The 53752-nt window shown below is 67.8% G+C and carries 56 protein-coding genes, 1 tRNA gene, 1 other RNA gene, 2 pseudogenes and 1 riboswitch (1 of these 61 only partly in view); of the genes and pseudogenes, 25 read left to right on the top strand and 35 right to left on the bottom strand.

Features of this window, described 5'->3' with window-relative positions:
* Positions 1-25: 25 nt before the first annotated feature.
* Positions 26-202 carry a hypothetical protein gene (locus ACYCO6_RS24800; RefSeq protein WP_459764266.1) on the top strand — a complete coding sequence of 59 codons (177 nt, stop codon included), beginning with the start codon at positions 26-28 and terminating at the stop codon, positions 200-202.
* 118 nt (positions 203-320) lie between these two features.
* On the opposite strand, the gene ACYCO6_RS24795 is transcribed toward ACYCO6_RS24800, so the two are convergent.
* Positions 321-578, bottom strand: a complete 258-nt coding sequence (locus ACYCO6_RS24795) for a hypothetical protein (protein ID WP_459764264.1) — start codon at positions 576-578, stop codon at positions 321-323.
* Positions 579-1003: 425 nt separating this feature from the next.
* Positions 1004-1381 carry an alpha/beta hydrolase gene (locus tag ACYCO6_RS24790; protein ID WP_459773716.1) on the bottom strand — a complete coding sequence of 126 codons (378 nt, stop codon included), beginning with the start codon at positions 1379-1381 and terminating at the stop codon, positions 1004-1006.
* Between the two features lie 65 nt (positions 1382-1446).
* Between ACYCO6_RS24790 and ACYCO6_RS24785 the strand changes: the two are divergent.
* A pseudogene (locus tag ACYCO6_RS24785) lies at positions 1447-1686 on the top strand (LysR substrate-binding domain-containing protein); the annotation flags it as partial.
* Positions 1687-1900: 214 nt separating this feature from the next.
* On the opposite strand, the gene ACYCO6_RS24780 reads toward ACYCO6_RS24785, so the two are convergent.
* The 6 genes and pseudogenes from ACYCO6_RS24780 to ACYCO6_RS24755 all read right to left on the bottom strand — a co-directional run bounded on the left by ACYCO6_RS24780 (position 1901) and on the right by ACYCO6_RS24755 (position 6251).
* Positions 1901-2806 carry an alpha/beta fold hydrolase gene (locus ACYCO6_RS24780; protein ID WP_459764262.1) on the bottom strand — a complete coding sequence of 302 codons (906 nt, stop codon included), beginning with the start codon at positions 2804-2806 and terminating at the stop codon, positions 1901-1903.
* 282 nt (positions 2807-3088) lie between these two features.
* Positions 3089-3353: pseudogene (locus ACYCO6_RS24775) on the bottom strand (aldehyde dehydrogenase family protein); the annotation flags it as partial.
* A gap of 290 nt (positions 3354-3643) precedes the next feature.
* A complete protein-coding gene (locus ACYCO6_RS24770) occupies positions 3644-4165 on the bottom strand; it encodes a DUF1993 domain-containing protein (RefSeq protein ID WP_459764260.1) in 522 nt (173 codons plus the stop codon).
* Positions 4166-4451: 286 nt separating this feature from the next.
* Complete coding sequence (locus tag ACYCO6_RS24765; RefSeq protein ID WP_459764258.1) at positions 4452-4616, bottom strand: hypothetical protein; 165 nt, start codon at positions 4614-4616, stop codon at positions 4452-4454.
* A 118-nt stretch (positions 4617-4734) separates the two neighbouring features.
* The gene (locus tag ACYCO6_RS24760; protein ID WP_459764256.1) at positions 4735-4992 is read right to left on the bottom strand and encodes a DUF6489 family protein; all 258 of its coding nucleotides are present in this window, start codon (positions 4990-4992) and stop codon (positions 4735-4737) included.
* Positions 4993-5588: 596 nt separating this feature from the next.
* Positions 5589-6251: an AAA family ATPase gene (locus ACYCO6_RS24755; protein WP_459764254.1), complete on the bottom strand. Its 663-nt coding sequence runs from the start codon at positions 6249-6251 to the stop codon at positions 5589-5591.
* A gap of 359 nt (positions 6252-6610) precedes the next feature.
* On the opposite strand from ACYCO6_RS24755, the gene ACYCO6_RS24750 reads away from it, so the two are divergent.
* Positions 6611-7618 carry an asparaginase gene (locus tag ACYCO6_RS24750; RefSeq protein WP_459773715.1) on the top strand — a complete coding sequence of 336 codons (1008 nt, stop codon included), beginning with the start codon at positions 6611-6613 and terminating at the stop codon, positions 7616-7618.
* Positions 7619-8294: 676 nt separating this feature from the next.
* Here ACYCO6_RS24750 and ACYCO6_RS24745 read toward each other — a convergent pair.
* Positions 8295-8369: transfer RNA gene (locus ACYCO6_RS24745), tRNA-Gly, on the bottom strand.
* 239 nt (positions 8370-8608) lie between these two features.
* Here ACYCO6_RS24745 and ACYCO6_RS24740 point away from each other — a divergent pair.
* Both ACYCO6_RS24740 and ACYCO6_RS24735 read left to right on the top strand, forming a co-directional pair.
* The gene (locus ACYCO6_RS24740) at positions 8609-10378 is read left to right on the top strand and encodes an N-acetylglutaminylglutamine amidotransferase (protein ID WP_459764252.1); all 1770 of its coding nucleotides are present in this window, start codon (positions 8609-8611) and stop codon (positions 10376-10378) included.
* 121 nt (positions 10379-10499) lie between these two features.
* Positions 10500-11324 (top strand): class II glutamine amidotransferase, encoded by an 825-nt coding sequence (locus tag ACYCO6_RS24735; protein WP_459764250.1) that lies wholly within the window; start codon positions 10500-10502, stop codon positions 11322-11324.
* A gap of 10 nt (positions 11325-11334) precedes the next feature.
* Here the strand turns inward: ACYCO6_RS24735 and ACYCO6_RS24730 are convergent, their stop codons facing one another.
* Positions 11335-11673, bottom strand: a complete 339-nt coding sequence (locus ACYCO6_RS24730) for a hypothetical protein (RefSeq protein ID WP_459764248.1) — start codon at positions 11671-11673, stop codon at positions 11335-11337.
* A 369-nt stretch (positions 11674-12042) separates the two neighbouring features.
* Between ACYCO6_RS24730 and ACYCO6_RS24725 the strand changes: the two genes are divergently transcribed.
* Complete coding sequence (locus ACYCO6_RS24725; protein ID WP_459764246.1) at positions 12043-12420, top strand: TY-Chap domain-containing protein; 378 nt, start codon at positions 12043-12045, stop codon at positions 12418-12420.
* Positions 12421-12442: 22 nt separating this feature from the next.
* On the opposite strand, the gene thiC is transcribed toward ACYCO6_RS24725, so the two are convergent.
* Positions 12443-14329 carry a phosphomethylpyrimidine synthase ThiC gene (thiC, locus tag ACYCO6_RS24720; protein WP_459764244.1) on the bottom strand — a complete coding sequence of 629 codons (1887 nt, stop codon included), beginning with the start codon at positions 14327-14329 and terminating at the stop codon, positions 12443-12445.
* A 71-nt stretch (positions 14330-14400) separates the two neighbouring features.
* Positions 14401-14506, bottom strand: a riboswitch (TPP riboswitch).
* Positions 14507-14756: 250 nt separating this feature from the next.
* On the opposite strand from thiC, the gene ACYCO6_RS24715 reads away from it, so the two are divergent.
* The 3 genes from ACYCO6_RS24715 to ACYCO6_RS24705 all read left to right on the top strand — a co-directional run bounded on the left by ACYCO6_RS24715 (position 14757) and on the right by ACYCO6_RS24705 (position 17018).
* A complete protein-coding gene (locus ACYCO6_RS24715; protein ID WP_459764242.1) occupies positions 14757-15452 on the top strand; it encodes an alpha/beta hydrolase in 696 nt (231 codons plus the stop codon).
* Positions 15453-15464: 12 nt separating this feature from the next.
* On the top strand, positions 15465-15839 hold the full coding sequence (locus ACYCO6_RS24710) for an HNH endonuclease family protein (protein WP_459764240.1): 375 nt from the start codon (positions 15465-15467) through the stop codon (positions 15837-15839).
* Between the two features lie 108 nt (positions 15840-15947).
* Positions 15948-17018, top strand: a complete 1071-nt coding sequence (locus tag ACYCO6_RS24705) for an acyltransferase family protein (protein WP_459773714.1) — start codon at positions 15948-15950, stop codon at positions 17016-17018.
* Between the two features lie 11 nt (positions 17019-17029).
* Here ACYCO6_RS24705 and ACYCO6_RS24700 read toward each other — a convergent pair whose 3' ends face one another.
* Complete coding sequence (locus tag ACYCO6_RS24700; protein ID WP_459764238.1) at positions 17030-17275, bottom strand: pilus assembly protein PilZ; 246 nt, start codon at positions 17273-17275, stop codon at positions 17030-17032.
* 114 nt (positions 17276-17389) lie between these two features.
* Positions 17390-17842, bottom strand: coding sequence for a hypothetical protein (locus ACYCO6_RS24695; protein ID WP_459773713.1), 453 nt, complete (start codon positions 17840-17842; stop codon positions 17390-17392).
* Between the two features lie 192 nt (positions 17843-18034).
* On the opposite strand from ACYCO6_RS24695, the gene ACYCO6_RS24690 reads away from it, so the two are divergent.
* The 3 genes from ACYCO6_RS24690 (at position 18035) to ACYCO6_RS24680 (ending at position 22775) form a co-directional block, all read left to right on the top strand.
* Positions 18035-18421: an ATP-dependent helicase gene (locus ACYCO6_RS24690; protein WP_459764236.1), complete on the top strand. Its 387-nt coding sequence runs from the start codon at positions 18035-18037 to the stop codon at positions 18419-18421.
* Positions 18422-18562: 141 nt separating this feature from the next.
* Positions 18563-20737, top strand: coding sequence for a transglycosylase domain-containing protein (locus ACYCO6_RS24685; RefSeq protein ID WP_459764234.1), 2175 nt, complete (start codon positions 18563-18565; stop codon positions 20735-20737).
* A gap of 331 nt (positions 20738-21068) precedes the next feature.
* The gene (locus ACYCO6_RS24680; RefSeq protein ID WP_459764232.1) at positions 21069-22775 is read left to right on the top strand and encodes a diguanylate cyclase; all 1707 of its coding nucleotides are present in this window, start codon (positions 21069-21071) and stop codon (positions 22773-22775) included.
* A 12-nt stretch (positions 22776-22787) separates the two neighbouring features.
* Here the strand turns inward: ACYCO6_RS24680 and ACYCO6_RS24675 are convergent, their stop codons facing one another.
* Complete coding sequence (locus ACYCO6_RS24675) at positions 22788-23627, bottom strand: aldo/keto reductase (protein ID WP_459764230.1); 840 nt, start codon at positions 23625-23627, stop codon at positions 22788-22790.
* Between the two features lie 301 nt (positions 23628-23928).
* Between ACYCO6_RS24675 and ACYCO6_RS24670 the strand changes: the two genes are divergently transcribed.
* From ACYCO6_RS24670 to ACYCO6_RS24660, 3 genes are read left to right on the top strand one after another with little or no spacing between them, the layout of a single operon-like run.
* Entirely contained in the window at positions 23929-25002 is a 1074-nt protein-coding gene (locus tag ACYCO6_RS24670; RefSeq protein WP_459764228.1) for an adenylate/guanylate cyclase domain-containing protein, read from the top strand.
* Entirely contained in the window at positions 25002-25205 is a 204-nt protein-coding gene (locus ACYCO6_RS24665; RefSeq protein WP_459764226.1) for a hypothetical protein, read from the top strand. Before ACYCO6_RS24670 ends, ACYCO6_RS24665 begins: the two co-directional genes overlap by 1 nt.
* Positions 25202-25684: a YaiI/YqxD family protein gene (locus ACYCO6_RS24660; RefSeq protein WP_459764224.1), complete on the top strand. Its 483-nt coding sequence runs from the start codon at positions 25202-25204 to the stop codon at positions 25682-25684. The genes ACYCO6_RS24665 and ACYCO6_RS24660 overlap by 4 nt, the downstream gene beginning before the upstream one ends.
* Positions 25685-25719: 35 nt before the next feature.
* Here the strand turns inward: ACYCO6_RS24660 and ACYCO6_RS24655 are convergent, their stop codons facing one another.
* The 7 genes from ACYCO6_RS24655 to ACYCO6_RS24625 form a co-directional block, all read right to left on the bottom strand.
* On the bottom strand, positions 25720-25980 hold the full coding sequence (locus ACYCO6_RS24655; protein WP_459764222.1) for a BrnA antitoxin family protein: 261 nt from the start codon (positions 25978-25980) through the stop codon (positions 25720-25722).
* 6 nt (positions 25981-25986) lie between these two features.
* Positions 25987-26316, bottom strand: coding sequence for a hypothetical protein (locus ACYCO6_RS24650; RefSeq protein WP_459764220.1), 330 nt, complete (start codon positions 26314-26316; stop codon positions 25987-25989).
* 295 nt (positions 26317-26611) lie between these two features.
* The gene (locus tag ACYCO6_RS24645; protein WP_459764218.1) at positions 26612-27607 is read right to left on the bottom strand and encodes an energy transducer TonB family protein; all 996 of its coding nucleotides are present in this window, start codon (positions 27605-27607) and stop codon (positions 26612-26614) included.
* A 4-nt stretch (positions 27608-27611) separates the two neighbouring features.
* Positions 27612-28082, bottom strand: coding sequence for an ExbD/TolR family protein (locus ACYCO6_RS24640; RefSeq protein ID WP_459764216.1), 471 nt, complete (start codon positions 28080-28082; stop codon positions 27612-27614).
* A gap of 54 nt (positions 28083-28136) precedes the next feature.
* Entirely contained in the window at positions 28137-28826 is a 690-nt protein-coding gene (locus ACYCO6_RS24635; RefSeq protein WP_459764214.1) for a MotA/TolQ/ExbB proton channel family protein, read from the bottom strand.
* A 132-nt stretch (positions 28827-28958) separates the two neighbouring features.
* On the bottom strand, positions 28959-29435 hold the full coding sequence (locus ACYCO6_RS24630; RefSeq protein WP_459764212.1) for a Tat pathway signal protein: 477 nt from the start codon (positions 29433-29435) through the stop codon (positions 28959-28961).
* Between the two features lie 76 nt (positions 29436-29511).
* Positions 29512-30003, bottom strand: coding sequence for a hypothetical protein (locus ACYCO6_RS24625; RefSeq protein WP_459764210.1), 492 nt, complete (start codon positions 30001-30003; stop codon positions 29512-29514).
* A gap of 413 nt (positions 30004-30416) precedes the next feature.
* On the opposite strand from ACYCO6_RS24625, the gene ACYCO6_RS24620 reads away from it, so the two are divergent.
* Together ACYCO6_RS24620 and ACYCO6_RS24615 are read left to right on the top strand one after the other, a co-directional pair.
* A complete protein-coding gene (locus ACYCO6_RS24620) occupies positions 30417-30845 on the top strand; it encodes an Hsp20 family protein (RefSeq protein WP_459764208.1) in 429 nt (142 codons plus the stop codon).
* A gap of 97 nt (positions 30846-30942) precedes the next feature.
* Positions 30943-31227 carry a BQ00720 family protein gene (locus ACYCO6_RS24615; RefSeq protein ID WP_459764206.1) on the top strand — a complete coding sequence of 95 codons (285 nt, stop codon included), beginning with the start codon at positions 30943-30945 and terminating at the stop codon, positions 31225-31227.
* Between the two features lie 19 nt (positions 31228-31246).
* On the opposite strand, the gene ACYCO6_RS24610 is transcribed toward ACYCO6_RS24615, so the two are convergent.
* Complete coding sequence (locus ACYCO6_RS24610) at positions 31247-32014, bottom strand: alpha/beta hydrolase (RefSeq protein WP_459764204.1); 768 nt, start codon at positions 32012-32014, stop codon at positions 31247-31249.
* 107 nt (positions 32015-32121) lie between these two features.
* Between ACYCO6_RS24610 and ACYCO6_RS24605 the strand changes: the two genes are divergently transcribed.
* The 3 genes from ACYCO6_RS24605 (at position 32122) to ACYCO6_RS24595 (ending at position 35144) form a co-directional block, all read left to right on the top strand.
* A complete protein-coding gene (locus ACYCO6_RS24605; protein ID WP_459764202.1) occupies positions 32122-33408 on the top strand; it encodes a glycosyltransferase in 1287 nt (428 codons plus the stop codon).
* A gap of 329 nt (positions 33409-33737) precedes the next feature.
* Entirely contained in the window at positions 33738-34259 is a 522-nt protein-coding gene (gene infC, locus ACYCO6_RS24600; protein ID WP_459764200.1) for a translation initiation factor IF-3, read from the top strand.
* Positions 34260-34358: 99 nt separating this feature from the next.
* Entirely contained in the window at positions 34359-35144 is a 786-nt protein-coding gene (locus ACYCO6_RS24595; RefSeq protein ID WP_459764198.1) for a HesA/MoeB/ThiF family protein, read from the top strand.
* On the opposite strand, the gene ACYCO6_RS24590 is transcribed toward ACYCO6_RS24595, so the two are convergent.
* The 5 genes from ACYCO6_RS24590 to rpmI form a co-directional block, all read right to left on the bottom strand.
* Entirely contained in the window at positions 35133-36014 is an 882-nt protein-coding gene (locus tag ACYCO6_RS24590) for a DUF1186 domain-containing protein (RefSeq protein ID WP_459764196.1), read from the bottom strand. The genes ACYCO6_RS24595 and ACYCO6_RS24590 overlap by 12 nt on opposite strands.
* 10 nt (positions 36015-36024) lie before the next feature.
* Positions 36025-38445: a phenylalanine--tRNA ligase subunit beta gene (gene pheT / locus ACYCO6_RS24585; protein WP_459764194.1), complete on the bottom strand. Its 2421-nt coding sequence runs from the start codon at positions 38443-38445 to the stop codon at positions 36025-36027.
* A gap of 99 nt (positions 38446-38544) precedes the next feature.
* A complete protein-coding gene (gene pheS, locus ACYCO6_RS24580; protein WP_459764192.1) occupies positions 38545-39627 on the bottom strand; it encodes a phenylalanine--tRNA ligase subunit alpha in 1083 nt (360 codons plus the stop codon).
* A 156-nt stretch (positions 39628-39783) separates the two neighbouring features.
* Positions 39784-40161: a 50S ribosomal protein L20 gene (gene rplT / locus ACYCO6_RS24575; protein ID WP_010682315.1), complete on the bottom strand. Its 378-nt coding sequence runs from the start codon at positions 40159-40161 to the stop codon at positions 39784-39786.
* Between the two features lie 51 nt (positions 40162-40212).
* Positions 40213-40416, bottom strand: a complete 204-nt coding sequence (rpmI, locus tag ACYCO6_RS24570) for a 50S ribosomal protein L35 (RefSeq protein ID WP_007561407.1) — start codon at positions 40414-40416, stop codon at positions 40213-40215.
* 382 nt (positions 40417-40798) lie between these two features.
* On the opposite strand from rpmI, the gene ACYCO6_RS24565 reads away from it, so the two are divergent.
* The 3 genes from ACYCO6_RS24565 (at position 40799) to dapE (ending at position 45689) form a co-directional block, all read left to right on the top strand.
* Positions 40799-41929 carry a glycosyltransferase family 4 protein gene (locus ACYCO6_RS24565; protein WP_459764189.1) on the top strand — a complete coding sequence of 377 codons (1131 nt, stop codon included), beginning with the start codon at positions 40799-40801 and terminating at the stop codon, positions 41927-41929.
* Between the two features lie 164 nt (positions 41930-42093).
* A complete protein-coding gene (locus tag ACYCO6_RS24560; protein WP_459764187.1) occupies positions 42094-44439 on the top strand; it encodes an amylo-alpha-1,6-glucosidase in 2346 nt (781 codons plus the stop codon).
* A 71-nt stretch (positions 44440-44510) separates the two neighbouring features.
* Complete coding sequence (gene dapE / locus ACYCO6_RS24555; RefSeq protein WP_459773711.1) at positions 44511-45689, top strand: succinyl-diaminopimelate desuccinylase; 1179 nt, start codon at positions 44511-44513, stop codon at positions 45687-45689.
* Here dapE and truA read toward each other — a convergent pair.
* The 4 genes from truA to recR all read right to left on the bottom strand — a co-directional run bounded on the left by truA (position 45671) and on the right by recR (position 48583).
* A complete protein-coding gene (truA, locus tag ACYCO6_RS24550; RefSeq protein ID WP_459764185.1) occupies positions 45671-46432 on the bottom strand; it encodes a tRNA pseudouridine(38-40) synthase TruA in 762 nt (253 codons plus the stop codon). The genes dapE and truA overlap by 19 nt on opposite strands.
* Positions 46432-47361 (bottom strand): methionyl-tRNA formyltransferase, encoded by a 930-nt coding sequence (gene fmt / locus ACYCO6_RS24545; protein ID WP_459764182.1) that lies wholly within the window; start codon positions 47359-47361, stop codon positions 46432-46434. The genes truA and fmt overlap by 1 nt, the downstream gene beginning before the upstream one ends.
* A gap of 7 nt (positions 47362-47368) precedes the next feature.
* Positions 47369-47884 carry a peptide deformylase gene (locus tag ACYCO6_RS24540; protein ID WP_459764180.1) on the bottom strand — a complete coding sequence of 172 codons (516 nt, stop codon included), beginning with the start codon at positions 47882-47884 and terminating at the stop codon, positions 47369-47371.
* A gap of 93 nt (positions 47885-47977) precedes the next feature.
* Positions 47978-48583, bottom strand: a complete 606-nt coding sequence (recR, locus tag ACYCO6_RS24535; RefSeq protein ID WP_459764178.1) for a recombination mediator RecR — start codon at positions 48581-48583, stop codon at positions 47978-47980.
* Between the two features lie 403 nt (positions 48584-48986).
* Between recR and ACYCO6_RS24530 the strand changes: the two genes are divergently transcribed.
* On the top strand, positions 48987-50606 hold the full coding sequence (locus ACYCO6_RS24530; protein ID WP_459764176.1) for a phosphoenolpyruvate carboxykinase: 1620 nt from the start codon (positions 48987-48989) through the stop codon (positions 50604-50606).
* Positions 50607-50675: 69 nt separating this feature from the next.
* On the opposite strand, the gene ACYCO6_RS24525 is transcribed toward ACYCO6_RS24530, so the two are convergent.
* The 4 genes from ACYCO6_RS24525 to ACYCO6_RS24510 form a co-directional block, all read right to left on the bottom strand.
* The gene (locus ACYCO6_RS24525; protein ID WP_459764174.1) at positions 50676-50999 is read right to left on the bottom strand and encodes a YbaB/EbfC family nucleoid-associated protein; all 324 of its coding nucleotides are present in this window, start codon (positions 50997-50999) and stop codon (positions 50676-50678) included.
* Positions 51000-51081: 82 nt separating this feature from the next.
* Positions 51082-52944: a DNA polymerase III subunit gamma/tau gene (locus ACYCO6_RS24520; protein ID WP_459764172.1), complete on the bottom strand. Its 1863-nt coding sequence runs from the start codon at positions 52942-52944 to the stop codon at positions 51082-51084.
* A 37-nt stretch (positions 52945-52981) separates the two neighbouring features.
* Positions 52982-53079: signal recognition particle sRNA small type (gene ffs, locus ACYCO6_RS24515), an RNA gene on the bottom strand.
* A gap of 42 nt (positions 53080-53121) precedes the next feature.
* Positions 53122-53382: a PepSY domain-containing protein gene (locus ACYCO6_RS24510; RefSeq protein WP_459764170.1), complete on the bottom strand. Its 261-nt coding sequence runs from the start codon at positions 53380-53382 to the stop codon at positions 53122-53124.
* Positions 53383-53527: 145 nt separating this feature from the next.
* Here ACYCO6_RS24510 and ACYCO6_RS24505 point away from each other — a divergent pair, with 145 nt between their 5' ends.
* Positions 53528-53752: the 5' portion of a YifB family Mg chelatase-like AAA ATPase gene (locus ACYCO6_RS24505; RefSeq protein ID WP_459764168.1), read on the top strand. The gene runs 1314 nt beyond the window's last position; 225 of the gene's 1539 nt are visible here — the first part of the coding sequence; it begins with the start codon at positions 53528-53530; its stop codon lies off the right edge, out of view.

Raw genomic sequence — 53752 nt, 5'->3', positions numbered from 1 at the left:
CCCTGCTGGCGCATCCGGTGAAGTGATGACGGTGGCGGATCCCGCAAACAGCAACGTCGAGCCCTGGACGGCCGAAGCTCGGTACATGATGGACCGCCTCGAAGGGTTCGCGCGCGGCCTCGGTCTTGATGAGGCAGCGACGCGTCAGATTATCAAGAAAGCCCTTGCCGACATGCCGATCCGCACGGTCCAAGAGCGCTAGACGGAAGCGCGCGCTCGGATGGTCATGGCGACGGCGTAGTGCATGCCCCTCACCTGGCGCCGTTGACCCATAAAAAGCCCGCTGCGGCGAACCGGGCGGGCTAAGTTCGACTATGCCGTTAGCCCTTCCTACCTTGCTTGTAGCTCTTGATCGCGGCTTGGCAACCCGGCGACAGTTTCGACATATTTTTCTCAAAGCACGCCTGCACCTCAGGACTGTCTTCAGGCGGCAGATCGGCACAAACGGCCGTAAAGTCACCCGCACATTGCTGCTGAAGGACCGCTTTCTGCTCGGGTGTCATACTGACCGCAGAAGCCGCGGTTGCTGCCGCTCCGGTAAGTGCAAAAGCCGCCACAAGGCGAACCAGCTTGTTCATGATCACCCTCAGTGCAGATTATCCGATCAGTCTGTGAACGGGCCACATAAGGCGGAGGTTGCAGCGGCCGACGAGCGCGGGGTCTGGCGGGACTTCCCGGCGGTTCGGCACGAGCTGGGGCACTTGCCGACAAGAAAGCCCGCCGCGGCGAACCGGGCAGGCTGAAGTGGATACATGCCTGTTGAATCAACCGGGCCAGCGGACGGGCGGTTCCTGGATGGGCGCCGTTGATCGCTAAATCGGAGCCGTCGCTGTAAGAACAACCGTGGCCGTAACCACTGACGCGACGGTCATGAGCAGAGAAACTGCTATGCTTTCCATGACGAGTCCTCCTGGCGATGTTGGATTGGTCGCTTGGAGGAATCTTCCGTAAATTCGCGGGCGCAACAGTGATCTAGATCAAGTGTATTAATACGGCTTAGCTATCAGCTAAACCGTATTGAGATACAGAGCTCAGCGGGAGTATTCTTTGGTTTGGTACGACTGCAGACGGGAACAGGACGAATGCCGACGAGGACGCGCGGATCGCCGATCCTGCGCGCGGCCTGTCCCACATCACGGGTGTAGTCGGCCAATCGCCAGGTAGCGATCCGCTCGTGTCCCTGGCTTGCGCCGTGTCCGCGGAGGCTGACCGCGTAGGCCTCGAACCCCGCTTCCGCGAAGTAGGGCAGGATGTTTTCATCCCAGATCCATGCCCCGACCGAGATGCCGTGCACGAACAGCAGCCGCTGCGGATACCGTGCGGTGCGCGGCTTCCGGTCGATGATCTCAAGGTCAGGGCTTCCAACCCGAGACGTAATCATGCTCAACAAACTGTCTGGTTCACGAGGGCAGAATGTAAGGCACCAACGTAGGCGCCTGCAGATTGCGCCTGCGCCTGCGGGTCCAGCTCCGCAGTTTCGACGGGATCTGCCGCATGGTTGAGAGCCGGGCGGGGATCGCGGCCGTGCCGGCTTCCGCGGCGAAGCGCCTGCGACGGATTATGGCGATCCGGATCATCCCTCTTGAGGATGCCTGGGCGCTGCGGCGCCTCACTATCTGCGTGCGTTACCTCGCGGAGCTTCCGACTCATGCGGCGCGACTGGCCGAGCACCTTCGCCAAACGTGAGTGCGACCCAGATGAAGCCGGCGTTCCTGCAATTGCTGGGGCTTCTGTCCGCGCGCACTCTACTGTTCGCGGGTCGATAAACTAACCAGTCTTAGGGCACGCACCCGTCCCACGCCGGCATCGTCACGGCTCCCCTTATGTGTGGCCGCCATATGAACGACAGCGAACGCCCCACGAGCGGCGAACACGTGCCGCCCTTTCGGTAAGATCGTCCTTATTCTACGCTGCAAGGGGCGGACCGTGCCCCATCAGCCCGGCTTTGCGGTCCGGCGCCTGTGAGTAGCCAATCAGTGATGATGTCAATCTGATCGCGTTCAAGGAGCGCGGGTGCATGCCCGCAGCTGGGGATCTCCACCCGCTGCGCACATGGCCCGCGGCGGGTCATCAAGTCGGCCGTGCCGGGTTGCAGTAGGTCGGAGTGTTCCCCGCGCAGTAGCAGGGTGCGACAGCTGATCGCGTCCCAGTAGTTCCAGAGATTGACGTTGTAGATCCGCCCCGGCCGAAACGCCTCACCGATCCCGGCGTCGAAATGCGGACGCCAACCTCCTGTAGGATCCGCGATGAAACTGTGCCGAGCGAGATGCTCCCAGTGCTCATCCGTCAGAGATCCGAATGACTTATACGCCTCCCGCAGGTACCGCTCCGCTCCTGCGAAGCTTGAGTGGCTACGTGGAGCTGACCGGACGTGATCTCCGATCCTGCGTAACGCCGCCCAGGGCAGAAAGGGGCCGATGTCGTTGATGACGAGGCTGCGGATGGGTGAGCTCGGCTTTCCGGCCAGTAAGATGCCGATCAGTCCACCGAGGGAGGTGCCAACCCAATCGACCATGTCGACGCCGAGATGGGCGATCAGCACCGTCATGTCGATGAGGTACTGGGGAAGGGCGTAGTCGTCAGGATCCTTTAGGCGGCCACTCCGGCCACGTCCGACGAGATCTGGGCAGACCACACGCCATCCTGCCCGGGCCAGCACCTGCGCCAAAGCGTCGAAGTCACGGCCCTGTCGCGTCAGACCATGGACGCAGATCGCGACCTGCTTCGAGTCGCGGGGGCCCCAATCCGTGTAAGCGACAGGGTGGAAATCTCCGCGGGAGACGCTGTGGAAGTGGCCAATCCGCATGTCTGGATGGGCACCATCCTGAACAGCCCCAGGTCCAATGCGAGCTGTCCTTAGCTTGACTTCCCGTTGTGCTTCGATGGGCGGAGTAGGCTTGCAACGCCCGGTGAATGGGAAACCACCACCGATGAAGTCGATCTCAGGCTGCAAAATCTCAAGGTCCACAGTAGGGGCAAGCAATCATGCGGCGTGCACGGCGCATTGTATAACGGCAGTGAGCTAGGTCGGTTGCGACCGATGCCCAGATGAGGAGCGGCTTCGGTTCAGAAGCCGCTCTCGTTGCCCTCAGCCGCCCAGCCCGCCGACGCAGATGTACTTGGCGCTCAGGTAGTCCCTCGATGCCCTGGTAGGAGCCCTCGCGGCCCACGCCCGACTCCTTAACGCCGCCCAAGGGTGCCACTTCCGTCGTGATGATGCCCTCGTTGACGCCGACCATGCCGTCTTCCAGCGCCTCGGCGACCCGGAAGGTCCGGCCGAGATCCCGCGTGCAGAAATAGCAGGCTAGGCGGAACGCGGTATCGTTGGCCATGCGGATAGCCTCGGCCTCGTCCGGACCCGCGGCTCAGCGGCGTCTCCAGCGCCTTGCGAGCAACTGACGCTAGCGCGTCACGCATCTTGGGCACGGACTTCCGACACGGTCGGCATCCAGCCGAGCGTATCTGGCTTCGCCTGGGAGACTAAAAGCTCCGGGGGGCGCTCGGAAGACTTCCGTCCGCGCAAATCGACAGTGGCGATGCGAGAACGCCGCCGGGAAACGAACGGCGACGTTCATCCGCACATTGGCCTGCCTCGGACATCGCCGCGGCTAAGGTTGGATCTCCAGGGCGCAGGCCTTGTCGCCTACTTCGCGGCTTGGATGTTCGGCGGCCCGAGATGCTGGAGGAAATCCGGTTTGCCGAGGCTCACCCCAGCCCCACGCAGGATCGCGTAGGCGGTGATGACGTGGAAGAAGAAGTTCGGAAGCGCGAAACCGGTGAGATAGACCTGCCCCGTGAAGCGATAGCCCATGCCGTTCGGGAATTTCAGCTCGACCTCGCGCTCCGCGCCCAAGGCCAACGAAGCCGGGCCGACGCTTTCGGCGAAGGCAATCGTCCTTGCACACCGCTCCTTCAGCTCGGCGAAACTACCCTCGACATCCGCCATCGTGGGCGCCTCGATCCCAGCGAGCCGCGCCACCGCGTTCTTCGCGCTGTCGGATGCCATCTGATACTGGGCAGGCAAGGCACGCATGTCGGGAGCAAGACGGCTGAGGAGCAACTCGGCCTCGGGCTTTTCTGATGCCGCCTTGTCGAGCCAACCGCTCATGTTGCGAAGCGCGTTGACAAAGATCGGAACGCTGACGTCGTAGATGCTGATGCTCATCCCCCATGCCTATGGCACCTCTCCTCCTGAAGGCAATGAGGAGGCGCATTCAGGGATAGTGCCTCTACAGGCCTGTCCCGGTCGCAAACCCAGATCGAGCGGGTGTCGCCGAGACCATCAAACTGACCCCGGCTTTCCCGGCTCGGCCAAGAATCCATTTCCCGACCGCTGACGCAATGTCCGGTTACGAGCATCCAACTTGTTAGGTGATCCGCCCGGATTGGGTGCAAAGCTGCCAGCCGAAAGGAGCGGAAGACCCCTGATCCTGGAGCCTTGGGCGGCTAGTTCACGACACGCAGAGTAGACGGGGCAGGCGCGCGCCTGCGCGCTCGGCCACCTCTATCAGGGGTGCTGAGAAGCGGCCGAGCACAATCTCCTTGATCTCCAGTGGGCCGACCTCATAGCCGAGAGCCGTGCGGGCTATGGCACGCGCTGCCATCTCGATCAGCACGACATGCGGGTCCCGGGGGCACCGCTTCCACTACGTGGGCGTCGAGCATGTGGTTCTCGACGATGCTGATTGAAATCCAGGAAAAGACGGGCACTGCGGGGTCTCAGCGACGAGGAGCTCACTTCGGGGCTCTTGCAGTGCTGCCAAAGCCCTGCTGAAATATGCGTGTGAAAGCTTCTTGTAACTGCTCAGGGGTCTGCGGGACGAGAGACATCCAGCTCTTCATCACTGCCTCCGGCGAGAAGCGGTCCATTTCGGCTAACATCCGTCGTTCCAACTCCGCCATAACTGCAGCCTGCATAGGCTGAACGTCCGGCAAACCGAGGAATGTCCGTACTTCCTCAGGCGTGCAGTCAATGTCCACCGTGACCTTCATGTGGCACGTCACCTTCAGACCGAGCGGCAATAAAACACTATAGCAGTAGGTATGCTGGCAAATCAGCGAGCGCCAGACTGCGCCTGTGATCGGCGGCGCAAGGCACAATCACCTACTTTCGTTTTATGTCCGCGCTGTTGCTCCATGCTCTTAGAATTGGCGCAGCGACAACGTCATACCACCACCAGACGCCTGCGAAACCTGGCCAAATGAGTGGAGAAGGAGGCTGGCTACTCGCCTTGCTGATATCTGCCAACGGCACAGGGGTTATTTTTTGCTCCTCAACCACGGGGGGCCGACCATGCTTGAGGAGTGCGTCGTTGAAGGAGGCAATCATCAAGTCCTCTACCGACGTGCCAAGGTCTTTAGCAAGCCGAGTCATCTCAACCCAGCCAGGCCCATTCACGCCTACTTGCATCAGCTTGGGAGCGTGAATGGCCGCTCTGTCCTCATTGGTGCTCCTTGTTGAAGTGTTAGTCAGCTGTTCGGGTGCCGCCTTCGGCTCTGGAGCGCTGATGGCTTCCCTCGACACAGAGCCCACCTTCGCCGAGAGGCTGGTGAGGGACGGACGAGATCGCTTTGCCATGGTACAAACCTCAAGCGTGATGCCGGGATGGCCGCACGAGTTGGACAACGGCTGACCACATCGCTGCAATCTCAGCTGCGGCGCGGCTGTCCGGATCGTACTCGTTGACCGAGCGGCCGCTGATCAGAGCGTGGGAGAGACTTGCGCGCTGCGATACCTGCCCTGGCAGAACGATCGCGCCCATGCTCGTGAGGACATCACGTGTCTCAGCGACGACGCTTGTTGGCCTATTACTGCGGGTGATTGGCGGCGCCGCGTTGATGATACAAGCCGCCCGCGCCTCTAGGCTGCGCGCGATCGCCAATGTTGCCCCGACGGCGTCCAGGTCAAACGGACCTGGTCGCACTGGGATCAACGTGAGCGTCGCTCTGCTCATGAGCGAGGATATGAGAGGCCCGTTGTGTGGCGGACTGTCGATCACAACCCAAGCTGCTCCGTCTCGCTCTGCTGCACTGAGAACATCAGCAGCCCCGCTTGCGGTCGCCCGCATCAGTTGCGGAGTTTCTGCTGCACGCAGCCGATGCCAGAACGACAGGGAGCCCTGCGGGTCGGCATCGATGAGAAGCGTCTTACCGTCCTGGTCTGCCAGCGCGCCGAAATGCACCGCCAGCGTGCTCTTTCCGGCTCCACCCTTCTGAGCCGCGATCAGGATCACATGCACGAGGACCCCCATGCGGCTCGCCCACGCTCAGGACCACCGCCAAGCTTCGACCCGGATATACGCTGCAGCCTGCCGTGCGCCCTTTATCACTATCCCATCCTGTGGGCTGGAGCAGGACAATGACAACCCCTCCCAGCCTGTTCGGTCATACGTCTGGCTGGCAGTCTGCACGGATGGTCTCAACGAGAAGTATGAAGCCGTTTGTATCCAGCTTGCTAGGGATCCGATCTCTGCCGCGGACGAGGCGCTCTAAATCAGCATGGAGCCGCTGCTGCGTGCACCGGTATCGGAAGGCCAATGCTCCGCGATAGGGAAAGATCGTGATGACAGGAACAATCCTGAGGCAGGTGTGCCAGGGGCTCGTTGGCCTGATGCTTCTCGCAGGTCAGGCAGAGGCAGCAGAGCTTCCCAAGATCGCCGTCGTCGCGACCGGCGGCACCATCGCGATGAAGCTCGATCCCACGACCCATGCGCCGGTGCCGGCCCTCTCGGGCGAGGACCTCGTATCGGCTGTGCCGAAGTTGAAGGACATCGCCACCATCGCGGTAACAGAGTTCAGCAACGTGCCGAGCGACTACATGGGACCGGACCGCTGGCCGGCACTGTCGCGCAAGGTCGAAGAGATCCTGGCCGATCCGGAGGTACGCGGTGTTATCGTCCTGCACGGCACCGACACGCTGGACCAGACCGCCTACTTCCTAGATCTGACTCTGAAGAGCGAGAAGCCCGTGGTACTGGTCGGCGCCCAGCGCAACGCCTCGGACTGGGACGCGGATGGCCCGCGCAACCTCCTCAATGCGGCCCGCCAGATCCTGGCAGACGGCTCGGCTGGCATGGGGGTCACGGTCACCCTCAACCACCACATCAACGCGGCCCGCGAGGTGCGCAAGACCCATACGAGCAACGTCGAGACCTTCAACTCCGGGGAAGCCGGCATCCTCGGCTATGTGGACGAGGACCGGGTCGTGTTCAGTCGGAAATCGTTGCGGCGCCAGACCCTGCCGCTGCCCGAGCGGATGCCGCGGATCGACCTCGTGTCGATGTATGCCGGCGCCGACGGCAGCCAGGTCCGACACGCCGCCGAGAGCGGAGCGGAGGCGATTGTGGTCGAGGCCTACGGCTGGGGCAACATGAATGCCGAGATGCATGACGCCATTGCCGAGGTGATCGCCAAAGGTGTGCCGGTAATCGTTGCCACCAAGGTCTACGACGGTCGCGCGTTGCCGGTGTACGGCTTCAAGGGCGGTGGCAACACCCTGCTGAAAGCGGGTGCAGTGTTTGCGGGTGATCTCACTCCGGACAAGGCCCGGGTCCTCACCCTCATTGTACTGCCCACGACCAAGGACCGCGCGGCTCTGCAAGCATTCTTCGACAAGTGAGAGGCCGAACAGTGGGCGCGCAGGAGTACCGCGGGGTTGAGCTAGGTGCGGCTCGTCCTCTCCGCCTGCCTGATCACCCGAGATGTAACCCCCTTTGATGGTCTCCAGCGCGCAACAGCTCGGCCGTCAGGCTCAGAAGGGCGGCGTCGGCTCCAAGTCGGCCGCCTCGGCGCTCGCGAGTTGGAGTCCGGCCTCATTGGGCTCCAGGCGCTCCGGAGCACACGTCGAAGAAGACCGGCACCGGGGAGCCATTCCGGCCCTGCGCGACGAACCTGGCGAAGGTCGGCTCCTTGCGCGATCCTGACCTAATGCCCCCGTGGCCATACCGTCCGCTTCCGGGATGCAGCCGCGGACCGCTGTCCGGCGGCAATGGGCGCAAAGCCGAAGGTCCGCTTCTCGGATAACGGACACCGTCAGCGGACGTAGCCGCGCCCTGCACGGGTTAGCCTCCTCGAAGCGGCGTCTTCGTCGATCCGACCCGCGTCCGAAGCCGACCTTATCATTCGCTCCAGGAGCGGAGCTAAGGACGAGGAAGAAGTGCCACGGTCCGAGGCACCAGCCGACTCGGATAGGACCCCGAGCAGCTTCGGGGAACGGCGGGGAACACCGTGGGGAACATGGGGAACACCTCGGCCGTTCAGGGCACGAGAAACCGCAGCAGATTCAGAGAGTTAGTTGGAGCGGGCGATCGGGATCGAACCGACGACATTCAGCTTGGGAAGCTGACGTTCTACCACTGAACTACGCCCGCGAACACGGTCACTCGGGTATCGTGCGTGTCCGAAGCGTCCGCTCCGCACGCACCCCGTGCGTTCATGTACGGCCGCGTTTTAGCAGTGGGAGCGCGACGGCGTCAAACCGGTCGGCGACGAAACCGGGCCGGTGCAAGGCCGCCCCATCGCAGCGTGCGTTGCCGGAGGAACGTTGCGGGATCCCGGCCGTTCCGCTCCGTTGGGGAGTACACGGGCGAAACGAGGACCGACAGCCACCATGTGCGGGATCTGCGGCGAGATCAGCTTCGACGGCCCGGCCGATCCTGCCGCCGTCCACGCGATGATGGGATGCCTGCGGCCGCGCGGCCCGGACGGCGAAGGCCTGTTCGGGTCCGGCCGGGTCATCTTCGGCCACCGAAGGCTGAAGATCATTGACCTGTCCGAAGCCGGTCAGCAGCCGATGGTGGATCCGGGCCTCGGCCTCGCTGTCGTCTTCAACGGCTGCATCTACAATTTCCGCGCCCTGCGCGCCGAATTGGAAGCGAAGGGCTACGTCTTCTTCTCCACCAGCGACACCGAAGTGGTCCTCAAGGCCTATCACGCTTGGGGGAGCGCCTGCGTGACGCGCTTCTACGGCATGTTCGCCTTCGCGGTGCTGGAGCGCGACTCCGGGCGCGTCGTGCTGGCCCGCGACCGGCTCGGGGTGAAGCCGCTCTACTACAGCGCAGCAAAGGGCCTTTTCCGCTTCGCCTCATCCCTGCCAGCCCTGCTCGCGGCGGGCGATGTCGACACGGCGATCGATCCGGCGGCGCTCCACAACTACATGAGCTGGCACGCCGGCGTGCCGGCGCCGCTGACCATCCTCAAGGGCGTGCGCAAGCTCGCCCCGGCGACAATCCTGACCCTGGAGAAGGACGGCGCCCGCAGCGAGGAGATCTACTGGACGGTCACGATCGGCCCGCGCGAGGCCGACCGCGCCATGACGGTGGCCGACTGGCGCGAGGCCGTGCTCGAAACACTCGGCACCGCGGTGGAGCGCCGGCAGGTCGCCGACGTACCCACGGGCGTCCTCCTGTCCGGCGGGCTCGACAGCTCGCTCCTCGTCGCGCTCCTGGCACGCAAGGGCCAGACAGGCCTGAAGACCTTCTCCGTCGGGTTCGACGCCGTGAACGGTGTCGAGGGCGATGAGTTCAAGTACTCGGACATCATCGCCCAGACCTTCGAAACCGACCACACCAAACTCGCCGTGGACGGGTCGCGCACCCTGGAGGCACTCCCCGCGGCTATAGCCGCGATGTCAGAGCCGCAGATGAGCCACGATGCGGTCGCGTTCCTGCTCCTGTCGCAGGAGGTCGCCAAGCACGTGACGGTGATTCAGAGCGGCCAGGGCGCCGACGAGGTGTTCGGCGGCTATCACTGGTATCCGAAGCTGATGAGTTCGACCGATGCCGTCTCGGACTACGCCAAAGCCTATTTCGACCGCGACCACGCCGAGATGCGCGAGGCGTTGGCGCCGGACCTGCTGAACGGCGACTACAGCACGGAGTACCTGGAGAGGTTTTTCGCAAGCTCGAAAAGCGCCAGCGCCATCGACAAGACCCTGCAACTCGACCAGCAGATCATGATGGTCGACGATCCGGTGAAGCGGGTCGACAACATGACCATGGCCTGTGGCCTCGAAGCCCGCATGCCGTTCCTGGACCACGACCTCGTCGAATTGGCGGCCCGCATCCCGGCCGAGCTGAAGGTCTGCAACGGTGGCAAGCACATCCTCAAGGAAGCCGCTCGCGCGGTTGTCCCGGCCGAGGTGATTGACCGGAAGAAGGGTTATTTCCCAGTCCCCGCACTGAAACACATACGGGGTCCGTTCCTGGACTTCGTCCGCGAGGTGCTCGACAGGCCGGAGGCGCGCCAGCGCGGCATCTTCAATCGGGCCTATGTCGACCATCTGCTCGCCGACCCGGACGGTACCCTGACGCCCAAAGGCAATTCCAAGCTCTGGCAGGTCGCCCTTCTCGAGAGCTGGCTCCAGACCCACGGCGTCTGAGGCCGTACGTCGAGGCACGGTTCTCGCGATAGATTGTGATCGACGCGGCGCTCAAGGTGCCGCGCTTTGTCCACGATCGTCCCGGATCAGCCTTCCGACACGCACCCGGAGAAGCCCGTCGATGTGCCGCTGGATCGCCTATGCGGGACGCACCATCCCGCTGGAGCACTACGTTACCGAGCCGTCCCACAGTCTGGTGTCGCAGAGCATCCAGGCGCTAGAATCGACCGCGGCCACCAACGGCGACGGTTTCGGTCTCGGCTGGTATGGCGACCATCCCGAACCGGGTCGCTACCGCGAGGTGCAGCCTGCTTGGTCGGACGACAACCTGCGGTACCTATGCCGCCATCTGCACTCGCACCTGTTCTTCGCGCATGTGCGGGCCGCGACGGGAACGCCGATCACCCGGCCGAACTGCCACCCCTTCGCGTGTGGGCCGTGGCTGTTCATGCACAATGGCTACATCGGCGACTGGAATCGTCTGCGGCGGCCCGTCGAGGCGATGATCCCCGACGAACTCTATCCGTCGCGCGCCGGCACCACCGATTCGGAGGCGATCTTCCTCGGGCTGCTCGGATGCGGGCTCATGGGACCTGGACCGCGCCGCGATCCGGTGGACGCGACGACGCGCGCCCTCGTTCGGCTCACCGAGTTGGCAGGCGAGCATCCGTTCCGTTTCACGGCTGCCCTCGCGGACGGGCGGGATCTCTACGCCTTCCGGTATGCCGCCAACGACAAGGCCAATTCTCTCTATTACCGCGCCTCGGAAGGGGGCGTGGTCATCGCCTCGGAACCGCTCGATCGGGACCACGGCACCTGGATGCCCGTCGCGGAGAACAGCGTCGTCATCGCCCGGCGCGACGCACCGGTGGAAATCCTGTCCCTGGAGCAGTTCGGCCTGGGCCCCGCCGCTCCCGACGCGCGTGTCCGCCGCCTGCGTGCCTGATAGCGCGGCCTCAGGCCACCCGTGACAGGCTGCTGTGCTGCGAACCGTGCGTCCCCCGCGCGGACTCGTACGCGCGATTGCGCAGGGCCGTCTCGCTCGGCAATTGCTCGACGACGTTGCCAGAGGCGGGATCCAGGACCTGGAAGACGATCGCGCTGGTGTCGGGGTCTTGGATGTAGCGCGCCTTGCTTCCGGTCGAGCCGATGTCGAGCTTGACCGCCGGCTCGAGGGCGGGAGCAGGGGCCTGCGACTGGGATGTGTCCTGCGTCGGGGCCGCGGCGGCTGTAGCCGCGAGCGCGTCAAGCCCCTGGGGCCCCGGTGTCGAACTGGCCAGCGGGCGGATCTCCATGGCTGATCTCCTGCGATCCTGTGATCGAAGGATTGAATCGAGAAGCTGCCTAAGCGTCCCTTAACGGAAGCCGCTCATCCACCGAATGCGGGGCCGCGGCCGGGCATGCGATGAACATCCCGTTACCGCGCCGACACAAATTCATGCTGTTTTGCCGTGCTGCGGGGGACTCGCGGAGCGTTGCGATCGCCGCAGGATGGGGAGGCCCGAATGCGCGGCGTCGACGCGTTGATGCTGCTGGCAGCGGCATTGCTGCTCAGTCGGACAGATGCCGGCACAGCATCCGCGGCACGCGATCCATTCATTTAGAGGCATCGGTGCGCGATCATAGAACGCCTCGACGCCATCCATCGGCGCGGTCCCGCTGACGTGTCGCGCGACCGCTTCATCGTCGTTATGCTTCGCGAACAGCCGCAGCGCTACGTGCAGCGCATCTTTCAGGATTGCGATACCCGGATGCTCTGCGAAGCCGCCTCCGACGCCTACCGGCCAGCCGGTGCGGACAGGCTGCGGCTCGACGCCTCCGCGCGGGTGACCCTGCGGAGGCTCGGTTACAGTCAGGCCAGCGCCCGAGACAACTTCTCCCGGACACTCGCCCTCGGCAGCCTACCGGGTGTCGGCATCGCCGCGGATCTGATGCTGTCAGCGCTGCACGATGCCTACGGCACCCATACCGGATCGGTGCTCCGGATCGAGGCGCCACACGGCGGCGATCCGGGCACGACCTGCGGCACGCCCGTGTCCTGAAACGACCGGGCGTGCCGGACCGTCACTCGGCCGCGTCGACGTAGAGCTTCCCGCCCTCGGCCAGGAACTCCTGCGACTTGGCCCGCATGCCGGCCTCGGCCTCGGCCTTCGACATCGCGGGCGATGCGCCCACGACCTCGCCGGCCTCCTCCATCGCCAGCACCTCGGCGCGCAGATCCTGCGTGATCTTCATCGAGCAGAACTTCGGTCCGCACATAGAGCAGAAATGCGCGACCTTGTGGGCGTCCTTCGGCAGCGTCTCGTCGTGGAAGCGGCGGGCCGTGTCGGGGTCGAGACCGAGGTTGAACTGATCCTCCCAACGGAAGTCGAACCGGGCGCGGCTCAGCGCGTCGTCGCGCAGTTGCGCGGCGGGGTGACCCTTGGCGAGGTCGGCGGCATGCGCGGCGATCTTGTAGGTGATCACGCCGGTCTTCACGTCGTCCCGGTCGGGCAGGCCGAGATGCTCCTTCGGGGTGACGTAGCAGAGCATCGCGGTGCCGAACCATCCGATCATCGCGGCGCCGATGCCCGAGGTGATGTGGTCGTAGCCCGGCGCGATGTCGGTGGTCAGAGGGCCGAGGGTGTAGAACGGCGCCTCGCCGCACTCCTTCAGCTGCTTGTCCATGTTGACCTTGATCTTGTGCATCGGCACGTGGCCGGGGCCCTCGATCATCACCTGACAGCCCTTGTCCCAGGCGACCTTGGTCAGCTCGCCCAGCGTCTCCAGCTCGCCGAACTGGGCGGCGTCGTTGGCGTCGGCGATCGAGCCCGGGCGCAGGCCGTCGCCCAGCGAGAACGACACGTCGTAGGCCCGCATGATGTCGCAGATCTCGTCGAACCGCTCGTAGAGGAACGATTCCCGGTGCCCGGCCAGGCACCAGCGGGCCATGATCGAGCCGCCGCGCGAGACGATGCCGGTGACGCGCCGGGCGGTCAGCGGCACGTGGGCGAGCCGCACGCCGGCATGGATCGTGAAGTAGTCGATGCCCTGCTCGGCCTGCTCGATCAGCGTGTCCTTGAAGACCTCCCAGTCGAGCTTGAGCGGGTCGCCGCCGACCTTCTCGAGCGCCTGGTAGATCGGCACCGTGCCGATCGGGACCGGGCTGTTGCGGATGATCCACGAGCGGATGTTGTGGATGTTGCGGCCGGTGGACAGGTCCATGACCGTGTCGGCACCCCAACGGATCGACCAGACCAGCTTCTCGACCTCCTCGGCGGCCGAGGAGGTGACGGCCGAGTTGCCGATATTGGCGTTGATCTTGACTAGGAAGTTCCGGCCGATCGCCATCGGCTCCAGTTCGATGTGGTTGATGTTGGCCGGGATGATCGCCCGGCCGCGGGCCACCTCGTCGCGCACGAATTCGGGGGTGATGAAGGGCGGGATGGCGGCCCCAAAGCTCTGGCCGTCGGCGAGCGCAGCCTCCGCACTCTCCAGCATCTTCTCGCGGCAGACGTTCTCGCGATGGGCGACGTAGATCATCTCCTCGGTGATGATCCCGGCGCGGGCGAACTCGTACTGCGTCACCATCTGGCCGGGCGCCGCCTTGCGGATGGTCCGCTCGGCGGGGCAGGGGGCCACGAGCTTGTCGCCCGCGAAGCCGTTATCCTCCGGCTTGACCGCACGGGGCTCGACGGCCGCGTAGCCGCGCGCCGCGATCCAGGGCTCGCGTACGCCGGGCAGACCGGCGCTGAGGTCGATGCGCGCATCCGTCTCGGTGTAGGGCCCCGACGGGTCGTAGACCCGCACCGGCGCCTCCTTGGGATCGGAGAGGGCGATCTCGCGGTAGGGCACGCGGATGTCCGGCCGGCCGGCCGGACTCGCATAGACCTTGCGCGAACCGGTAACCGGACCCGTGGTCACGGCCTCGGGGCTGCCTTTCACGTCCTTCGGGAGAACGGGTGCGTTCATCGTGGGCCTCTCCTCGTGCTGGAGCGGTCCGGTCCACGCGATGGCTGAGATGAGATACGGCCGCTCGAGGCGCGACCGCAGGTTCCCGTCCCTCCGCCGGTATGAGCCGGATCAGGTTCAAGGGTCAGGGCAGCGTGCCCAATCTCAGCCCCCTGCGGGGCCCCCCTCGGAACGGTTCCAGACTCGGGCCCGCGGCTGGCTTTGTCAATGCGGGCTCCCCGTCCTAGTTGATACATTTCGATTTCCGTCCGTTCGAAGGCGCTCGCCGCCGCTCTCTTCCGTCGTTCCGTATGCGCCTTCTCGCCGGCTTCATGCTCGCCGCGCTCCTGCTCTATGGCCTGGCGCTCGCTCTTTTCGCGCTCGGCCAGAGGCGGTTGATCTATCGGGGGCCTACCGGCCGCCACCGCCCTGGGCGGTGCCGCCCGGTGTGACGGTCATCACGGTGGTGACCGAGGACGGTGAGCGCCTGCACGCCCTGTGGCGGCCGCCGCGCCCGGGTTGCGGCGTGGTCGTCAGCTTCCACGGCAATGGCTCCCGCCCGGAACCACACGCGGCGCGCTTCGCGGCCGGACCCTGGCGCGCAGCCGGCTGGGGCATGCTGGCGCCCGCCTATCGCGGCTACCCGGGCTCGACCGGGCGGCCCAGCGAGGACGGCCTCATCCGCGACGGTGTGGCGGCGACCGCGGCCGCCGCGGAGCGCGCACCGGGCGCCCCGATCCTGCTGCATGGCCACTCCCTCGGCGCGGCCGTCGCGGTGGCGGTCGCCGGGCATGTGACGGCCCTGGGGCTCTATCTCGAAGCGCCCTTTAACTCGATGATCCACACCATGCGGCTGCATGCCCCGCTGATCCCGTCCTGGCTGCTGCGCGACACCTATCGCTCGGATCTCCGCATCCGCGCGGGGACCGAGCCGGTGATGATCGTGCAGGGCCGCGACGACCCGGTGGTGCCGGCCAAGCTCGCACAAGCGCTTGCCACGGCGGCCGGCGCCCGGGCGCGGATCGATCTGATGCAAGGCGATCACGTCTCCATCCTGGGCAGCCGAGATCGCGAGGCCGAGACGTTGTTCGGCGAGCAGGTGCGGAGCGCCTGTACTGTCACGGCCGCCGGACAGTCGCGGTGAGAGGAGAAACGCGTGGTCGGACGGCGCGCCCGGCGCTGGAGCGCCGATGATCCGGATTTGCAGGGGCCCGCGACCCGGACCGATCCGGTGTGTCCGCTTTGCGAGAGGCCGATCCCGCCGCGCGCCCGCTCCAGCCTCCACCACCTGACCCCGAAGCTGAAGGGCGGCACGCATCGTGGGACCGTGCGGCTGCACCAAATCTGCCACTCGGCGATCCACGCCCGCTACAGCGAGGCCGAGATCGCCCGGCGCCTCGCCGACGTGGAGGCGTTGCGGACCGATCCGGAAATCGCCCGCTTCCTGACCTGGGTCCGCGGCAAGCCCGACGATTTCCACGCCGCCACCCGCATGACCCGCGACAGGCGGGCGGCCAGGCGCAAGATCTGAGCGCCGAGCGTTTACCCCGCATTCGTCACGTCCGCAGGTCGTGCGCGCCGCAAATAGTACTTTCAACCTCAGTCGGTTCAGGATCGTCCCGGTTTCGAGGGTGGGATGATGACCGGGGCCGGGAACGCGAGCGATCGACTCGCCTGGGTTGATGTCGCGAAGGGCATCTGCATCCTGCTGGTGGTGATGATGCATGCCGTCACCGGCACCGGCGAGGCTCTGGGGGGCGTCGGCTTCCTCCACCCGGTCGTCGCGTTCGCGAAGCCGTTCCGGATCCCAGACTTCTTCCTCCTGTCCGGCCTGTTCATGGGCCGGGTGATCGACCGCAACTGGCGGCTGTTCTCCGACCGCCGGGTGGTCCACTTCGCCTATTTCTACCTGCTCTGGCTCGTGATCCAGTCGGCCGCCAAGTACGGGAAGATCGCCGGCGATGCCGGATCTCCGGCCTTCGCGGCGCATCTCCTGCACGCGCTCATCGAGCCGTATTCCAGCCTGTGGTTCATCTACTTGCTGGCAGTCTTCTCGGTCGTGACAAAGGCTTTCCGGCGCATGCCCGGCGGCGTGCTGCTGGTCGGCGCCGCCTTGCTGCAGATTGCCGATATCCGCAGCGAATCGACCCTGATCGAGGAGTTCTGCGCTCGATACGTCTATTTCGTCGCCGGCTACTTGTTTGCCGGTCGAATCTTCACCCTGGCGGAAGCCGCAGGGCGGCGAACTGTTCCAGCCCTCTGCGGTCTCGCCGCCTGGGCCGGCGCTGAGGCATGGCTGGCGCTGACCCCGACGGGCCATCCCCCCTATCCGACCCTGGCCAGCCTGCCGCTCATCAGTCTCGCCCTCGGGGCGGCCGGCGCGCTGGCGATCGTGGTCGCGGCCGCGCTGATCTGCCAGGCGGGAGGCTCGGTGGCCGAAGCCATCAGAACCTGCGGGCAGCGCTCGATCGTGATCTATCTCGCCTTCTCACTGCCGATGGCCGCGACGCGCGAATTCCTCGTGAGAACCGGGGTGATCGCGGATGTCGGTCTCGCCAGCGTCGGGGTCATGGCGGCGGCGGTGCTGGTGCCGCTGGTGCTGGAGCGGCTGGTGCGCGATACGCCGCTCAATCTGCTTTTCGTGCGGCCCCGGTTCTTCCGACTCGCGGCGAGTGAAACCCGTGCGCGGCCGGCCTTTCAGGCGGGTTGATGCGGCACGGTTCAGCCCTCGAAGGCGATGCCGATCCGGCGGTTTTGTCGCCACGCCACGGCCGCTGGCCGCGGATCTCCGCCCGCCGTGAGACGAAGCGGGAAACGCTCCGGCACCGCCTGATTATCCTCGACCTCGATCTGCGCTCCCGTCTCGGTGGCGTCCCAGACGAGGCAGTTGACCTCACCGCAGGCCAGGAGAAGCGTGCCGAACGTGAAGGCATTCTTCCGGAACGCGCTGCGGCGATCCTCAGTCATCGTCCCCTCCATCCGGTCTCGTGACGCGCAGGCCACGATTCCGCGCCATCGACGATGCCGGATGTCAGTTAACGGGGCCGATACGAGCTGTGGATCGTCCCGCTAGCTTGTGGATCAATAGTCGTCCGGGTCATCCCGGTAGCGTCGCCGGGCTGGGCCGTAATCCTCGTCGTAGGGGCGGCGCACCGGCGGGCGATCGTAATCGCGGCCGTAGCGGTACACGTCGCGGCCCCGGTCATCATCCCCGTCGTCCCGATAGCGATCGGCACTGCCGCGCGCGGAGACGCGCGGCGCATACCAGCAGCTTTTCGGCTGACCGGGGGCGGGATCGCCGAAGGTCTGGCTGTTGCACGGGACCATGCCGCCCTGCGGAAACGGCCGGCCGTTGGTCCGGCCGGGCACGCCGAAATACACGTTCGTCGGGTAGGGCATCCGGCAGGCGCCGCCCTCCTGCGCGCAGCCGATCAGGTTCACCGTATCGAGTTGGTAGGCGTGGGCCGGAGCGAGCGCGAGCAGGCCCGACCCCAGCAAGACGGCCCCGAAAGCCAGAACAATCCGATTGCGCACGTCCCCGATTCCCCCGCGGTTGGCGTCGGCCATGCCGATTAATCCGAATGCCGGCTTCCGGCCAGCGGCTCCGCTCGTTATGGCGTCGACCAGATGAGATCGGCCTTGCCGCTCAGGCAGGTGCCGGGTTGTGACATCGATCGGGCGCGTCTCTTCGTTGTCCGAGGGGAGACGGCGCTTCGGGAGGCCTTGATGAGGGATGCGTCCGCGCAGGAGCTTCTGCTGCTCAGCGCGCTGCAGGAATGCCGGATCCAGCTGGAGGCGGCGCGCAAGGACGAGGCGAGCCGCAGCACCGTCCGACTTCAGCTGGACGCCGCGCTCCAGCGCGAGGAGGCCCTGAAGGCGGAGATCGTGCAGGAACGGGAGCGGACCGAGGCGGTGCGCCTCGTCCTTCAGGCGCTCACGATGAGCATCGGTCGGTTCGGCCTGCGCCGCCGCCTGTTCCTGTCGCGGATCGCGCGGCTCGGCCGCGAGACGCCGGATTCCGGCCCGCAATCGGTGCGTCACCCGGTCCTGCTGGCCGAGGCACGGCGTGTTCTTGGAGCCACGCCATCCGGGGATCCTGCCGCCGAGGGTTGAGGGTTGCGCGTCCATCCCTGACCGGAACGGGTGTCGAACGGTTCGATAACGGCCCCTTAAACCGCCGCATTTAGCGTGCGGAAACCGTACCGCGCCGCAAGGGATACGCGCGCCGGTTCGGATCATTCGAAGACGGGATGCATGGCCAAGGGTCGGGGCAGGATTGAGCCGAACTTCGACGTGCCCGAGGGGCGCGTGCGGGATCGCGGCGAACTCGATCTGCGTCTGTCCCGGGAGGACCGTCCCGGGACAGGAGACGGCGTGGCGAAGCGATCGGGCGGGGCGGCGCGGCAGCCGGCCAGGACAGCAGGTCGGTCGAAAGCTCCGGCTCGTGGCCGCCGTCGGCGCTCGTGGCTCGGCCGGATCGTCTACGGCACCGTCGTGCTCGGCCTCTGGGCGGTGATCGGGTTGGCCGGGCTCATCGCCTACCATGCCTCTCAGCTCCCGCCGATCGATCAGCTCGCGGTGCCCAAGCGCCCGCCCAACATCGCCATCCTGGCGAGCGACGGCTCGCTCCTGGCCAACCGTGGTGAGACGGGCGGCCGGGTGGTGTCGATCAAGGAGCTGCCGCCGTACCTTCCGCGCGCCTTCGTGGCGATCGAGGACCGGCGCTTCTACCAGCATTTCGGCGTCGACCCGGTCGGGATCATCCGGGCCGTCGGCCAGAACCTGACCCGGCGCGGCGTCGCGCAGGGCGGCTCGACGCTCACCCAGCAGCTCGCCAAGAACCTGTTCCTGACTCAGGAGCGGACGGCGTCGCGCAAGATCCAGGAGGCGATCCTCGCCCTCTGGCTCGAGCACAAATACACCAAGGACGAGATCCTCGAGCTCTACCTGAACCGGGTCTATTTCGGCGCCGGCGCCTACGGCGTGGAGGCGGCGGCGCAGCGCTATTTCGGCAAGCCCGCCAAGGAGGTTTCGCTGGCCCAGGCCGCGATGCTCGGCGGCCTCGTCCAGGCGCCGTCGCGGCTCGCGCCGAACCGCAATCTGCCGGCGGCCCAGGCGCGCGCCGCGCAGGTGCTCGCCGCGATGCAGGAACTCGGCTTCGCCTCCGCGCAGGACGTGAAGGTGGCGCTCGCCCAGCCGGCCAAGCCCGCCAACGCCCGCGGCGGCGGCTCGGCCAACTATGTCGCCGACCTCGTGATGGATGTCCTCGACGATTACGTCGGCAAGTTCGACACCGACATCACGGTCCAGACCACCGTCGATACGGGCCTGCAGGCCGCCGCCGAGAAGGCGCTGACAGAGGAGCTCAACGCCAAGGGCGCGCGCTACAATGTCGGCCAGGGCGCCATGGTCTCGATGCGGCCCGACGGAGCGATCCGCGCGCTGATCGGCGGGCGCGACTACGCGCAGAGTCAGTTCAACCGCGCGACCACGGCCAAGCGCCAGCCCGGCTCCTCGTTCAAGCCCTTCGTGTACCTCACCGCGGTGGAGCATGGCGCCACGCCCGACACCGTGCGGGAGGATGCGCCGATCCGCATCGGCAACTGGGCGCCGGAGAACTACTCGCATCGATATGAGGGCCCGGTTACCCTCCGGACGGCGCTTGCCCAGTCGCTCAATACCGTCGCGGTTCGGCTTGGCCAGGAGGTCGGCCCGAAGGCCGTGGTGCAGACCGCGCAGCGGCTCGGCATCACTTCGCCGCTCCAGGCCAACGGGTCGATCGCCCTCGGCACCTCGGAAGTCACGCTGCTGGAGATGGTCGGCGCCTATGGGGCCTTCGCCAACGGCGGCACCGGCGTGATCCCGTACGTGGTCACCGCCGTTAAGAGTGCCGACGGCAAAGTGCTGTACAAGCGCTCAGAGAGCGGTCTGGGCCGGGTCATCGACGCGAATGCCGACGGCATGATGAACGCGATGATGCACGAGACCTTCGTGTCCGGCACGGCCAGGAAGGCCGACATCCCGGGCTGGGACCTCGCGGGCAAGACGGGCACCAGCCAGGACTTCCGCGACGCCTGGTTCATCGGCTTCTCCGGCAGCCTCGTGACCGGGGTCTGGCTCGGCAACGACGACGGCGAGCCGACCAAGAAGGCCTCCGGCGGAAACCTGCCGGTGGAGATCTGGAAGACGTACATGCTTCAGGCGCTGAAGGGCCAGAATCCGGTCCCGCTCCCCGGCCTCAACCGCTGGCGCAAGGCGCCGGACACCACCGCCTCGGTGGCGAGCGCGGGCCCTGGCGCTCCGGAGGGGATCCTGGGGCAGATCTTCGGCCAGCCGGAGGCGCCGGCGCCGCGCCCGTCGGCTCCGTCCCGCCGAGCGCCGAAGGACGACCGCAACTTCATCGAGAAGTTGTTCGGAATCGGGGATTGACCGCCGAGCACGTTCGGCCGCCTGCGCGCGGCCGACGGCGTCGTGGCGGACCGTTGGCCGATGACCTAAGCTCGGTCGAGGGCACCTGAGGGCCGGCCATGCCTCCGGCGGCCGCCATGTGGAGTGCGCGGGCGATCCGACCCAACCTGCCGCCGTTCGGCGCGCTGGCGATCCTCGCGACGGAACCGGCCCCCTCATTCCGAATCTCAATCCGGCCGGCAGCGCATCGGGGTGGCGAGATGCGGTCGCGCAGTGACGACGATCGCTCGCCCCCCATGCTGCGCTGCAATGCCGAACGGATGCACGGAGGTCTGTCGGCCGCCGTCGCCCGATGAAGTGGCGCCAGAACTGTATAGGGCCAGATTTTTATACACGTCTAGATTTGACGATAACGGCTTTTTCAGTTCTGGGCGGTCATGCTCGGCGCGATAGGAAATCCGGTGATCGCGGCGGCGCGGTCGCCGGCAGCCGTAGCGACGCGACGCCCATGGTCCTGCCATCGACCGCTACAGCGATCCGCGCGCTCTTCGCCGATCGGGCCTCGCGCCTGATCGCCGCCACCGGCGCGAGCCTGCTGATCTGCATGACCCTGGTCGGCACCTATCTCTGCTTCGACCTGCGCGACACCGCTTGGCACAATGCGCAGCGCAACGGCGCAAACCTGCTGGCGGTGATCGAGGAAGGGGTCGGCCACAGCATCCGGGTCTACGATATGGCCCTGCGCGATGCCGCTCGCTTGGCCGCCCGGGCGGACATTGCTGCCCTGGAGCCTCAGCTCAGGCGCTTGGTCCTGTTCAATACCGTCGTCACGGGATCCGGCCTGGGCGCCATCGCCGTCACGGACGCGGCCGGGCACGTGGAGATGACGAGCGATGAGGACCAGAAGGAGCACCATGATCTGAGCGACCTGCCCGAGTTCCAGACGCTGCGCACCGATCCGGCGGCGAAGCTGATCCTGTTCGGACCGACCCGCTCCCGCATCTCCGGGCAGGAGATCGTCCGCTTGAGCCGGCGAATCGAGGCGCCGGACGGCACGTTCGCCGGGATCGTGACCGGCTCGATCGTCCTGGACCACTTGCAGGCGCTGTTCGATAAGCTGCGCTTCGAGGATGGGCTCACCCTCAATGTGTTCCATCAGGACGGCACGCTCCTCATCCGCGCGCCTGCGAAGCCGGCGGCGTCGGGACAAAGCATCGCTCCGAGCCTCGGGTATCGATATTACCGCGCCCATGAGCGCGGCGCGTTTCTCGGCCGCTCCTTCCTCGACGGCGAGGCGCGGCTCTACACCTTTGCCCAACTCGGTGATTTGCCCCTGATCGTGACCGTGGCCACAGACGTTCAAAGCATCCGGGGCGTTTGGATCTATAAGGCAGCGATCATCGTCATCCTGATCCTCTGCCTCAACGTGCTGATCTTCGGGATGACGATCCTGCTTCACCGTGAGGTGGGGCGGCACGCTGCGGCCGAGGCGTCCTCGCGCGAGGCCAACGCCGCGCTCTCCGTACTGGCCCGGACCGACGGCCTGACCGGCCTGCCGAACCGGCGCAGCTACGACGAGGTCTTCGCGGCGGAGTGGAAGCGGGCAGCCCAACTCGGCACGCCGCTCGCGCTCTTGATCGTCGACGCGGATCATTTCAAGCAGTTCAATGACCGGTTCGGGCACCATCGGGGCGACGGCGTTCTGAAGGCGGTGGCAGAGTGTCTGCGCCGGACGCTCGAGGCGGGCGGCATCAGCTTCCGGATTGGCGGCGAGGAATTCGTGGCTCTCCTGCCCGGATTTGACGCGACGGCGGCCAGCACCGCGGCCGAGCGCGTCCGCCGGGCGGTGGTGAACCTGCAGATCGCGCACGCTCCGGAGGTCGGCGGCGTGGCTACCGTCAGCATCGGTGTCGCCAGCGCCGAGCCGGCTTCCGGCGCCGCGTCCGATGCGCTGTTCCTCGCGGCGGACGCGGCGCTCTATGCCGCCAAGACGGCGGGTCGTAACCGCGTCCGGACCGCGCCGCAGGCCGAGCTGATCCTTCTCGCGCGGCGGGCCTGAGACCGCCGGGGCTCAGAGCATCGGCAGCATGCGGGGGCGCGGACCACGCGGGAAATGTGCGTCGATCATGGCGATCTCGGCCGAGCCGAGATGCAGGTCCGCCGCCCTGGCATTCTCGACGGCGCGTGCCGGGCGGCCGGTCTTAGGGATCGTGAAGGTCCCGGGCAGCCGGGTCAGGAAGGCGAGGGCGACGGCGTAGGGCGTGGTGCCGTGCGCCTGGGCGATACCTTCCAGCACGCGGCCGCCGGCGCTCGCGGGATCGGGGAACTCGCCGCTGCCGAAGGGCGAGTAGCCGACCATCGCGACCCCATGCTTCTCGCACCAGGGCAGCACCGCGTGCTCGATGGCGCGTTCGTTGAGGTGATAGAGCACCTGATTGCAGGCGATCCTGTCCGGTCCGGCGATGGCGAGCGCCCGGTCGAGGTCCTCGACGTCGAAGTTGCTCACGCCCCAGGACAGGATCTTCCCGGCCCGGCGCAGATCCTCGAAACCGGCAATCGTTTCCTCAAGGGGGTGCTGCCCCGGCCAGTGCAGCAGATAGCTGTCCAGCCGGTCTGTGCTCAGGCGCCGTAGGGAGGCCTCGCAGGCGCGCGCGACGCCGCGGCGGGTGGCGTTGCCCGGCACCACCTTCGAGACGAGAAACACCTCCTCGCGGCAATCCGCGATGGCCTCAGCTACGATCGCCTCGGCATCGCCGTACATCTCGGCCGTATCGATATGGGTCATGCCGGCGTCGATGCCAGCCCGCAACGCGCGAACCGCATCGGCGCGGTCCGCACTGTCGATATGCCACGTGCCCTGGCCGATGACCGGCACGGAGACACGCGCCGCGCCGAAGCTCCTCGCGTACATGGCAGCGCTCCCTTCCCTGACGCGACTCTTCTTGGGGACCATCGACCCGATCATCCGCGCGGCCCCGCCGGCCTGCCCCGGCTGAGCTGCAGAACGAGCCGACACGCCTTACTCGCGCCATCTTGGGGCGTTGAGCAATGGGCGACGGGTAAAGGCGGCGCTAAACTTTAGGCCATTGTCTGAAGTCGGGCCGCAAGGACTCGCCAAGCCTGCGCCTCCACGTGCCGCGCCCTGCGCGCCGGCCCGCGTGGAACCCGGTCCGGGGCGCGGTCAGTCGGTTGGCCAAGCTGGAGACGCGCCGATGCTGCCGGCCCACCGGATGTTCTGGGGCCTGATCCTGTTGGCTGCTGCCGGCGCGGGATTGCTCTACAACATCATCTTCGCGGACGGCGCCGCGCCGCTCGCCGGGTTCACCTACGGCCTCTGCATGGGGGCGACGGTGCTCGCTTTCGACCGCGGCCTGATCCTGGCCGGCCTGCAGGCGCGGATCCGGCGCTTTCCCGCTTGGCTTTACGTGCCGGCCGCCGAACTCGCCTACGTGCTGATGATCATGGCCGGCAACGCGCTGGGCGGACTCGTCGTGTGGACCTTCGCTCTCACGCCCGACGATCTCGCCTCCGCCACCCGGATGACGGCCCGGGTTCTGGCCTATGCGCTGGCGGTCTCCGGCCTGCTGGTCTTCGTGATCCGGATGCGCGACCTCATCGGCGGCGAGGTGTTCGTCAACTTCATGATCGGCCGCTATCACAAGCCGGTGGCTGAGGAGCGGATCTTCCTGTTCCTCGACGTGGTCGGATCGACGGCCTTCGCGGAGGCGCACGGCGACCTGCGGGCCCAGGAATATCTCGGGGCGGTCTTCGCCACGCTGGCCGAGCCGGTCCGACGCAATGGCGGCTCCGTCGACGACTATGTCGGGGACCTCGCCATGGTGACGTGGCCGATGTCCCGGGGCCTGAAGGATGCGCGCTGCGTGACCTGCCTGTTCGACGTGCTCGACCGGATCGAGGCCGATGCGGCCGCTTGGACGGCTCGATTCGGTACCGTGCCACGGCTCCGGGCGGCCCTGCATGGCGGCTCCGTGGTCACCGCCGAAGTCGGCGTCGACCGGCACAAGATCGCCTATTTCGGCGATGCCGTGAACGTGACCTCGCGGATCGAAGCCCTGTGTCGACCATTGGGGGTCGGCATCCTGATCTCGCAGGATCTCCTCGGATTGTTGCCGCGCCTGCCCGCCGGCGTGCGGGCCCGATCCCTCGGCGCCCACGCTCTTCGCGGTCGCGGAGCACCGCTGGCGGTGGCGACGCTGGAGCGGGGTACCGCCGACATCGCGCCGCTCGGAGACCTGGCGCCGCGCCGGGTCGCGGCTGCCCGCTGATGGTCCAGGCTGGAGCCGCGCGCTCGACCACAATGTTCGCCTTGAAGATGGCGCTGCGGTTCGGGCTTCCCCTGATCGGCTTGGCCGTCTTCGGTCACGCCGTCCTGCGCTCGGTGGGCGGTGACATCGAGCACTGGCAATTTGCTCTCGGGATCCTGCTGATCCTCGGCGGCTTCACTTCGAAGCTGGTGCCGCGGACATGAGTGACGAGCCGTCCGGACCGCCGATCTACCTCGATGCCGATGCCTGCCCGGTCAAGGACGAGACCTACCGGGTGGCCGCGCGCTACGGCCTGACGGTCTATGTCGTCGCCAACAGCGTGCTGAACCTGCCGCGAGAGCCCTGGATCGTGCGCGTCGTGGTCGGCTCCGCCCTCGACGCCGCCGATGACTGGATCGCCGAACGCGCCGCAGCGGGGAGCATCGTGCTCACCGCCGACGTGCCCCTCGCCGCGCGCTGTGTGAAGGCAGGAGCCACGGTGCTGGCCTTCACCGGCAAGCCGTTCAGCGAGGCCTCGATCGGGATGGCACTCGCGACCCGTGACCTGATGCAATCCCTGCGTGAGGCCGGAACAATCACAGGCGGCCCGAAGCCGTACTCGCGCGCTGACCGGTCGGCGTTCCTGTCGGCCCTCGACCGTGCGGTGAACAGGATCCTGCGGGACCGGCCGGCCAGGATCTGAGCGAGACAGCGCGCCGCCGTCCCGGACGGTCGGCCTCAGCCCTGATGACCGGAGACGAGCGCCTTCAGCGCCTCATTGATGCGCTCCTGCCAACCCGGCCCATCCTTCTGGAAATGAGCCAGCACGGCGCTGTCGAGGCGAAGGCTGACCACTTCCCGCGCGCCCGGAACCGCAGCGGGGCGGGGAGCGGGCTGCGGCGAGGGAGCCGCCGGCTTCGGGGTGGTGGCGGCCCTGAAAGCCGCCTCGGCTGCCGCGCGCGGATCGCTGAAGCGGCGGCGATTGCGGTCATCGGCCATCGGCCTCTAATCCTTCGCGGCGGTCTTCTTCGGGGCCGCCTTCTTGGCAGCGCCCTTCGCCGTCCCCTTGGAGGCCGCCTTGGCTTCCTTCTCGGCTGCCTTGGCCTGCGCGTCGGCGGCTTCCTTGGCGAGACGGAGGGAGCGCAGCCTGACGGTCCGTTCGTCCATCGCCTTGATGGCCGCGTGATGCTCCGCCATGGCTTGGGCGCCCTCGCGAGCCATGCGCTCGGCGCGCTCGGCGCGCTCGGCGCGGTTTTCGGCACGTGTCTTCGCTTCGGCTTCCGCGTCGCGGATGGCATTCACCTCGTCGAGGTCGAACTCAGTCTCGTCGCTCATCCTGTCCCTTTCGCCCCGGCTCAGCGGCACCGGCCCCTGCATCCTGCGCGGGACGGTGTCTGGGCGGGTCCGGCCTGTTCGAGGGGGATGGGGCAAGGCCGGATGAACCGCCCCCCTGCAGCGCTCACGGTCGCGCACAGGAGCGAGTTCAGAAACGCTTTAGCATGCTCGCCAGTCCTATGGCGAATCCGGGTCGATGGCCCGGGACGGCGGCGCACACCATTCGTTTCGTGCGCCGGTATTGCTGATCGATGAAAAATACCGATCCGATTATCTTGGCGTTGTGCCGGCGAGTTCAGCGCACGCGATAGTTGAGGGGGATCGTGATGGCGAGGCTCGACTGCGTCACCCCGGGCGGTGCCGGCGGCAGGCTGCCGCGCACGGCCGAGAGCGCCGCACTGTCGATCTGGCCGACGCCGCTTGAGCGGGCGAGTCCCGCGCCCGTCACGGCGCCGGAGCGCAAGATGGTGAAGTGAACCACCGCCGTTCCGCCGCTTGTGCCGGCAGCGGCGTTCGGGTTCATCCGGCTGTGGATCGCGGCGCTGATGGCACCCTGCCATTGCCGCATGGCGCTCGGATCACTGCCCGCGGCCGCGCGTCCGGCTGCGTTCTGGCGTGAGGCCGAGGCCGAGCTGCGCTCCGCCCCCTGCTGCGCCTTGGCCTGACGGGCCTTGGCCTCCCGCGCGGCCTTCGCCTTGGCTTCGCGGATCTCTTCCAGACGCTCCTGGCGGGCTTCCTCGCGCTTCTGCTCGCGGATCTTCTCCTCGCGCACCTTGCGCAGCTTGGCCTCCCGCTCAGCTTTGAGCTTGGCGGGATCGGGCACCGGCTTGGGCGGCTCCTCGGTCTTGGCGGCTTCCGCGGGCGGCGGAGCCAAAGGCTCTGCGGCCTCGGAGGTAGAGGTGACGACCTGGCTCTGGGACTCCACCGGCACGGCCTCCGGGGGCGGCTCGGTGACCGGAGTCTCCTCCGCCTTCACCTCGGCCGTCTCGGCTGGTGGCGGGGGTTGTACCGCCTCATCGGGCGGCACCTCCACGGGCTTGGTCTCAGGGGGCGCCGCCTGGCTCATCTGCTGCTCCGCCGGCGCCTCGGTGGGCGCGTCGGTCATGAGCGGCGCCAGATCCACGGTGATCTGCTGCTCGCCGGGCGGCGCGGGCGGCGCGAGCCGCAGGAACATCACCGCGGCCAGGGCGAGGGCGTGCAGGACGAGCGCGACCAAGAAGGCGGCGACCAGCCCAGACGGGCGGTGCTCGCCGAGATCCCCCGAGAGATCCGTCGACGTGAAGGTGCTCATCGGTTCAGCGGGCAGTCCCTGCGGGGGCGGCGGGTGCCGCAGCAGCGCCGCCGGGGGATTGCGCGATCAGCGACACCTTGGTGAAGCCGGCCTGGCCCACGATGCCCATCACCTCCATGACCTTGCCGTAAGGCACGTCCCGGTCGCCGCGGACCAGGATGACTTGGTCCTTGTCGGCGGCCGCCATCTCCCGGAGGCGCGGCACGATGCTCTCCATCGTGAACACCTGCTTGGCGATGGACGGGTTGCCGTCCTTGTCCACCGTCACCTCCTGCGGCTTCTTCGATTGCGCCACCTTGGGCGCCGCGGTCTTCGGCAACTGCACCGGCACGCCGGTGGTCATCAGCGGGGCGGCGACCATGAAGATGATCAGCAGGACGAGCATCACGTCGACCATCGGGGTCACGTTGATGTCGGACATCGGCAGGTCGTCGAGGTCGTCCTCGTCGCTCGTGCGAATGGATCCCATCGCCATCGGGCGTCTCCGGTTCCGTTGCGTTCGGCCCGTACGGGCTGGAGCGGGAAGAGGCTACTCGGCCGCCGCGCGGTGGGCGCTGGCGCGATCACGGGCCAGGCGGTTGCCCAACACCGAGATGTACGAGGAGAAGGTGCTCTGAATGCCGCTGACGTCGCTCGACAGCTTGTTGTAGGCCATCACGGCCGGGATCGCGACGACGAGGCCGATCGCGGTCGCGAACAGCGCCTCGGCGATGCCCGGCGCCACCACGGCAAGCGACGTGTCCTGGCTGCGCGCGATCGATGAGAACGAGTTCATGATGCCCCAGACGGTGCCAAACAGGCCAACGAACGGGGCAGTGGAGCCCGACGTCGCCAGCAGCGATAGGCCGGTGCGCAGGCGCTTCACCTCGAGGGTGAGGGCTCCCTTCATGGCCCGCTCGATCCGCTCACGGCGCTCCGCCCGCGTCTCGGAGGGATCCTGATCGCGCCACGCGTCGATGGCGGCCTTCACCACGTGGCCGGCGATACCTCTATGCTCGCCGTCGAGGCTCCCGCCCGAGCGCACCAGCGTGGCGAACGCTTTCGCCTGACGACGGGCCGCTGCGAGCCGGATGATCTTCTCGAACACCACCGTCCAGCAGGCGATGGAGGCGATCACCAGCAGGATCATCACGCCTTTCACGATCGGATCGGCCTGCAGGAACAGGCCGAGGAACGAGAAATCGTGGGCCGCCTCGATCGGGGCTTGTGTCGGGTCCATCGCGGGCTCCTGGCGTCCTGGTCTCACGCGGCGCTGCGCCGCCAACGTATCGGGGTGCGGCGAAAGCCGCAGGCCGCCCGGCGGCTTTCGCCGCCGGGCGGTTCAATCTCGGCGGCTCTCAGACCACCCCTATCAGCGGTCGAACGGGATACCGGCCTTCGACTCGGTCTCAGTCCGTTCGAGGCAGGCCTCGCGGGCGGCATCACCGCCGTCGCAGGCCAGGACATCGTTTAGAAGGACCCGGCCGACCTTGTTGCAGGCGATGCCGGGGAAATCGAAGATCTTGACGGTGGTCTTGCGCGGCGGAAGCGGGCCGAGCTCGACGGCGACGCGCTTCTGCGCGACCCCATCGGTATCGAAGGCGAAAAGATCGACCTTGTACGACTTGAGGCCGGTGCCCTTGGCATTGTCGATCACCATGGTGATCCGGCACGCCTCACCCGCAGTCTCGACCTTGTTGAGCTGCAGCTTGAGGGGCGCGGCTTTCTCGGAAGCGTCCTGCGCCAGAGCAGAGACCACCAGGAGCGCGAGGAGCGCGAAGCAGGCCGCACCATCGAGGGCAATGCGCCCGATTCGCCGGCGGTACAGGGGAACGCGCAAGGCAAGCACCGAAGGGGTTTCCTCTTGTTGGACACGGTGGGGCACGGGGAGCCGCTCCCGCCAGAGTGATCGGCTCGGCGTCAGTTCAGTGGAGCATCGCACGGTGCGGGCAGGCAGCCGGTGCGAGGCGCTCCGCCGCCTCATCGAGCGGCCCGACCGCCGCACGGACCGCAGCCACCAGGCGCGGCGCCGCCCCGCGTCCGGTGATCTCCGCGGCCGCCTCCTCCAGATCCGTCCAGAGCCGGCGCCGGCCCCGGCTGATCAGGTTGACCAGCGCGCATTCATGTCCGGTGACGCGGCAGCAGCTCGCCGGCATGAAGGACCAGTCGTCTTCGCGTTCCGCTCGCAGCGCCCGGATGATCGCGACGACGCAGGCGACGAAGCGACTGCCTTCTGCGGCACCGAGCAGCTGCTCGGCCCCGTCGAAGGCTGCGTTCCAGCACGCCACATCGCTCGTCATGTACCCGGCTGCCACGAACCGGGCGACCGACAACGCTAGGATGTCGGCCTCGTCGCGGCACACATCGGCGACGCGCTGCAACGCCGCATGATCCGACGGTGTCGATGGCGCGCTCATGGGCTCCGATGCCTCGCGTCGCAGGAGGTCGCGAACATCCGCTGGTTACGGACGAAGATCAGCCGCGGCAGTATCCATGACCGCGGCCAGGATCAAGGCCCAGCGTGAAAATCAGAGCAGTTCCAAATTGTTACGGGAAAGCCTGACCGTTCCGGGGTTTGCTCAAGGTTCCCGGAACAGATTGCCGAAATGTCCCGATTGTTCTTAACGGCGGAGACCGCGCCGGCTGCCGAACGAAACGGGCCGCCTCTCTTGATGGCCCGGGAACCCTCGGCCATATCTCTGCCTTGCCGAGGCGTCCCGCCCGGCGGAGCGCTGTCCCGTGCGGGCTCCCTATCGCCGAGGTGCTCAGAGATCCCAGGGGTGCGGCAAGTCCCAGGGTCGGAGGCCTCGCCTTCTGGATGACGGCCGCGATGACTCGATCCTCGCCCTTCGGGCACCCGTTCCTGCTCGGTTTCGACGAGATCGAGCAGGCTCTCGACCGGGTTTCCAAAGCCGCGAACGACGGCTATCCACCCTACAACATCGAGCGCCTGCCCCGCACCGAGCGGGAGCCCGAGCGCCTGCGCATCACCCTGGCCGTAGCCGGATTCACGCGCGACCAGCTCGACGTGATGCTGGAGGAGAGCCAGCTCGTCGTCCGCGGGCGGCAGGTGGACGAGCGCGAGCGGCATTTCCTCCACCGCGGCATCGCGGCGCGCCAGTTTCAGCGCGCCTTCCTTCTCGCCGATGGCATGGAGGTGCTGGGTGCGGATCTCGCCAACGGTCTTCTCTCGATCGATCTCGTCCGTCCGGAGCCCGACCGGATTGTGCGCAAGATCGATATTGGTGCCCGCGGCTAAGATGGATTGATTGGACGGCGACAATCCCCACATCAGTGCGGAGCCGCCGGTGCCTCCGGGACCGGCGGTGGACGCTCTGCCACCAAGGAGGGCATTGATGACCGACCTGAACCCGTCCCCTCTGACCCCCGCGGATCTCGACCCGGCCGATTTCAAGCCGGCCGACCTCGCGGCTCTCGGTGAGGGGCATATCGCCTACGTCCGGCCGATCCGGTCCGACGAGGTGCGCCGCTTCTTCCCGCAGGCCCCGGAGCTGACGCCCGGCCTCGACCTGTTCGCCCTGCTCTCGGCGAGCGGCGCGCCCATCATGCTCGCCGATTCCCGCGACGTGGTGCTGGCCAACGCCTTCGCCCACGATCTGCAGCCTGTCAGCCTGCACTGATCCCGGCCGGATCGGCCGGTCAGGCGATCTCGGCCACCGCCCCGACGAGCCGCGCGATATCCTGCGGTCGCGACAGGCGGTGGTCGCCATCGGCGATCAGCGTCAGCACGGTCCCTTCCGCCGGCAGCCGTGTGAGGATCTTGAGGGCGTGGGTATAAGGCACGTCCGTATCGCGCATGCCCTGCAGGATGTGAATCGGGCAGCCCGGGACCAGCGGCCCGTCGAGAAGGCGGTTTCCGCGCCCATCCTCGATCAGCTTCAGGGTGATGGGGTCGGGCTCGGGCGCGTAATCGCTGGGCTTTCGCAGGACGCCGTCCCGCATCATCATGGCGCGCGCCGCCTCGCTCAGGCGGTCCCAGATCAGATCCTCCGTGAAATCCAGGGCCGGCGCGATGAGCACGAGCCCGGCGGTTTTCTCGCCCCGGGTCGCACGGTCGCGCGCCGCGAGGCAGGCGATCCAGCCGCCCATCGAGGAGCCCACCAGGACCGGTGCCTCGTCGACATAGGCCGCCAGCAGCGCCTGCGCATCCTCAAGCCACGTGGAGATCGTGCAATCCGTGAACGCGCCGCTTGAGGCGCCGTGACCCGCATAGTCAAACCTGACCAGCTTCCGCCCGGCCTGTGCGGCCCAGGAATCCAGGGCGGTCGCCTTTGTGGCGGTCATGTCCGAGCGGAACCCGCCGAGCCACACCACCGGCGGTCCGGAGCCGTCGCGCACCTGCACGGCGATGCGGCGCACTGCGCCCCCCGCACCGACGGTCAGGAACTCGGGGCCTGTATCGGTCATCGTCTTCTCCGATATCCCAGTCTCAGAACGGAAGAAGTCCTTCCCTGACCGGGTTGGATTCAACCTCCGTTTACCGGACCGTAAAGCGCGGCGGCGATGCTGGAGCAATGGCAGCGAGCATTTGGCAGATACCGGCCGGGGGCCTGCGCGTCCTCGCCGAGGGACCGCGGGCGACCGGCGTGACCCGTGGCCTGTCGGGATTCCCGGCCGAGATCGGGGACCTCGTGGGCGCCCGGATCCTCCAGATCATCCCGGAACTGGAAGCGGGCGGCGCCGAGCGCACCACGGTCGACGTGGCGGGTGCCCTGGCGGCTGTCGGGGCGCGCGCCCTGGTCGCCACGGAGGGTGGCCGCCTCGTCGGGGAACTCCAGGCGAAGGGTGGGCACTGGCTCCGTTTCCCGGCGGCCTCCAAGAATCCGGCACGGATGGCCGTGAACGTCCTGCGACTCATGGCGCTCTGCCGCCGCGAGGGGGTCCAGATCATCCACGCCCGATCGCGGGCCCCCGCCTGGGTGGCGCTCGGCGCGGCGCGGCGCCTCGGGCTACCTTTCGTGACCACCTATCACGGCAGCTATTCCGGGCGGACCGGCGTCAAGGTTCTGTACAATTCCGTCATGGCCCGTGGCGACGTGGTGATCGCGAACTCGCGCTACACCGCGGACCTGATCCAGCGCCTCCATGCCGAGCAGGCGGGGGACCGGGTGCGGGTGATCCACCGCGGCACGGACCTCGCCGTCTTCAATCCGGTCGCCGTCGGGGCTGGCCGGGTCGAGGCTCTCCGCCGGGCCTGGAACGTGGCGCCGCACGAGCGGGTGATCCTCCTGGCCGCCCGCCTGACCGCCTGGAAAGGGCACCGCGTGCTGATCGAGGCGGCCGCCCAGATGCGGGACCGGGGCGTCCCCGACCTCGCCGTCGTGCTGGCAGGGGACCCCCAGGGCCGCGCGGCCTACGAACGCGAACTCGACGCGCTGATCGCGGCGCGCGGACTGGGCAGCATCGTGCGACGGGTCGGCCATTGCACCGACATGCCGGCAGCCTTCCGGGCCGCTTCCGCGGTGGCGGTCCCCTCCGTGGAGCCGGAGGCGTTCGGACGTTCCGCCGTGGAGGCGCAGGCGCTCGGCACGCCGGTCGTGGTCTCCGATCTCGGGGCGGTCCCCGAGACAGTCCTGGCGCCGCCGGACGTGCCCGCCGGCCAGCGCACCGGCTGGCGCGTCCCGCCCGGCGACGCAGCGGCGCTGGCAACCGCGCTCACCGAAGCCCTGTCGTTGGGTGCCAGCGCCCGGGATGCCCTGGCGCGGAGGAGCCGGGCGCATGTCGAGGCGCATTTCTCGTTGGAGCGGATGGTCGGGGATACGCTCGCGGTCTACGCCGAGCTTCTCAGGCGCCAACCTTGAGCGGGACGCCGAATCGCTGCGCCCGTGATGTGTCGCCCGCCTCGCGCTTTGTGAACTCCTCGAGCGCGGATCCGAGGATTCGCCGCGAAGCCGGACGTCCGGTCTACCGATCGGCCGTCCGGACTTTCCACGGATTCTCGCCCGCGCCACGCTGAATATTTCGAACGTCGCCTCGGTTGGCCGTTGACTCTGGCCGCGCTTCCCCCAACGTTGTATGTCCGGATGAGACCGGAACGGCTGGCGGTCAGGAGATCCTCCCGGGGGTCGTCCGGTCCGCCGTTTCGTCGTTGCAGCAGGAGACCTAAGCCATTCGTAGACCGATGAGAGCCATGCCGGCCCCGCAGAAGGACGGGCCGCGCGCCAACCGCGACATCCGCGGGGTGCGGGAAGTGCAGCTGATCGACGATACCGGGCAGAACCGCGGTGTCGTTCCCTTCTTCGACGCCCTCAACCTTGCCGAGGAAGTCGGCCTCGATCTCGTTGAGATCGCGCCGAACTCCGTGCCGCCCGTCTGCAAGCTGCTCGATTACGGGCGCTTCCGCTTCAACGAGCAGAAGAAGCAGAACGAGGCCCGCAAGCGGCAGAAGACGGTCGAGGTCAAGGAGATCAAGCTCCGCCCCGGCATCGACAAGCACGACTACGACACCAAGATGAAGTCGGTGCACCGCTTCTTCGAGGAAGGCGACAAGGTCAAGGTGACCCTTCGCTTCCGCGGTCGTGAGATGGCTCACCAGGATATCGGCCTGCGGCTCCTGGAGCGCGTGAAGAACGAGACGGCCGAGATCGCCAAGGTCGAGAGCGAGCCGATGCTCGAAGGCCGACAGATGATCATGATCCTCGCGCCGCGCTGATCGGCGTCCGCATCGAAACAGCACGCCGCCTCCTGATCGGGGCGGCGTTGTTGTTTCGCGCCGCTTCCGTGCAAGGCCGCGGGGGATTAAGGGCTGCGCATGGCCCTCGCTCCGGAAGAGATCGAACGCTACGCCCGCCACCTCGTGCTGGCCGAGATCGGCGGACCCGGCCAGGCTCGTCTCAGGGCGGCCCGGGTCCTCGTCATCGGGGCTGGGGGGCTCGGAGCGCCGCTGATCCAGTATCTGGCCGCTGCCGGGATCGGCACGATCGGCATCGTCGACGACGATACGGTCTCCCTATCCAATCTCCAGCGTCAGGTGATCCACGGCACGCCGGATCTCGGGCGGCCGAAGGTCGAGAGCGCCGCAGACGCCGTGACCCGCCTCAACCCACACGTGGCGGTGGTCCAGCACCCGTTTCGGATTACCCCGGACAACGCGGTCGACCTGATCTCCGGCTACGATCTCGTCGCGGACGGTTCCGACAACTTCGCCACGCGTTACGCCGTCTCCGACGCCTGCTTCCACGCGCGGCGTCCGCTGGTGACGGCGGCGCTCGGCCGGTTCGACGGAACGCTCACCACGATCCGGGCACACGAGACCGGCCCGGACGGAACGCCCAATCCGACCTATCGCTGCCTGTTCCCGAATCCGCCGCCGCCCGGCAGCGTGCCGGCCTGCGCGGAGGCGGGCGTCCTCGGGGCACTGGCCGGCGTCATGGGTTCGCTGATGGCCATGGAGGTGATCCGCGCGGTGGCGGCCTTCGGCGACCCCCTCGTCGGGCGCCTCCTGATGATCGATGCTCGCGCCATGCGGTTCGAGACGCTGAGTTACGCCTGGGACCCGGACAACCCCCTCAGCGGCACGGGATCCTCAGCCGAATAGCGGCCCCGGGGGCATCCACGGTCCATCGGCCTCCGCCTTGCCGAGGCAGCATTTCTTGAACTTCTTGCCCGAACCGCAGGGGCAGGGATCGTTGCGCCCCACGTCTTTGAACGGATTGCGCTGCGGCTCGCCCGCCCCTTCGACGGTCCAATCGAGCGCTTCGACCGGGTCGTCGAGATAGCCATACTGGTAGGGGCCGAGCCGGTCCCGATCGTCCGGCCTGGTTTCCGCCTTGCGCAGAGCCTCCTTGAACCATGCGTCGTCGCTGATCTCGTCGGTGATGCGCCCGTCGGCCCGAGCCGCGGTTGCCCGGGGCGCGAGGTCCCGCAAGCCGAGATGCGCGATCGTCTCCTCCCAGGCGATCCAGGCCGGCGCCTCCTCCACAGCGGCCTTCGCGTCATCGAAACGGACCAGCAGGTCGTGCATCGCGGCGCGGTCGATCCGGCCCTCGAGGGTCAGGAAGGTGCAGGCGGAGAGCAGCGCCATGCGGACGTAGTCGTCGACCGTGCTGTCGAGGATCAGCCGGAAGAGCGGCGCGGGATCGCCGTCGAACAGGCTCGCCAGGACCTTGGCCAGGGTCGCCGTGACGGCATCGCCGAGCACGGCGTCGAGGCTTTCCTCATCCTGACGAAGCAGGCGCAGGAGCGGCGCGAGGGCGCGCGTGTCCCGGGCATGCGCCATGACGTGCAGGCCCCAGAAGAGGAGGTTGGTCTCCTCCGGGCTCAGCTCGCGCTGGCCGGCCGCCGCTTCGAGCAGCGGCAGGGTCGCTTCGGCGATGGCGGCCGGATGCAGCAGGGCCTCGCGCAAAGCCGCGGTCGGCCGGTACTCGGCCGCCGCGAGGTCCGCGATGAGCAGGGCGATCCGGTCCATGCGGGGCTCCTCAGGCCCGAAGCGTCGCACCCGTCCGGCGCGAAACCTCGGTGACGATCTTGGTGCTCACCGCCTCGATCTCGGCATCGGTCAGCGTGCGCTCCACCGGCTGAAGCCGGACCGCGATCGCCACCGACTTCGAGCCTTCCGGCACGCCCGGCCCCTCGTAGAGGTCGAACACCTCGACGCCGGTGACGAGCTTGCGCTCCGCCCCCTGGGCGGCCTTCACGATGTCGCCGGCCGGCACGTCGCGGCCGACCACGAAGGCGAAGTCGCGGGACAGCGGCTGGAACTCCGAGAGCGCGAGCGCCGGCTTGGCCTTGGTCGGCTTGGACTTGGGCAGGGGCAGGGCATCGAGCACGATCTCGAAGGCGACGAGGGTGCCTTTGAGGTCGAGGGCCTGCAGGGTTCGCGGGTGCACCTCGCCGAACCAGCCGATCTCGGTCTTCGGTCCGAAGCGCAGGGTACCCGAGCGGCCCGGATGCAGCCAGGACGGACCGCCTGCCGTGACCTGAAGGCCGCCGGTCGGCACACCGAGGCTGCCCAGCAGAGCGAGGGCGTCGGCCTTGGCGTCGAACGCGTCGACCGTCCCGGTCGAGCCGTCCCAGTGCCGCCCGGCGCCCGCGAGGGTCGCGCTGCCGCGGCGCACGGCGGCCGCCCGGATGCTCTGACCCTCAGGCTCGTCCGAGGCGAAACACTGGCCGACCTCGAACAAGGCCGCATCCGGATAGCCGCGGTCCGCATTGCGCTGCGCGGCCCGCAGGAGACCCGGCAGGAGGCTCGGGCGCATGTCCGACAGTTCCGACGCGATGGGGTTCGCCAGGACCAGATCCGCGCCGCCGCCGCCGAACAGCTCGGCATCCGCGTGCGGGACGAAGGACCACGTCACCGCTTCCATCAGCCCGCGGCTCGCCAGGGCGCGCTTCGCGGTGCGGGTGCGCTTCTGCATCGCCGTCAGCAGCGGCCGGCCAATCCCGGCGAGCCGCGGCAGGGGCTTCGGCTCGACCCGGTCGAGCCCGGCGATGCGGACTATCTCCTCGACGAGGTCGGCCTTGCCCTCCACGTCGGGCCGCCACGACGGGGTGAGGACTTTCACCCGGTCGCCGGTGCCGGAGACGTGGAAGCCCAGCGTCTCCAAGATCACCTTCATCTCGACACGCGGAAGCTCGAGACCGGCGAGGCGGCGGACCTCGGTCCAGGGGAAGTCGATGATCCGCTCGGATTCCGGCGGCTCGCCGGCGATCAGCGCCTGGCTCGGCATGCCGCCGCAGAGATCCATCACCAAGCGGGTCGCCAGATCGAGGCCGGGCAGGGTGAAGGCCGGATCGACACCGCGCTCGAACCGGTAGCGCGCATCGGTGATGATGCCGAGGCGCCGCCCCGACTGCGCGATGTTGGCGGGATCCCACAGGGCCGATTCGATCAGCACATCCGTGGTGCCGGCGTCGCAGCCGGATGCCTCGCCGCCTATGATGCCGGCGATGGATTCCACGCCGGCCGCATCGGCGATCACCACGGTGTCGTCGGTGAGCGTATGTGTGCGGCCGTCGAGCGCCACGAGGCTCTCGCCCGCCCGCGCACGCCGCACGACGAGGCTGCCCGACACCTTGGCAGCATCGAACACGTGCAGCGGGCGCCCGCGGTCGAAGGTGACGTAGTTGGTGATGTCGACCAGCGCGTTGATCGGGCGCAGGCCAATGGCACGCAGCCGGGCCTGCATCCAGGCGGGCGACGGGCCGTTCTTCACGCCGCGCACCAGCCGCAGGGCGAAGAGCGGGCAGAGATTCCGGTCCGCCGGCTCGAAGGCCAGCTCAACCCCGACGGGGCAGGGGCCTTCGCCGCGCACGCCCGGCAGGGTCTCGCGCTTCAGGGACCCGATGCCGGCGGCGGCGAGGTCGCGGGCGATGCCGTGGACCGAGGTGCAGTCCGGCCGGTTCGGCGTCAGGTTGATCTCGATGACCGGATCGTCGAGCCCGGCGTAGAGCGCGTAGGCCTGGCCAATCGGCGCATCGATGGGGAGCTCCATGATACCGTCATGGTCGTCCCCGAGGCCGAGTTCCGCGCCCGAGCACAGCATGCCCCGGCTCTCGACGCCCCGGATCGTGCCGACCGATAGGGTGATGTTCTTGCCCGGCACATAGGTGCCCGGCGGCGCGAAGACCGAGACGAGTCCGGCCCGGGCATTCGGGGCACCACAGACCACCTGCACCGGCGCGCCGACGCCCGTGTCCACGGTGCAGACCCGGAGGCGGTCGGCATTGGGGTGCTGCTCGGCCGTCAGAATCTTGGCGATCACGTAGGGCTTGAGCGCGGCGGCCTTGTCCTCGACGCCCTCCACCTCAAGGCCGATCCGCGTCAGCGTCTCGGCGATGGTGTCGAGGGAGGCCTCGGTGTCGAGGTGATCCTTGAGCCAGGAGAGGGTAAATTTCATGATGGACCTTCGAGAGCCGCGCGTCGGCTCGACCGTCGGATGAACAGGATCGCAGGGCCTCCTCCGCAGCCGGACGACTGCGGTGGAGGCCGACGCGGCTCAGCCCGTGAGGCCGCCCACGAGGCTCGGCACGTCGAGCAGGCGGAAGCCGTAATGGTCGAGCCAGCGCACATCCGCCTCGAAGAAGGGCCGCAGGTCCGGCATGCCGTATTTGAGCATGGCAATGCGGTCGATGCCGACTCCGAAGGCGAAGCCCTGCACGGCGTCCGGGTCGAGGCCGCAGTTGCGCAGCACGTTCGGGTGCACCATCCCGCAGCCGAGAATTTCGAGCCAGTCGTCGCCCTCGCCGAAGCGGATCTCGCCGCCCTTGCGCGAGCACTGGATGTCCACCTCCGCGGAGGGCTCGGTGAAGGGGAAGAAGGACGGACGGAAGCGCATCTTCACGCCCTCCACCTCGAAGAACGCCTTGCAGAACTCCTCCAGCACCCATTTCAGGTTGGCGATGTTGGCGGTCTTGTCGATCACCAGCCCCTCGACCTGATGGAACATCGGCGTGTGGGTCTGGTCGGAATCGTGCCGGTAAGTCCGGCCCGGGATGATGACCCGGATCGGCGGCTCTTGCGCCCGCATCGTCCGCACCTGCACGGGCGAGGTGTGCGTGCGCAGCACCTTGCGCTTGCCGTCCCTGTCGGGCGCCAGGAAGAAGGTGTCGTGCATCTCGCGGGCCGGATGGCCGGGCGGGAAGTTGAGGGCGGTGAAGTTCAGCTCGTCCGTCTCGATATCCGGTCCCTCGGCGACCGCGAAGCCCATATCGGCGAAGATCGCGGTGATCTCGTCGATGACCTGGGAGATCGGGTGGATGCGGCCGCGGACCTCCGGCGCCTCGCGGATCGGCAGCGTCACGTCGACCCGCTCGGAGGCTAGGCGGGCCTCCAGGGCGGCTTCGGCCAGGGCAGACTTGCGCGCCGTGACGGCGCCCTGGACCCGGTCGCGCAGGCCGTTGATCAGTGGTCCCCGCTCCTTGCGCTCCTCGGGCGTCATGGAGCCCAAGGTCTTCAGCAGGTCCGAGACGCTGCCCTTCTTGCCGAGCGCGGCGACGCGGACCGCGTCGAGGGCCGCCTCGTCGGACGCCGCGCTCACCTGGGCCAGGAGGTCGCGTTCGAGGGTGTCGAGATCGGTCATCGCTGTCTTCGGGCAGGGTTGGCGGAGTCGGCCGTCGCGGCGTGCTCTCGCGCGTTGTGCGCCCGCACGCAAGCGCGGGGCGCGGGACCTCGTAAACGACGAAGGCGCGGCTCCCAGGGGAGCCGCGCCTTCCGTCCGTCTCGCCTCGGGCCTGGATCAGGCAGCCTTGGCGGTGTTCTGCGGCAGCGCGGCCTTCGCCTTCTCGACAACGGCGGCGAAGCTCGCCGGCTCGTGGATCGCCAGCTCCGACAGCGCCTTGCGGTCTACGACGATGCCGGACTTGGCGAGACCGTCGATGAAGCGCGAATAGGTCAGGCCGTGCTCGCGGACCGCCGCGTTGAGGCGCTGGATCCAGAGGGCGCGGAACGTGCGCTTCTTGTTCTTGCGGTCGCGGTAGGCGTACTGCAGACCCTTTTCCACCGCCTGCTTGGCGATGCGGATCGTATTCTTGCGCCGGCCGTAATAGCCCTTGGCGGCCTTCAGAACTTTCTTGTGCTTCGCGTGACTGGTCACGCCGCGCTTGACGCGGGCCATCGGTTATCTCCTGGATTCGACGAAAGACAGTGGCAACGGGTGTCGAAAAACTTACCGCGCGTTCGGCAGGAAGTACTTCTTCACGTTGGCGGCATCGCCCTCGAACAGGGTCGTGGTGCCGCGCAGGTTGCGGATCTGCTTGGTCGTCCGCTTGATCATCCCGTGGCGCTTGCCGGCCTGGGCGTACATCACCTTGCCGGTGCCGGTGATCTTGAAGCGCTTCTTGGCGCCCGATTTCGTCTTCAGCTTGGGCATTTGGCTCTCCGTTGCACGAAACTCCGTCAGGCCGTCCCACGAGGGTCGGAGGAGAATCGCGCGCTGATGCTTCTGGTGGAGCAGCACGAGCCGCCACGGCAGCCCTATCGGCCGGGCGGTTCGACGCGGGCCGGCTTATGACAGAAAGCCGACGCGACGGCAACGCCTTCGCGGTCGAACCCGTTAGGTCCGGGTGGACGCCACCGCAAAGCCGGGCCGGGTGATTCGGAGGAATTCGGGGACAGATTGCGCGCCGCACAAAACGGTCGGCGACAGCCGGAGCCGCCAGGAACCATAACCTTGGCCGTCCGTTTCATTCATGTCCCGCTCAGGCCGGCAGGGTTAGACCCCCCGTCAAATTCGGCCAACCAGGAGACACTTCGTGCGCATTGCCCAGATTGCTCCGTTGTCGGAGGCCGTTCCTCCGAAGTTCTACGGTGGCACCGAGCGCGTCGTCAGCTGGATCACAGAAGAACTGGTCCGCCAGGGCCATGATGTGACCCTGTTCGCCAGCGGCGACTCTCAGACCTCCGCGAAGCTCGCGGCCTGCACGCCCGAGGGCCTGCGCCTGCTCGGCTACCGGGATCACACCGCCAGCCATCTGGCGATGCTGCATCAGGTGCATCGCCGCGCTCACGAGTTCGATATCCTGCACTTCCACATCGATCTCCTTCAGTACCCGATGTTCGAGGATCTGAACCACAAGTGCATCACCACGATGCATGGCCGCCTCGACGTGCCGGACTTCATGCCGGTCTACCGCACCTTCACGGGCATGCCGCTGGTCTCGATCTCCGACAACCAGCGCCTGCCGATGCCGCCGACATCCAATTGGCTGGCGACGATCCATCACGGCCTTCCGGCCGAGAACTGCCCCTACTATCCGGAGGCCAAGGGCGGCTATCTCGCCTTCCTCGGCCGGATCTCGCCGGAGAAGCGCCCGGATCGCGCCATCGAGATGGCGATCCGCTCCGGCACGCCGCTCAAGATCGCCGCGAAGGTCGATAAGGCCGACCAGGATTACTGGGATGAGGTCATCGAGCCGATGATCCACCACCCGCTGGTCGAGTACATCGGCGAGATCAACGAGGAGCAGAAGAAGGACTTCCTCGGCAACGCCCTGGCGCTCGCCTTCCCGATCGACTGGCCGGAGCCCTTCGGCCTCGTGATGATCGAGGCGATGTCGGCCGGCACGCCGGTGATCGCGTTCCGCAACGGCTCCGTGCCGGAGGTGATCAAGGACGGCGTCGGCGGCGTGCTCTGCGAGTCCATGGACGAGGCCGTGGCCGCGGTCGCCAAGGTGAAGGCCATGAGCCGCGCCGGTGTGCGCCGGCACTTCGAGAGCGCCTTCACTGCCGAGTGCATGGTCAAGAAGTACGTCGCCGCCTACGAGGAACTGCTTGCCCGCAGCGCCGACGTGATCAAGCTGCCGAAGTCGGGCTTCAAGGCGCAGTACGGCGAGGTGAACGGCTCGGCGCGGCCGGCGATCCAGGTCGCCGCCATGCCGGCCTGAGGTCGGCACGGTCTGAAATACGGCACCGGGCTTGCGAGGCAGGCCCGGACGGGCCTAGCGTCTTAAAGGCGACTCATCCGTGAGTGAACAGGGGCCGCCGCATCAGAGGTGATGCGGCGGCCTTCTCGATTCGCACCTCATACACGCACCCGGAGATGCCCTGCATGGCGGCGGACTACACGGCAGCGGCCCACGATGCGACCGCCCGGACCCAGGCGAGCGCCAGAACCGTGGCGCACGGTTTTCAGGACGCGGACGATGTGCTCCCGCCCTATCATATCGAGGCGCAGACCTCCCTAGTGGAGCGGCCCCTGCGCTCGCTGAAATTCGGCGAGGCCTTCGGCGTCCTCGATTCCTACGGCGATATCGGCGTTCAGCCCGGTCCGGAGGGCCTCTACTTCCAGGATACGCGCTACCTCTCGCGCCTCGAACTGACCGTGGAGGGCCAGCGTCCTCTCATGCTCTCGTCCGTCATGCAGGACGACAACGGCGCGCTCAGCGTCGACATGACGACGCCCGACATCCGCCTCGATGCCCACGACGAGACCTCGATCCCCCGTGAGACGATCGCGATCGAGCGCACCAAATTCCTGTTCCGCGGTGCCTGCTACGACCGGATTGGGCTGCGCTCCTTCGATTCGAAGCACCGACGCCTGCGCATCGCCATCACCTTCGACGCCGATTTCCGAGATCTGTTCGAGGTGCGCGGCACCGACCGCGAGCAGCGCGGCAAGCGCGGCATCTTGGTGGCAAGCGACCGTGAGGTTCAGTTCCGCTATGTCGGTCTCGACGAGATCGTGCGGACGACGGCGCTGCATTTCGGCCCGAAGCCGGATCTGCTCGAGCCCGGTCGCGTGGCCTTCGACGTGTCCCTGCCGCCGGGGGGACGCGCCTCGCTTTTCATCCGCGTGACCTTCGAGGCGCACCGCGCTTTCACCAAGCCGCCCACGGAATCTCTGGTCGGGGAGGATGCGGCGGCCAAGCTGACACTCGCGGCCAATGCCGGCGGCGCGCGGCGCGAGCCGAAGGGCCTCGACGAGGGAACGATCTTTGCCCGCGCCTACCGCGACTCGCGCCGCGACCTCCGAACGCTGACGGCGGGCATCACCACGATCATCTCGTCGAACGACCAGTTCAACGAGGGTCTGTGCCGCGCCACCGCGGACCTCTACATGCTGGCGAGCCGCACCCCGGAGGGTATCTACCCCTTCGCCGGAATCCCCTGGTACTCCACGGTGTTCGGCCGCGACGGCATCATCACGGCGATGATGGCGCTCTGGATCGACCCGAAATTCGCGCGCGGCGTTCTGCGCTATCTTGCGTCGACGCAGGCCAAGGCCGTCGATCCGGCCGCCGACGCGCAGCCCGGCAAGGTTCTCCACGAGACACGCCGCGGCGAGATGGCGATGCTGGGCGAGGTGCCGTTCCGCCACTATTACGGCACGATCGACGGCACGCCACTATTCGTGATGCTGGCCTGGGAATACTACGCGGTCACCGGTGACCTGGAGACCGTCCGGGCAATCTGGCCGGCGCTGGAACTCGGTCTCGAGTGGATGGACCGGTACGGCGACCGCGACGGTGATGGCTTCGTCGAGTACGCCCGTGACACCGATAAGGGTTTGGAGAACCAGGGCTGGAAGGACAGTCACGATTCGATCTTCCACGCCGACGGCCATCTGGCCAAGGGGCCGATCGCCCTGTGCGAGGTGCAGGGCTACGTCTACGCCGCCAAGAACGGCATGGCCAAGCTCGCGGCCCTGCTGGGGCATGACCCGATGGCCGAGCGCCTGACCCAAGAGGCGGCGACCCTGCGCGAGCGGTTCGACGCGGCCTTCTGGAACGAGGAGATCGGAACCTACGCGCTGGCTCTCGACGGGGCCAAGAAGCAATGCGCGGTGCGCTCCTCGAATGCGGGGCATGCTCTGTTCACCGGCATCGCCAAGCCGGAGCGTGCGGCGCGGGTCGCCGAGACGCTCCTGTGCAATGATGGGTTCAACGGCTGGGGCGTGCGCACGATCGCCAAGGGTGAGGCGCGCTACAATCCGATGTCCTACCATAACGGCTCGATCTGGCCGCACGACAACGCGCTGATCGCGATGGGCCTGGCCCGCTACGACCGCAAGCACGAGGCCGCGCGCATCTTCCAGGGGATGTTCGACACCTCGCTCTACCAGGACCAGAAGCGGCTGCCGGAGCTGTTCTGCGGCTTCATGCGTCGGCGCCAGCGCGGGCCCGTGTCGTATCCCGTGGCGTGCAGCCCGCAGGCCTGGGCGGCGGCGGCGCCCTTCGCCTTCCTCGCCGCCTGCCTGGGCCTTGAACTGGACCACGACCGTAACCGTGTCCGGCTCAAGAACCCGATCCTGCCGGGCTTCCTGGACGGCGTGACGCTGTACAATGTCAAGCTCGGCTCCTCGCGCCTGGACATCCGGTTCCAGCGCTACGACGACGACGTCACCGTGTCGGTGCAGCGCCGCCACGGCGACGTGCAGGTCGTGGTCACCAAGTAGGGGCTGCACGAGGCGGCCCGCTTTGGGTTAAGCGGGCCGCGCGGCGCTTCCTGCCGCCGAGGGAGCGCATGATGTCGGCAGACCACTCCACCCCGGGCACGCCGCTGGAACTCGCGCAGGCCCTGATCCGCTGCCCCTCGGTGACGCCGGAGGATCGGGGCGCCCTCGACGTGGTGGCCGCCGCGCTCGCGCCGGCCGGCTTCTCGATCGAGCGGCCGGTCTTCTCGGAGCCGGGCTTTCCCGACACCCCGAACCTCTACGCGCGGATCGGGCGGGGCGGTCCCTGCCTGGTCTTCGCAGGCCATACCGACGTGGTGCCGGCCGGCGCTGGTGAATGGCGACACGGCGCCTTCGACGGCGTGGTGTCCGACGGAATGCTCTACGGCCGCGGCGCCGCCGACATGAAAGGCGGCATCGCCTGCATGCTGGCCGCGACGCTGGCCTTCCTGGCGCGCCGCGGGACTGACTTTCCCGGCTCCATCGCCTTCCTGATCACGGGCGACGAAGAAGGGCCGGCCGTCAACGGAACGGTCAAGCTCCTCGATTGGGCACGGGCCCGGGGCGAGCGCTTCGACCATTGCCTGCTCGGCGAGCCGACCAACCCGAGCCGCCTCGGCGAGATGATCAAGATCGGGCGACGCGGCTCGCTGACGGGCAAGCTGACGGTGCTCGGTCGGCAGGGGCACGTCGCCTACCCCCACAAGGCCGAGAATCCGATCCCGGGCCTGCTGCGGCTGGCCTCTGCGTTGATCGCCGATCCCCTCGATGGCGGCACCGCGCATTTCGACGCTTCGAACCTCGAATTCACCACCATCGACGTAGGCAACCCCGCCACCAACGTGATCCCGGCCACGGCCCGGGCAACGTTCAACGTGCGCTTTAACGACGACTGGAGCGCCGAGAGCCTGGGCGCCGAGATCCGCAAGCGGCTGGAGGAGGCCGCCGGCAACGCCGTGCGGTTCACCCTCGACCTGCAGCCGTCGAATGCGCCGGCCTTCCTCACGCGGCCGGACGCCTTCGTGGATCTGGTCTCCGCGGCGATCCGGGCCGAGACCGGGCTCACGCCCGCGCTCTCGACCACGGGCGGCACCTCGGATGCCCGCTTCATCAAGGATGCCTGCCCGGTGATCGAGTTCGGTCTCGTGGGCGAGACCATGCACCAGGTGGACGAGTGCGTGGCGGTCGCCGATCTTGACCGGCTGACCGCGATCTACGAGCGGGTGCTCGACGCCTATTTCTCAGGCTCGTAGTCGACCCCCACGAAGGTCAGCCCAGCGGCGGGTGCCAGAGGCCCGCACCGGCGCTTCTCGCCCGACGCCAGGATCTCGGCCACGTCGCCGGCAGTGAGGCGCCCGCAGCCGGCGAGCATCAGCGTGCCGACCATCGCCCGCACCTGATGGTGCAGGAACGACCGGGCCGACGTCGCCACCACGATCTCCTCGTGAAGCGCCATGGGGGCGCGGGTGACGTCGAGCTGCTCCAGGGTCCGGACCGGGCTGTTGGCCTGGCATTCCGCGGCCCGGAAGGCCGAGAAATCGTGCCGCCCCACGAGGCGCTGGGCGGCGGCATGCATCCGGTCGGGGTTGAGTGGCCACGGCACGTGCCAGACGTGGGCGCGAGTCAGCGCCGCCGGGCTGCGCCGGTTGAGGATGCGGTATCGGTAGTGCCGGCGGATCGCCGAGTGGCGGGCATCGAAGCTCTCCGGCACCTGCTCGGCTGACAGGACAGAGATCGGCAGCGGCCGGAGATGAGCGTTGAGGGCATCGCGGACCGTATCGGTCCGCCACGCTTTGGCGAGATCGAGATGCGCGACTTGGTGGATCGCGTGGACACCCGCGTCCGTCCGACCGGCGCAGGTCAGCCGGACCTGCTCACCGGAGAAGCGCAGCACCGCCTCTTCGAGGGCTGCCTGGATCGTCGGATCCTCGGCCTGGCGCTGCCATCCGCAGAAAGGCGCACCGTCGTACTCGATGACGAGCTTGTAGCGGGGCATCAGCCGAAACGGGCGCCGGGCGCCACGCGCGCGCCGCGGATGAACTCGGCCCCGGTCGCACTTCCGCCTTTGCCCGCCCGGCGCAGCTCCAGCAGCCGCACGGCACCCTCGCCGCACGCGATCGTGCCGACCGCGTCGAGGATTACCCCCGCACCACCCGAGCCCTCGCCGATCACGGCCCGCAGCACCTTCACGCGTTCCGGACCCTTGCCGAGATCCACCTCGAAGAAGGCGCCGGGGAAGGGTGACAGGCCGTTGATGTGGTTGACGACCTGCGCGGCCGGGCGCGACCAGTCGATCCGCGCCTCGTCGTTGCTGATCTTGTGCGCGTAAACCACGCCGTCCTCCGGCTGCGGCGCGAAGGTCAGCGCACCCTGGCCCAGCAGAATGAGTGCGCGCGCCATCAGGTCGGCGCCGAGCGGCATCAGCGCATCGTGCAACTCGCCGGCGGTCATGCCGGGCGCGATAGGGATCCGCGCTTCCAGGGCGACCGGGCCGGTGTCGAGCCCGGCCTCCATGCGCATCACGCCCACGCCGCTCTCTGCATCGCCTGCCATCACGGCACGCTGGATCGGCGCCGCCCCGCGCCATCGGGGCAGCAGGGACCCGTGGAGGTTGAGGCAGCCGTGCTTGGGCGCATCGAGGATCGCTTGCGGCAGCAGCATCCCGTAGGCCACCACCACGGCGACGTCGGCCCGGTGCGCGGCGAAGATCTCGGCGGCTTCGGGGGTGCGCAGCGTCGAGGGTGTCAGCACCGGAACCCCGAGCGTGTCGGCCAGGGTATGAACGGGGGAGGGACGAAGGCTCATCCCGCGGCCTGCCTTCGCGGGCGCGCGGGTGTAGACGGCGGCAATGTCGTGGCCGTCCTGCGCGAGCCGCGCGAGCGTCGGCACCGCGAAATCCGGGGTGCCCATGAAGACGACGCGCATGGCCGGATCAGGCCGCGTCGCGCTTGGCTGCCTTGGCGAACTTCTTGATCACCCGGTCGCGCTTCAGCTTCGACAGATGGTCGATGAAGAGAACGCCGTTGAGATGGTCGATCTCGTGCTGGATGCAGGTGGCGAGGAGCCCATCGGCCTCGATCTCCTGCTCCTTGCCGTCGAGGTCGCGGAACTTCACGCGAACACGATCCGGCCGCTCGACCTCGCCGTAATACTCGGGAATCGACAGGCAGCCCTCGTCGTAGACCCGCTTCTCCTCCGACGACCAGACGATCTCGGGGTCGATGAACACGCGCGGCTCGCGGACGCCCTCTTCCTTCGAGGTGTCGATCGTCACGACGCGCTTCGGCACGCCGATCTGGATCGCCGCGAGGCCGACGCCCGGCGCGTCATACATCGTCTCGAACATGTCGTCGACGAGCGTGCGGATTTCGCCGGTGATCGGCCCAACCGGATCGGAGATGCGGCGCAGGACGGGATCGGGGAGGATGACGAGCGGGCGGATGGTCATGGCGTAAACCGGCAGGGAGAGCGCCGGGGACGTGTCCGGGCTTTCCGTCGAATAGGGTGCGGCCGGGAACCGGTCAAATACCGACCCCGGGTTTCAGAAGGCCGTGCGGCTGCGGATCGCTGCCGTGAGCGTGCCCTCGTCGAGATAGTCGAGCTCGCCGCCCACCGGGACGCCGTGGGCGAGGCGCGTCACCTTCACGTCGCAGTGCCGGATCGACTCCGTGACGTAATGTGCCGTGGTCTGGCCGTCGACCGTCGCGTTGAGTGCCAGGATGACCTCCCTCACCTCGGGGCGGGCGACGCGCTCCACGAGGCTGGCGAGGTTCAGATGCTCCGGCCGCACGCCGTCCAGGGCCGAGAGTACGCCACCGAGCACGTGGTAGCGCGCCTTGACGGCGCCCGAGCGCTCCAGCGCCCAGAGGTCCGACACGTCCTCCACCACCACCAGCGTCGACGGATCGCGCTCGGCGTCCCGGCAGATCGTGCAGGGATCGGACGTATCGACGTTGCCGCAGCTCGTGCACACGATGATGCGCTCGGCCGCGACCCGCATCGCATCGGCGAGCGGACCGAGGAGCGTGTCGCGCTTTTTAATGAGCTGGAGCGCGGCGCGCCGCGCCGAGCGCGGTCCGAGGCCTGGCATGCGGGCCAGAAGCTGAATCAGGCGCTCGATCTCGGGGCCGGCGACGGCTTGGGGCATCGTGCCTCTTGGGCGAGGAAAGGGCGGTGGATCCGGCAGGGCATAGCCGCCGCCGGGCGGCGCGCAAGGGTTCATGTGCGCCCGCGTGGTATATGGGTATTCCAGAGCCGGTTCGCCCGTCCCGCCATGCAGCGCGACGAGCGAATCTGCTTACAGACCCGGGTTCCTGAGTCCACGACTGTCGTCTAACCTGTTTGTACACGTTGCGGGCTCCCGACAGAGCCCATAATGACAGCGAAGCTTCGCCGCCTACTCAGCGGAGAGACGGGAAGCGACCGGGGAACGGAGATCCTGCGTGCGGCGGTCCTGTACGACCGCACGGACGTCCCCCGGCTAATCCCGGACGATGGGTTCGTCCGGTCAGTGGCGTCGACGGTCGAACAGGGGCCCGGGAGATACGCACTTGACCAACATCGGTGATCACAACGCGGCCCACGGCGCCGAGGCTGCCGGATTCCGCGACTTCAAAAAGGTCCACTGGAATTTCGAGGCTCCGCGCCTCTACGAGGAGGCTCTGAGCCGCAAGGAGGGCCAGCTCGCCCGCGGCGGCGCCCTCGTGGCGACGACGGGCAACCATACCGGCCGCTCCCCCAAGGACAAGTTCGTGGTCCGCGACGCCGCCACCGAGAACGAGGTCTGGTGGGACAACAACGGCGCGATCACGCCCGAGCAGTTCGAGACTCTGCGCCAGGACTTCCTGAAGCATGCCGAGGGCAAGGAGCTGTTCGCCCAGGACCTCTACGGCGGGGCCGACGCGGCCTACCGGGTCAAGGCACGGGTCTTCACCGAGCTCGCCTGGCACTCGCTGTTCATCCGCAACCTGCTGATCCGGCCCGACCGCTCCGAGCTCGCGTCCTACGTGCCGGACATGACGATCATCGATCTGCCGAGCTTCCAGGCGGATCCCGCCCGGCACGGCTGCCGGTCCAAGACCGTGATCGCCATCGACTTCTCGAAGAAGCTCGTCCTGATCGGCGGCTCCGCCTACGCGGGCGAGATGAAGAAATCGGTCTTCACTTATCTCAACTACATCCTGCCGGGTAAAGGCGTGATGCCAATGCACTGCTCGGCCAACGCGGCGCTCAATGCCGAGGGCGGCTCGGCGATCTTCTTCGGCCTGTCGGGCACCGGCAAGACGACGCTCTCCAACGATTCCTCGCGCCAGCTGCTGGGCGACGACGAGCACGGCTGGTCCAACGAGGGCATCTTCAACTTCGAGGGCGGCTGCTACGCCAAGACCATCCGCCTCTCGCGCAATGCTGAGCCCGAGATCTACGCCACCACCGAGCGCTTCGGCACGGTGATGGAGAACGTGGTGATCGACCCGGTGACCCGCGTGCCGGATTTTGACGACGCCTCGCTCACCGAGAACACCCGCTGCGCCTACCCGCTGGACTTCATCGCCAACGCCAGCGCCACCGGCCGGGCCGGGCATCCGAAGAACATCGTGATGCTGACCTGCGACGCCTTCGGGGTAATGCCGCCGATCGCCAAGCTCACCGGCGCCGAAGCGATGTACCACTTCCTCTCGGGCTACACCGCCAAAGTAGCCGGAACCGAGCGGGGCCTGACCGGTCCGGAGGCGACCTTCTCCACCTGCTTCGGCGCGCCGTTCATGCCGCGGCACCCGAGCATCTACGGCAATCTGCTGCGCGACCTGATTGCCAAACACAGCGTCGATTGCTGGCTCGTCAACACCGGCTGGACCGGCGGGGGCGTCGGCACCGGCCGGCGCATGCCGATCCGCGTGACCCGGCGCCTGCTGAGCGCGGCGCTCGATGGCTCGCTGGCCCAGGCCGAGTTCCGCCGGGACCCGTATTTCGGTTTCGCGGTGCCCGTCTCGGTGCCGGGCGTCGAGCCGCATATCCTGACCCCGGTGAAGACCTGGGCCAACAAGGGCGCCTTCGTGGAGACGGCCGCGCGGCTCGTGAAGATGTTCGACGACAACTTCAAGCGGTTCGAGGCTCACGTGGACGCCGACGTGCGCGCCGCCGGGCCGACCGCACAGGCGATCGCGGCCTGATAATCGCGACGGGCGGCCCCGGAGGCCGCCCGGACGCACCGCGGTACGAGAACCGGGGCGGCGGCAATCCTAGAACGGCAGCTTCATGCCGGGCGGCAGGGGCAGACCCTTGGTCAGCTCGCCCATGCGCTCCTGCATGGTCGCCTCGGCCTTGCCGCGGGCGTCGTTGCAGGCCGCCACGATCAAGTCCTCCAGGATCTCGCGCTCGTCGGCGACCATCAGCGACGGGTCGATGGCGATCGCCTTCATCTGCCCCTTGGCCGACATGGTGACCCGCACCGAGCCGCCGCCCGAGGCGCCGGTCACCTCGATCTGATCCATCTCGGTCTGCAGGTTGGCCATCTTCTCCTGCATGGCCTGAGCCTGCTTCATGATGCCCATCAGGTCGCGCATGGGGCTCTCTTCCTCGTTTCGTCGTCGGGATCTGATCTGGGTATGGCGCCAGCGCTGCGCCATGAGTTTCCGGAGCGGCGGCCTAGAGATCGTCGTCCTCGGCCTCGTCGGCGCGCCCTGACTCGCCGTCCCCGGGGATCTCCTGTGCCGCGGTGGGCAGAGGCTCGGCGGCGGTCTCGCGCACGTCGACGATCTCGGCGCCGGGGAAACGCGTCAGCACCTCGCGCACGAACGGGTCGGAAGCCGCGTTCTCACGGCGTGTCTCGGTGGCGGCTCGGGCGGCGGCGTCGAGGGTCGGAGCGCCCTCTTCCTTCGACAGGGCGACGGACCAGCGCCGGCCCGTCCAGCGTTCGATGGCCGCGGCGAGGTCATTGGCGAGGCTCGGCCGTCCGCCGGCGGCGAGACGGAACTCGATCCGGCCCTCCTCGAAACGCACGAGATGGACGTCGCGCTCCAGGGCGGTCCTCAGGAGGATGTCGCGGTTGGCATCCGCCAGCGCGATCAGGTCCTCGAACCGGCCGAGCCGCGGTGAGGGCGGAGCTGCGGGAGCCGGGCGCGCGGCGGCCGCCATCGCGACAGGGGCCGAGACGGGCACCGGCTCCGCCGTGGCCGTCCGAGGTGCGGTGGCGAGTGCAGCCGAGCCTCCGCCCCGCAGGTCGGGGATCGGGGGCAGGGGCGGGCGTCCGGACGCGACCGGCGGGTCGCCCGAAGGCGCGGAGGCCGCCTCGGCCTTCAGCTGGCGCAGCGCCTCGTCGGGGGTCGGCAGGTCGGCGGCATAGGCGAGGCGCACGATCGCCATCTCGGCCGCCGCCAGGGGCCGGGGGGCAGCCTGGACCTCGGGGATCGCCTTGAGCAGGATCTGCCACGCCCGCGACAGAGCGCGAATGGAGAGCTTCTCGGCGAAGGCGCCGCCGCGGACGCGCTCGGTCTCGCTGAGTGTCGGATCGGCGGCGGTCTCCGGCACGATCTTGAGCCGCGTCACAAGATGCGTGAAGGCCGCGAGGTCGGAGAGCACCACCGAGGGGTCTGCCCCCGAATCGTACTGCGCCCGCAACTCCGCGAAGGCGGCCGGCACCGATCCGCGCATCACCGCTTCGAACAGGTCGAGGATGCGGGCCCGGTCGGCGAGCCCCAGCATGTCGCGCACGTTCTGCGCGGTGACCGACCCGGCGCCGTGCGCGATCGCCTGGTCGAGGAGCGAGAGCGCGTCGCGCACCGAGCCCTCGGCCGCGCGCACGATGGCGCCCAGAGCCTCGTCTTCCGCCTCGACCTTCTCGGCCGCGCAGACCTTCGCCAGGTGGGCGTGCAGGGTGGGCGCCTCGACCCGGCGCAGGTCGAACCGCTGGCACCGGGACAGGATCGTCACCGGGACCTTGCGGATCTCCGTGGTGGCGAACACGAACTTCGCGTGAGGGGGCGGCTCCTCCAGCGTCTTCAGGAAGGCGTTGAACGCCTTCTCGGACAGCATGTGGACCTCGTCGACGATGTAGACCTTGTAGCGCGCCGAGACCGGCCCGTAGCGGATGCCGTCGATGATCGCCCGCACGTCGTCGATGCCGGTATGCGAGGCGGCATCCATCTCCAGCACGTCCATGTGCCGGGATTCCATGATCGCCGCGCAGTGCAGGCCGAGTTCCGGCATCGACACGGTCGGGCCGGTATCGGGCATGCCGGCGCGGGCGTAGTTGAGGCCGCGGGCGAGGATGCGGGCGGTGGTGGTCTTGCCGACCCCGCGGACGCCGGTCAGCATCCAGGCCTGGGGGATGCGGTTGGCCGCGAACCCGTTGGCCAGGGTGCGCACCATGGCGTCCTGGCCGATCAGGTCGCCGAAATTGGTGGGGCGGTATTTCCGCGCGAGCACCCGGTAGGGCGTCGCCGCGGCGGCGGGCGCTGGAAACCCGGGCAGGCCCGGCTCGTCGTCAGGCGTGCCGGTCGTAGCGTCCATGCCGTGTCTGGGTCTGGCTGCCGCGCGCCGTGGAATGAGGTGGGAGGCTGGACGAAGACCCGCTCGGGCTCGTTAGGGCTGCTTCCTTCCGGACCTGACCCGGTTGGCGAGTGAAACGTCCCTCGCCAACCCCCCGTCGGCTATATGGCTGGGGCTCGCCCCGAACGCAAGCGCCGCCTACTCGGCCTTGCGCTTGACGATGGCCATCGTCTTCGGATCGAGCTTGAGATCGAACTGCTTGCCGCTCGCGTCAACCGCGTCGTCGACCTCGATCATCCCGTCATCGAGTTCGATCTCCTTCCACTTGGCAAAGCCTTCCTGCTTGAGCATGGCTTCGACCTTGGCCTGCTGATCGGGCGGCAGCTTCTCGTCGGCCCGGGCGGCGGCGCCGAGACCGGCCACGAGGGCAAGGGCGAGGAGTGGAGGGGCGAGGCGCATGGCTTTCTCCGTTCCGTTGCGTGTTGCCGGCTTTGAACAGGAATGCGGGACCGGAGTTCCGTCCCGGTGCCGATCCTCTTGAGCGCCCTACGATTCTCCCGCACATCTACGCCGCCCGGTCTGTGGCGGCGAGGATTCTTCACCTATGGTCACCCGCGTCACCACCGTGGCCTTCGAGGGCATCGAGGCGCGGGCGGTCGACGTTCAGGTGCAGATCGTCCCGGGCTCGGTGGTCTTCACCATCGTCGGCCTGCCCGACAAGGCGGTGGCCGAGTCCCGGGAGCGGGTACGCGGTGCCCTGATCGCCTCCGGCCTGGCGCTGCCGGCCAAGCGGATTACCGTCAACCTCGCGCCGGCGGATCTGCCCAAG

The organism is Methylobacterium sp. CM6257 (genome assembly GCF_054611515.1).
Note: the sequence above shows the minus strand (reverse complement) of the source record. Positions and strands in the feature narration are given on the sequence as shown.

What these genes read in the sequence shown, in the direction of transcription:
- ACYCO6_RS24520 (WP_459764172.1), bottom strand. Translation starts at nt 52,944, where the DNA reads ATGGACGCTACGACCGGCACGCCTGACGACGAGCCGGGCCTGCCCGGG.
- ACYCO6_RS24730 (WP_459764248.1), bottom strand. Translation starts at nt 11,673, where the DNA reads ATGGAGATCCGCCCGCTGGCCAGTTCGACACCGGGGCCCCAGGGGCTT.
- ACYCO6_RS24605 (WP_459764202.1), top strand. Translation starts at nt 32,122, where the DNA reads ATGGCAGCGAGCATTTGGCAGATACCGGCCGGGGGCCTGCGCGTCCTC.
- ACYCO6_RS24755 (WP_459764254.1), bottom strand. Translation starts at nt 6,251, where the DNA reads ATGGGGGTCCTCGTGCATGTGATCCTGATCGCGGCTCAGAAGGGTGGA.
- ACYCO6_RS24525 (WP_459764174.1), bottom strand. Translation starts at nt 50,999, where the DNA reads ATGCGCGACCTGATGGGCATCATGAAGCAGGCTCAGGCCATGCAGGAG.
- ACYCO6_RS24685 (WP_459764234.1), top strand. Translation starts at nt 18,563, where the DNA reads ATGGCCAAGGGTCGGGGCAGGATTGAGCCGAACTTCGACGTGCCCGAG.
- ACYCO6_RS24615 (WP_459764206.1), top strand. Translation starts at nt 30,943, where the DNA reads ATGACCGACCTGAACCCGTCCCCTCTGACCCCCGCGGATCTCGACCCG.
- ACYCO6_RS24660 (WP_459764224.1), top strand. Translation starts at nt 25,202, where the DNA reads ATGAGTGACGAGCCGTCCGGACCGCCGATCTACCTCGATGCCGATGCC.
- ACYCO6_RS24770 (WP_459764260.1), bottom strand. Translation starts at nt 4,165, where the DNA reads ATGAGCATCAGCATCTACGACGTCAGCGTTCCGATCTTTGTCAACGCG.
- ACYCO6_RS24655 (WP_459764222.1), bottom strand. Translation starts at nt 25,980, where the DNA reads ATGGCCGATGACCGCAATCGCCGCCGCTTCAGCGATCCGCGCGCGGCA.
- pheS (WP_459764192.1), bottom strand. Translation starts at nt 39,627, where the DNA reads ATGACCGATCTCGACACCCTCGAACGCGACCTCCTGGCCCAGGTGAGC.
- ACYCO6_RS24640 (WP_459764216.1), bottom strand. Translation starts at nt 28,082, where the DNA reads ATGGCGATGGGATCCATTCGCACGAGCGACGAGGACGACCTCGACGAC.
- ACYCO6_RS24790 (WP_459773716.1), bottom strand. Translation starts at nt 1,381, where the DNA reads ATGATTACGTCTCGGGTTGGAAGCCCTGACCTTGAGATCATCGACCGG.
- ACYCO6_RS24540 (WP_459764180.1), bottom strand. Translation starts at nt 47,884, where the DNA reads ATGACCATCCGCCCGCTCGTCATCCTCCCCGATCCCGTCCTGCGCCGC.
- ACYCO6_RS24620 (WP_459764208.1), top strand. Translation starts at nt 30,417, where the DNA reads ATGACTCGATCCTCGCCCTTCGGGCACCCGTTCCTGCTCGGTTTCGAC.
- fmt (WP_459764182.1), bottom strand. Translation starts at nt 47,361, where the DNA reads ATGCGCGTCGTCTTCATGGGCACCCCGGATTTCGCGGTGCCGACGCTC.
- ACYCO6_RS24700 (WP_459764238.1), bottom strand. Translation starts at nt 17,275, where the DNA reads ATGACTGAGGATCGCCGCAGCGCGTTCCGGAAGAATGCCTTCACGTTC.
- ACYCO6_RS24510 (WP_459764170.1), bottom strand. Translation starts at nt 53,382, where the DNA reads ATGCGCCTCGCCCCTCCACTCCTCGCCCTTGCCCTCGTGGCCGGTCTC.
- truA (WP_459764185.1), bottom strand. Translation starts at nt 46,432, where the DNA reads ATGCCCCGCTACAAGCTCGTCATCGAGTACGACGGTGCGCCTTTCTGC.
- ACYCO6_RS24645 (WP_459764218.1), bottom strand. Translation starts at nt 27,607, where the DNA reads ATGAGCACCTTCACGTCGACGGATCTCTCGGGGGATCTCGGCGAGCAC.
- ACYCO6_RS24735 (WP_459764250.1), top strand. Translation starts at nt 10,500, where the DNA reads ATGTGCCGCTGGATCGCCTATGCGGGACGCACCATCCCGCTGGAGCAC.
- ACYCO6_RS24750 (WP_459773715.1), top strand. Translation starts at nt 6,611, where the DNA reads ATGCTTCTCGCAGGTCAGGCAGAGGCAGCAGAGCTTCCCAAGATCGCC.
- ACYCO6_RS24795 (WP_459764264.1), bottom strand. Translation starts at nt 578, where the DNA reads ATGAACAAGCTGGTTCGCCTTGTGGCGGCTTTTGCACTTACCGGAGCG.
- ACYCO6_RS24800 (WP_459764266.1), top strand. Translation starts at nt 26, where the DNA reads ATGACGGTGGCGGATCCCGCAAACAGCAACGTCGAGCCCTGGACGGCC.
- recR (WP_459764178.1), bottom strand. Translation starts at nt 48,583, where the DNA reads ATGCCCCAAGCCGTCGCCGGCCCCGAGATCGAGCGCCTGATTCAGCTT.
- ACYCO6_RS24560 (WP_459764187.1), top strand. Translation starts at nt 42,094, where the DNA reads ATGGCGGCGGACTACACGGCAGCGGCCCACGATGCGACCGCCCGGACC.
- ACYCO6_RS24590 (WP_459764196.1), bottom strand. Translation starts at nt 36,014, where the DNA reads ATGGACCGGATCGCCCTGCTCATCGCGGACCTCGCGGCGGCCGAGTAC.
- ACYCO6_RS24670 (WP_459764228.1), top strand. Translation starts at nt 23,929, where the DNA reads ATGCTGCCGGCCCACCGGATGTTCTGGGGCCTGATCCTGTTGGCTGCT.
- ACYCO6_RS24650 (WP_459764220.1), bottom strand. Translation starts at nt 26,316, where the DNA reads ATGAGCGACGAGACTGAGTTCGACCTCGACGAGGTGAATGCCATCCGC.
- rplT (WP_010682315.1), bottom strand. Translation starts at nt 40,161, where the DNA reads ATGGCCCGCGTCAAGCGCGGCGTGACCAGTCACGCGAAGCACAAGAAA.
- infC (WP_459764200.1), top strand. Translation starts at nt 33,738, where the DNA reads ATGCCGGCCCCGCAGAAGGACGGGCCGCGCGCCAACCGCGACATCCGC.
- ACYCO6_RS24690 (WP_459764236.1), top strand. Translation starts at nt 18,035, where the DNA reads ATGAGGGATGCGTCCGCGCAGGAGCTTCTGCTGCTCAGCGCGCTGCAG.
- ACYCO6_RS24740 (WP_459764252.1), top strand. Translation starts at nt 8,609, where the DNA reads ATGTGCGGGATCTGCGGCGAGATCAGCTTCGACGGCCCGGCCGATCCT.
- dapE (WP_459773711.1), top strand. Translation starts at nt 44,511, where the DNA reads ATGTCGGCAGACCACTCCACCCCGGGCACGCCGCTGGAACTCGCGCAG.
- ACYCO6_RS24760 (WP_459764256.1), bottom strand. Translation starts at nt 4,992, where the DNA reads ATGAAGGTCACGGTGGACATTGACTGCACGCCTGAGGAAGTACGGACA.
- rpmI (WP_007561407.1), bottom strand. Translation starts at nt 40,416, where the DNA reads ATGCCCAAGCTGAAGACGAAATCGGGCGCCAAGAAGCGCTTCAAGATC.
- ACYCO6_RS24595 (WP_459764198.1), top strand. Translation starts at nt 34,359, where the DNA reads ATGGCCCTCGCTCCGGAAGAGATCGAACGCTACGCCCGCCACCTCGTG.
- ACYCO6_RS24610 (WP_459764204.1), bottom strand. Translation starts at nt 32,014, where the DNA reads ATGACCGATACAGGCCCCGAGTTCCTGACCGTCGGTGCGGGGGGCGCA.
- ACYCO6_RS24780 (WP_459764262.1), bottom strand. Translation starts at nt 2,806, where the DNA reads ATGCGGATTGGCCACTTCCACAGCGTCTCCCGCGGAGATTTCCACCCT.
- ACYCO6_RS24665 (WP_459764226.1), top strand. Translation starts at nt 25,002, where the DNA reads ATGGTCCAGGCTGGAGCCGCGCGCTCGACCACAATGTTCGCCTTGAAG.
- ACYCO6_RS24705 (WP_459773714.1), top strand. Translation starts at nt 15,948, where the DNA reads ATGACCGGGGCCGGGAACGCGAGCGATCGACTCGCCTGGGTTGATGTC.
- pheT (WP_459764194.1), bottom strand. Translation starts at nt 38,445, where the DNA reads ATGAAATTTACCCTCTCCTGGCTCAAGGATCACCTCGACACCGAGGCC.
- ACYCO6_RS24635 (WP_459764214.1), bottom strand. Translation starts at nt 28,826, where the DNA reads ATGGACCCGACACAAGCCCCGATCGAGGCGGCCCACGATTTCTCGTTC.
- ACYCO6_RS24680 (WP_459764232.1), top strand. Translation starts at nt 21,069, where the DNA reads ATGAAGTGGCGCCAGAACTGTATAGGGCCAGATTTTTATACACGTCTA.
- ACYCO6_RS24675 (WP_459764230.1), bottom strand. Translation starts at nt 23,627, where the DNA reads ATGTACGCGAGGAGCTTCGGCGCGGCGCGTGTCTCCGTGCCGGTCATC.
- ACYCO6_RS24625 (WP_459764210.1), bottom strand. Translation starts at nt 30,003, where the DNA reads ATGAGCGCGCCATCGACACCGTCGGATCATGCGGCGTTGCAGCGCGTC.
- thiC (WP_459764244.1), bottom strand. Translation starts at nt 14,329, where the DNA reads ATGAACGCACCCGTTCTCCCGAAGGACGTGAAAGGCAGCCCCGAGGCC.